This window comes from Flavobacterium sp. GW821-FHT11G01, from assembly GCF_058808175.1.
Genome location: NZ_JBXARK010000005.1, coordinates 87,169 through 144,839 on the forward strand (window position 1 = coordinate 87,169; position 57,671 = coordinate 144,839).

The 57,671-nt window shown below is 33.7% G+C and carries 39 protein-coding genes (2 of these 39 only partly in view); 18 read left to right on the forward strand and 21 right to left on the reverse strand.

Going from position 1 to position 57,671, the window contains the following annotated elements; all coding sequences use genetic code 11:
• The 9 genes from AC1RRN_RS11115 to AC1RRN_RS11155 all read right to left on the reverse strand — a co-directional run.
• Window positions 1-2,025, reverse strand: partial view of a glycoside hydrolase family 3 N-terminal domain-containing protein gene (locus AC1RRN_RS11115; RefSeq protein ID WP_492967369.1) — the 5' portion only. Its footprint begins 204 nt before the window's first position; only the first 2,025 of its 2,229 coding nucleotides appear in the window; its start codon is at window positions 2,023-2,025; its stop codon lies off the left edge, out of view.
• A gap of 14 nt (window positions 2,026-2,039) precedes the next feature.
• Window positions 2,040-3,464, reverse strand: a complete 1,425-nt coding sequence (locus AC1RRN_RS11120; protein ID WP_492967370.1) for a glycoside hydrolase family 30 protein — start codon at window positions 3,462-3,464, stop codon at window positions 2,040-2,042.
• A 1-nt stretch (window position 3,465) separates the two neighbouring features.
• A complete protein-coding gene (locus tag AC1RRN_RS11125) occupies window positions 3,466-4,305 on the reverse strand; it encodes an endonuclease/exonuclease/phosphatase family protein (RefSeq protein ID WP_492967371.1) in 840 nt (279 codons plus the stop codon).
• Between the two features lie 156 nt (window positions 4,306-4,461).
• Window positions 4,462-6,204 carry a cellulase family glycosylhydrolase gene (locus tag AC1RRN_RS11130; protein ID WP_492967372.1) on the reverse strand — a complete coding sequence of 581 codons (1,743 nt, stop codon included), beginning with the start codon at window positions 6,202-6,204 and terminating at the stop codon, window positions 4,462-4,464.
• Between the two features lie 37 nt (window positions 6,205-6,241).
• Window positions 6,242-7,711 (reverse strand): glycoside hydrolase family 30 protein, encoded by a 1,470-nt coding sequence (locus tag AC1RRN_RS11135; RefSeq protein WP_492967373.1) that lies wholly within the window; start codon window positions 7,709-7,711, stop codon window positions 6,242-6,244.
• Between the two features lie 33 nt (window positions 7,712-7,744).
• A complete protein-coding gene (locus AC1RRN_RS11140) occupies window positions 7,745-9,214 on the reverse strand; it encodes a glycoside hydrolase family 30 protein (protein ID WP_492967374.1) in 1,470 nt (489 codons plus the stop codon).
• 94 nt (window positions 9,215-9,308) lie between these two features.
• On the reverse strand, window positions 9,309-10,763 hold the full coding sequence (locus tag AC1RRN_RS11145; protein ID WP_492967375.1) for a glycoside hydrolase family 30 protein: 1,455 nt from the start codon (window positions 10,761-10,763) through the stop codon (window positions 9,309-9,311).
• Between the two features lie 224 nt (window positions 10,764-10,987).
• Window positions 10,988-12,496, reverse strand: coding sequence for a RagB/SusD family nutrient uptake outer membrane protein (locus AC1RRN_RS11150; RefSeq protein WP_492967376.1), 1,509 nt, complete (start codon window positions 12,494-12,496; stop codon window positions 10,988-10,990).
• Window positions 12,497-12,510: 14 nt separating this feature from the next.
• On the reverse strand, window positions 12,511-15,621 hold the full coding sequence (locus tag AC1RRN_RS11155) for a SusC/RagA family TonB-linked outer membrane protein (RefSeq protein WP_492967377.1): 3,111 nt from the start codon (window positions 15,619-15,621) through the stop codon (window positions 12,511-12,513).
• Between the two features lie 345 nt (window positions 15,622-15,966).
• Here AC1RRN_RS11155 and AC1RRN_RS11160 point away from each other — a divergent pair, with 345 nt between their 5' ends.
• On the forward strand, window positions 15,967-18,837 hold the full coding sequence (locus AC1RRN_RS11160; protein ID WP_492967378.1) for a helix-turn-helix and ligand-binding sensor domain-containing protein: 2,871 nt from the start codon (window positions 15,967-15,969) through the stop codon (window positions 18,835-18,837).
• A gap of 43 nt (window positions 18,838-18,880) precedes the next feature.
• On the opposite strand, the gene AC1RRN_RS11165 is transcribed toward AC1RRN_RS11160, so the two are convergent.
• Together AC1RRN_RS11165 and gldJ are read right to left on the reverse strand one after the other, a co-directional pair.
• Entirely contained in the window at window positions 18,881-20,167 is a 1,287-nt protein-coding gene (locus tag AC1RRN_RS11165) for a UDP-N-acetylmuramoyl-tripeptide--D-alanyl-D-alanine ligase (RefSeq protein ID WP_492967379.1), read from the reverse strand.
• 119 nt (window positions 20,168-20,286) lie between these two features.
• Window positions 20,287-21,969, reverse strand: coding sequence for a gliding motility lipoprotein GldJ (gene gldJ / locus AC1RRN_RS11170; RefSeq protein ID WP_492967380.1), 1,683 nt, complete (start codon window positions 21,967-21,969; stop codon window positions 20,287-20,289).
• 213 nt (window positions 21,970-22,182) lie between these two features.
• On the opposite strand from gldJ, the gene porU reads away from it, so the two are divergent.
• The 8 genes from porU to AC1RRN_RS11210 all read left to right on the forward strand — a co-directional run bounded on the left by porU (window position 22,183) and on the right by AC1RRN_RS11210 (window position 34,680).
• Window positions 22,183-26,019: a type IX secretion system sortase PorU gene (gene porU / locus AC1RRN_RS11175; protein ID WP_492967381.1), complete on the forward strand. Its 3,837-nt coding sequence runs from the start codon at window positions 22,183-22,185 to the stop codon at window positions 26,017-26,019.
• Between the two features lie 42 nt (window positions 26,020-26,061).
• The gene (gene porV, locus AC1RRN_RS11180; protein ID WP_492967382.1) at window positions 26,062-27,264 is read left to right on the forward strand and encodes a type IX secretion system outer membrane channel protein PorV; all 1,203 of its coding nucleotides are present in this window, start codon (window positions 26,062-26,064) and stop codon (window positions 27,262-27,264) included.
• Window positions 27,265-27,339: 75 nt separating this feature from the next.
• The gene (gene cdd, locus AC1RRN_RS11185) at window positions 27,340-27,822 is read left to right on the forward strand and encodes a cytidine deaminase (protein WP_492967383.1); all 483 of its coding nucleotides are present in this window, start codon (window positions 27,340-27,342) and stop codon (window positions 27,820-27,822) included.
• Window positions 27,823-27,979: 157 nt separating this feature from the next.
• A complete protein-coding gene (gene pdhA / locus AC1RRN_RS11190; RefSeq protein WP_492967384.1) occupies window positions 27,980-28,978 on the forward strand; it encodes a pyruvate dehydrogenase (acetyl-transferring) E1 component subunit alpha in 999 nt (332 codons plus the stop codon).
• Window positions 28,979-28,982: 4 nt separating this feature from the next.
• Window positions 28,983-30,626 (forward strand): dihydrolipoyl dehydrogenase family protein, encoded by a 1,644-nt coding sequence (locus AC1RRN_RS11195; RefSeq protein ID WP_492967385.1) that lies wholly within the window; start codon window positions 28,983-28,985, stop codon window positions 30,624-30,626.
• 91 nt (window positions 30,627-30,717) lie between these two features.
• The gene (locus AC1RRN_RS11200) at window positions 30,718-32,568 is read left to right on the forward strand and encodes a hydrolase/aminopeptidase (RefSeq protein ID WP_492967386.1); all 1,851 of its coding nucleotides are present in this window, start codon (window positions 30,718-30,720) and stop codon (window positions 32,566-32,568) included.
• Between the two features lie 602 nt (window positions 32,569-33,170).
• Window positions 33,171-33,722, forward strand: coding sequence for a carboxymuconolactone decarboxylase family protein (locus tag AC1RRN_RS11205; RefSeq protein ID WP_492967387.1), 552 nt, complete (start codon window positions 33,171-33,173; stop codon window positions 33,720-33,722).
• A gap of 79 nt (window positions 33,723-33,801) precedes the next feature.
• Window positions 33,802-34,680, forward strand: a complete 879-nt coding sequence (locus tag AC1RRN_RS11210) for a helix-turn-helix domain-containing protein (protein WP_492967388.1) — start codon at window positions 33,802-33,804, stop codon at window positions 34,678-34,680.
• On the opposite strand, the gene AC1RRN_RS11215 is transcribed toward AC1RRN_RS11210, so the two are convergent.
• Window positions 34,677-35,921 (reverse strand): glycosyltransferase family 4 protein, encoded by a 1,245-nt coding sequence (locus AC1RRN_RS11215; RefSeq protein ID WP_492967389.1) that lies wholly within the window; start codon window positions 35,919-35,921, stop codon window positions 34,677-34,679. The two genes, AC1RRN_RS11210 and AC1RRN_RS11215, sit on opposite strands and share 4 nt — an antisense overlap.
• A 114-nt stretch (window positions 35,922-36,035) precedes the next feature.
• On the opposite strand from AC1RRN_RS11215, the gene AC1RRN_RS11220 reads away from it, so the two are divergent.
• The 4 genes from AC1RRN_RS11220 to AC1RRN_RS11235 all read left to right on the forward strand — a co-directional run bounded on the left by AC1RRN_RS11220 (window position 36,036) and on the right by AC1RRN_RS11235 (window position 42,182).
• Entirely contained in the window at window positions 36,036-36,617 is a 582-nt protein-coding gene (locus AC1RRN_RS11220) for a MiaE family protein (protein ID WP_310293663.1), read from the forward strand.
• Between the two features lie 51 nt (window positions 36,618-36,668).
• Window positions 36,669-39,422, forward strand: a complete 2,754-nt coding sequence (locus tag AC1RRN_RS11225; protein ID WP_492967390.1) for an AsmA family protein — start codon at window positions 36,669-36,671, stop codon at window positions 39,420-39,422.
• Between the two features lie 207 nt (window positions 39,423-39,629).
• The gene (locus AC1RRN_RS11230; protein WP_492967391.1) at window positions 39,630-40,442 is read left to right on the forward strand and encodes a helix-turn-helix domain-containing protein; all 813 of its coding nucleotides are present in this window, start codon (window positions 39,630-39,632) and stop codon (window positions 40,440-40,442) included.
• Window positions 40,443-40,517: 75 nt separating this feature from the next.
• Window positions 40,518-42,182, forward strand: a complete 1,665-nt coding sequence (locus AC1RRN_RS11235) for a serine hydrolase domain-containing protein (protein ID WP_492967392.1) — start codon at window positions 40,518-40,520, stop codon at window positions 42,180-42,182.
• A 108-nt stretch (window positions 42,183-42,290) separates the two neighbouring features.
• Here AC1RRN_RS11235 and rpmA read toward each other — a convergent pair whose 3' ends face one another.
• Together rpmA and rplU are read right to left on the reverse strand one after the other, a co-directional pair.
• Complete coding sequence (rpmA, locus tag AC1RRN_RS11240; RefSeq protein ID WP_017497241.1) at window positions 42,291-42,551, reverse strand: 50S ribosomal protein L27; 261 nt, start codon at window positions 42,549-42,551, stop codon at window positions 42,291-42,293.
• 24 nt (window positions 42,552-42,575) lie between these two features.
• Window positions 42,576-43,019, reverse strand: coding sequence for a 50S ribosomal protein L21 (rplU, locus tag AC1RRN_RS11245; RefSeq protein WP_026983809.1), 444 nt, complete (start codon window positions 43,017-43,019; stop codon window positions 42,576-42,578).
• Between the two features lie 274 nt (window positions 43,020-43,293).
• On the opposite strand from rplU, the gene AC1RRN_RS11250 reads away from it, so the two are divergent.
• Entirely contained in the window at window positions 43,294-44,616 is a 1,323-nt protein-coding gene (locus AC1RRN_RS11250; protein WP_492967393.1) for a M16 family metallopeptidase, read from the forward strand.
• Window positions 44,617-44,628: 12 nt separating this feature from the next.
• A complete protein-coding gene (locus tag AC1RRN_RS11255) occupies window positions 44,629-46,677 on the forward strand; it encodes an insulinase family protein (protein ID WP_492967394.1) in 2,049 nt (682 codons plus the stop codon).
• Between the two features lie 83 nt (window positions 46,678-46,760).
• Here the strand turns inward: AC1RRN_RS11255 and AC1RRN_RS11260 are convergent, their stop codons facing one another.
• Window positions 46,761-47,627: a DMT family transporter gene (locus AC1RRN_RS11260; RefSeq protein ID WP_492967395.1), complete on the reverse strand. Its 867-nt coding sequence runs from the start codon at window positions 47,625-47,627 to the stop codon at window positions 46,761-46,763.
• Window positions 47,628-47,728: 101 nt separating this feature from the next.
• Here AC1RRN_RS11260 and AC1RRN_RS11265 point away from each other — a divergent pair, with 101 nt between their 5' ends.
• Window positions 47,729-48,106, forward strand: coding sequence for a heavy-metal-associated domain-containing protein (locus AC1RRN_RS11265; protein WP_492967396.1), 378 nt, complete (start codon window positions 47,729-47,731; stop codon window positions 48,104-48,106).
• A 42-nt stretch (window positions 48,107-48,148) separates the two neighbouring features.
• Here the strand turns inward: AC1RRN_RS11265 and gldD are convergent, their stop codons facing one another.
• Genes gldD through mutY form a run of 4 tightly spaced genes read right to left on the reverse strand, consistent with a single transcriptional unit; the run spans window position 48,149 to window position 51,553 of the window.
• Window positions 48,149-48,709 carry a gliding motility lipoprotein GldD gene (gldD, locus tag AC1RRN_RS11270; protein WP_492967397.1) on the reverse strand — a complete coding sequence of 187 codons (561 nt, stop codon included), beginning with the start codon at window positions 48,707-48,709 and terminating at the stop codon, window positions 48,149-48,151.
• A 1-nt stretch (window position 48,710) separates the two neighbouring features.
• Entirely contained in the window at window positions 48,711-50,006 is a 1,296-nt protein-coding gene (locus AC1RRN_RS11275) for a gliding motility-associated protein GldE (RefSeq protein ID WP_492967398.1), read from the reverse strand.
• 23 nt (window positions 50,007-50,029) lie between these two features.
• Entirely contained in the window at window positions 50,030-50,470 is a 441-nt protein-coding gene (locus AC1RRN_RS11280) for a single-stranded DNA-binding protein (RefSeq protein WP_192186099.1), read from the reverse strand.
• 36 nt (window positions 50,471-50,506) lie between these two features.
• On the reverse strand, window positions 50,507-51,553 hold the full coding sequence (gene mutY, locus AC1RRN_RS11285) for an A/G-specific adenine glycosylase (RefSeq protein ID WP_492967399.1): 1,047 nt from the start codon (window positions 51,551-51,553) through the stop codon (window positions 50,507-50,509).
• A gap of 140 nt (window positions 51,554-51,693) precedes the next feature.
• On the opposite strand from mutY, the gene AC1RRN_RS11290 reads away from it, so the two are divergent.
• Together AC1RRN_RS11290 and AC1RRN_RS11295 are read left to right on the forward strand one after the other, a co-directional pair.
• Window positions 51,694-51,984 (forward strand): HU family DNA-binding protein, encoded by a 291-nt coding sequence (locus AC1RRN_RS11290; protein WP_007805026.1) that lies wholly within the window; start codon window positions 51,694-51,696, stop codon window positions 51,982-51,984.
• 393 nt (window positions 51,985-52,377) lie between these two features.
• Window positions 52,378-53,922 (forward strand): Rne/Rng family ribonuclease, encoded by a 1,545-nt coding sequence (locus AC1RRN_RS11295; protein ID WP_492967400.1) that lies wholly within the window; start codon window positions 52,378-52,380, stop codon window positions 53,920-53,922.
• Window positions 53,923-54,107: 185 nt separating this feature from the next.
• On the opposite strand, the gene pbpC is transcribed toward AC1RRN_RS11295, so the two are convergent.
• Both pbpC and AC1RRN_RS11305 read right to left on the reverse strand, forming a co-directional pair.
• Complete coding sequence (gene pbpC, locus AC1RRN_RS11300) at window positions 54,108-56,483, reverse strand: penicillin-binding protein 1C (RefSeq protein WP_492967401.1); 2,376 nt, start codon at window positions 56,481-56,483, stop codon at window positions 54,108-54,110.
• Between the two features lie 75 nt (window positions 56,484-56,558).
• Window positions 56,559-57,671, reverse strand: partial view of an alpha-2-macroglobulin family protein gene (locus AC1RRN_RS11305; protein WP_492967402.1) — the end only. It continues 4,566 nt past the right edge of the window; the window shows 1,113 of its 5,679 coding nt (coding positions 4,567-5,679); its start codon lies off the right edge, out of view; it ends in the stop codon at window positions 56,559-56,561.

Consider the following 57,671-nt stretch of genomic DNA (forward strand, 5'->3'; position numbering starts at 1 on the left):
TCTTACAACAGATCCGAATTTATCTTTTAAATACAGCTGCACCACTTCTTCTCCGGCAACTTTTCCAACATTTGATAATTGAAAAGAAACTTTAATGGTTTCATTACTTTTTATTTTTGTTGAAGAAAGTTTCAAACCAGAATAATCAAATTTTGTATAACTCAAACCGTATCCGAAAGGAAATTTAGGAGAGTTTTTCAAATCAATATAAGCCGAAACATAATTTTTTGAATCTTCATTTTTAGCTGGTCTTCCAGTACTAAAATGATTGTAATAAATTGGCACTTGCCCAACTTCTCTCGGGAAAGTCATAGGTAATTTTCCAGACGGATTGTAATCTCCAAATAAAACATTGGCGATTGCGTTTCCAGCTTCAGTTCCTAACCACCAAGTATATACAATTGCAGGAACATTATCAGCAGTCCAGTTAAAAATAAGTGGTCTTCCGGCATTTACTAAAACTACAACTGGTTTTCCTGTCGCCTGAATCGCTTTCACTAAATCTTCCTGAACACCTGGCAAATGAAGATCACTTCTACTTTTTGCTTCACCACTCATGTCGTGTCTTTCACCAATACTCAAAATTACAACATCAGCCTGTTGAGCAGTTGCAACAGCTTCAGCAAAACCATCTTTATTGTCTCCGGTAACTTCACAACCTTTAGCATAAAGCAGTTTGGTATTTTTACCCACTTTATTTTGCAAACCGTCCCATTGCGAAACAACCCATTTATCGTAATTTAGATCTGGCAATTCAACAGACCAAAATCCCATATTGGCTTTGTATTCTTTTACCATTGGCCCAATAAATGCAATTGTTTTTAAGTTTTTAGAAAGTGGTAAAGTCTGGTTTTCATTCTTTAATAAAACGATACTTTTCTCCGCTACTTCAAGAGCCGCTTTTCTGTTTTCAGGATTGTTTAAAGCTTTTTCAGCTCTTTTATCATCTGAATATTTATAAGGATCATCAAATAAACCTAATTCGAATTTCTTGCGAAGAATACGTTTTACAGCGTCATCGACCAAATCAATAGAAACTCTTCCTTCTTTAACCAATTCTGCTAAATTATATCGATAAGCATTGCTTTCCATGTCCATATCACTTCCGGCAGTAATTGCCGAGTAAGCAGCTTCTTTAAGGTTTTTTGAATAACCGTGTGCTACCATTTCTCCAATAGAACCCCAGTCTGAAACTACAAATCCCTGAAAGTTCCATTTCCCTTTAAGGATATCACGCTGTAAATGTGCATTTCCGGTTGCAGGAACTCCATTTAAATCATTAAATGAATTCATAAATGTTGCAGCACCAGCATCTAAAGCCGCTTTAAAAGGAGGCAAATAAGTTTCAAGCAACATTCTTTCGCTCATATCAACTGAGTTATAATCTCTTCCTCCAACACCTGCACCATAAGCTGCAAAGTGTTTTACGCAAGCCATAACAGAATTTAAATCTCCCAATTTATTTCCCTGAAAACCTTTTACTCTTGCATAAGCAATTTTAGAACCTAAGTAAGTATCTTCTCCGGCACCTTCCATAACTCTTCCCCAACGCGGGTCACGCCCGATGTCAACCATTGGAGCAAATGTCCAGTGAATACCGCTTGCAGCAGCTTCTGTCGCCGCAACTCTTGCTGCTAATTCAATTGCTTGTAAATCCCAGCTTGCCGCTTCTGCTAACGGGATTGGAAATGTTGTTTTGTAACCATGAATAACATCTTGTCCGAATAACAAGGGAATTTTAAGACGAGATTGCATCGCTAATTCCTGATACTGTCTCGTATATTTTGTTCCGATGATATTCAGCATCGAACCTATTAAACCCTGTTTGATTTCAGTTTGTTTGTTTGGGTTTATGGTAATTGGCCCTGTTGCCTGATTATCTCCTGTATATTGATTAAGCTGACCTATTTTTTCTTCAATAGTCATTTTTTTCAATAGAGCATTTACTTTCTGGTCTATTGTTTCCTGCTGAGCGACCGCAAAAAACGATACCATCAACAAGGTAAATGTGGTTAATTTCTTCATGAATTTAATTTTGATTACCAAACGTAAGTTGCAACTGCACCAGCGTTTAAAGTAGTTGAAATTTGTTTTTGATTGTATTTAATATTGAATGTTTCTGCTGCAGTTCCGTCATTTTCAACAATTACAACAATTTGTCCTGATGGTGTTTTGAAAGCAACATTATGTAAGTTTCCAGCGATATTACTTCCGATTCTTACTGATCCTTCAGGAACAAATTTTGAAGCATGACCAATAATATAATAGCCTACTTCTCTTTTGATATTCTGAGCCTGATCGATCATCAATGCACCTTTACAAGTTGAACAACCGCCTGGTGTAAATGGCTTGTAGTATTCGTCATTTGCCAATCCCCATGAAAGAGCGTTTTTACTCCAATTTCTCATTGAACCAATCACCACATTTTTCACACTCCATTTCAAATCATTTTCAAAACTGTTTTTTGATCCTGTATATTGTTCTGTAAAGTATAAGTCTTTGTTTGGAAATGCATTGTGAACTGTTGTTAACGCACTAATATCACCTTCGTACAAGTGAAAAGCAGAACCAGTAACAAATGGATTCGCTTTTGCATCTTTTAAGATAGTCAATGGGTATTCTGGCTTATTGCAATTATGATCGTAAACAATAATTTTAGTTTTAATTCCTGCGGCCTTAAATGCTGGTCCTAAATTATTTCCGATAAAATCTGCTTGTTGTTCCGCCAACATCAACATACTAGGATTATTTCCCGGATGCAAAGGTTCATTTTGAGGCGTTATTGCATCAATTACAATTCCCTGAGCCTTCATTGCCTGAATATATTTTACAAAATACTCGGCATAAACCTGATAATATTTTGGTTGTAAACTTCCTCCTTTTGAGCTTCCGTTGTCTTTCATCCAAACTGGCGGAGACCACGGAGAACCCATAATTTTTATCTTAGGATTAATTGCTAAAATGTCTTTTAAAACTGGCACCACATCTTTTAAATCCGGACCAAGATTAAATTTTTCTAATTTTAAATCGGTTTGGCCTTCCGGCATATCATCATACGAAAAAACAGTTTCATTCAAATCAGAAGCTCCAATGCTAATTCTTAAATAACTCAAACCGATCGCATCTTCTTTTCTGGAAAAGAGCTCTTGCAGCAATGCTTCTCTTTTCGCTTTATCCAATTTTAAAATTGCCTGAGCACTTCCTCCTGTTAAAGAAAATCCGAAACCTTCGATAGTCTGAAATTTCTGAGAAGCGTCAACTGAAATAGTTTGGTTTGAATTCGTTTCTGAATTAAAAACCAAATCATTTTGCTTTTGCAATTTTGATGATTCATCTGTAGTTGTTATCCAGGATTCAGCTTTACCAGAATTCGCAACTGCATTTTTTGAAGATCCACATTTTATTTGAACTGCGATAAGAGGCAGTAAAAGTAAAATTTGAAGTTTTTTGTTGATGTTTTTCATTTTAATCGATTTCTATTAAGACAGGTAAATGATCTGAAGGATATTTTAAATCTTTAGAATCACTTAGAACTGCGTGTTTTTCAATTTTTAATCCACTATTTTTAGATACAAAAATGTAATCTATTAATAATGTCACTGGTTTATCATGTTTAAAACCGTTGAAGGTTCCTGATGGTCCAAAAGGCTTTTCTTTAGAAACCTCCTGCGTATCATCCATAACCTTTTTTATTTCAGCAATTTGTGGCGTATTGGGTTCTGAATTAAAATCTCCCATTAAAAAAACAGGATATTTTTTCGCATTAATGGCTGCTATTTTTGCCAAAACCAACTGAACACCTTTTATTCTTGCTTCATTTCCAATATGATCGAGATGCAGATTAAAAACCCAAAATACCTTTTTTGTTTTTACATCTTTAAATAAGCCATAGGTACAAACTCTGTTACATGCACCATCCCAGCCTTTGGAAACAACATCTGGTGTTTCTGACAGCCAAAATGTATTTGTTTCCTGTACTTTAAAACGATCTTTTTTGTAATAAATCGTAGCAGCTTCACCTGTTCCTCCTTCCTCTCTTCCAATTCCAAATTTGGTATAAATGGGCAAAGCCGAAGCAATATCAGCCACTTGATTTGGCAAAGCTTCCTGAACTCCAAAAATATCAGGACTATAAAATTGTATTTGAGATGTAAAATAATCCTTTCTGTTTGGCCATGCATTTTCACCATCCGAAGCAACATCTAAACGAATGTTATAGGTCATTAACTTTAAATTCTGACCAAAGAATGAACCGCTTACAAAAAGCAGGAATACTACTAAAATAACTTTATTTAACTTTTTCATGTTTTAAAAATTTTAATCTCATAAAGCTAGGTTTTCCTAGGATTTATTGAAAAAAATTAACTCCAAAAAGAATGTTAATTAAATATTCTTCTATAATTAAAATCAAATTAGCCATGCTTTTTTTTAGTTTTCCTTATAAAATTTTATAGCCTTAACTTATTTTTTAGCCTCATAAAAATCTAAATAATTCAAATTAAAACCTCCTTTTTCAAAAACCACTTTGATTTTATTTGTTCCGGCATTTAAATTTACTCCAGATAAAATAATAGTTTTCCATTTGTCATTTCCTCCAGTTGCAGGAAGTATAATCGATTCTGATTTTTTTCCGTCAGCAGTTTCAAAATGAAGTTTTCCTTCTGAATTCTCACTTGAATAGCGAATAGCAACTTTGTATGTATTTTGCTTTTTAACTTCTGAAGTAAATTGCAACCATTCTCCATCCTCAATAAAAGAAACCTGATAACCATTTGATACCGAATCTTTACATGGTAAAATATCTACACCATCATTTCTCATGGTATTTCCCTTATTCCATTCGTCGAAATTTCCGGTTGCTACTCTGTAATTCACAAAATCTTTATCAGAATACGCATATCCATTTGTACCCAAGTCATATTGTGTTGCACTAATTTTTCCAGGAATTACATGTTTTTTGTATGCTTTAGTATCATTTGTCTGAACTTGTCTGAACATCGCATCAATAACATCTGGCTTAACGGTTACGTTTTCCATTTTGTAATTATCAGCCATTTTCATCAAGGTTTTTTTAGCAAAATCTTCTGATGGTTTTTGCCCGCCATCTTTCCAATATTTTAGAAGAATATCATATTCCGGAATTTTTGTAACCGAAGTCACTCCCGCAATATTTTCAATTTTTTTCATCGGCCAAAAAGCCCACCCAATATTATTGGTTTCCATTAAAGTAAGTACGTCTTTGAACCAAACGTTAGAATTTTCTCCGCTTTCTCCCAACCAAATTGGAACGTTGTATTGCGTTCTGTAATCCACCATTTTCTGGATAGATGCTTTGTCATTGTAATTCCAATATTTATGGAAGCTCAACACCATATTTTCATCCCATAAAGGAAAAATTCCATTATAATTATTTCCCCAGCAATTTCCTTCGATAATTACCATGTGATTGGTATCAACTTCACGAATTGCTTTTGTAACTGCTACCAACAAATCTCTTAAAGGTCCGTTTGAATTTTCGTCGCAACCATTTTTATTTGTTCCGGTAAAATTCCAGTTTGGTTCATTAATAATGTCGTAAGCTCCAATCCACGGATTATCTCTATAACGAGAAGCCAATTTTTTCCATAAAGCAATCATTTTTTTCTGATTGGCTTCACTTTGCCATAAAGCTGGTTTAGTCGTATCATAATCAGAAATTGCAGCATCATTTCCTTGTCCTCCCGGAGCTGCATGCAAATCTAAAATCAGGTACATTTTATTTTCGGCACACCATTTCAATAAATTATCAGTTATTGTAAAACCTTCTTCAATCCAGGTAATTTCACCATTTTTTTCTTCCTGAATGGATGGTGTGTACAAGTTATAATGCATTGGTAAACGAACCGAATTGAAACCCCATGCGGCCAACGAATCGATATCACGTTTTGTGATTCCGTTTGCTTTGTAAGCTGCATAGAATTCTTTTGTGCCTTTTTCTCCGGCAACTTCCTGAATTTTTTGTTTGATTTTATATTGCGGACTTGCAAATGGCTGTGTTTGCAACATATACCCTTCCTGCACCATCCAACCGCCGAGACCAAGACCTCTTAATATTATATTTTTACCGTTTCCGTCAACAATATTTTGTCCATCTCTATGTAAAAAACCCTGCCCGAAAGTTGTAATCGAAAGCAAAAGTTGTATAGCTATAATTATTTTTTTCATTTGAAAAATGATTTATTTTGTCTTATAAATTATCTGGCTATTTCCATGTATAAGTACCAACTGATCCACCTTCTAGTGATGTTGCTACCCATTTATCTTTGAATTTGATATTGAAGAATTCTATTGCTGACCCATCATTTTCAACAATTAAAACTTTTGAACCTGATGGTGTAATAAAAGCTACGTTTTGAAGATTTCCACTGATGTTACTTGCAATTCTAACAGAACCTGCCGGAACAAATTTTGATGCATGAGCAATAATATAATAGGCTACATTTCGTTGAAAACTATCACTACTATTTATTGTTAAAGCTCCTTTACATTCGGTACAACCACCATCAGTATGTGGACCGAAATTAACATTGTTTGCCAAATTCCATTCTAATGCATTTCTACTCCAATTACGCATTGAACCGATTATAACATTTTTAAGATGCCATTTTAAATCACCATTAAAACTACCAGTAGAAGATGTCCATTGTTCAGTGAAATACAGGTTTTTTGCCGGGTAAGCGTTGTAAACATCTGATAATGCACTGATATTTCCAGCATACAAATGAAAAGCCGATCCGTCGACAAAAGGATATGCACCAGCATCTGCTAAAATTGTTTTTGGATAATCTGATACATCGCAGTTATGATCGTATGTAATAATTTTGGTTGTAATATTTGCAGCTTTAAATGCAGGTCCTAAATTATTTTTAATAAAATTAGCCTGCTCCAAAGCGGTCATTACCATACTTGGTGTATTTAATGGATTTAAAGGCTCATTTTGAGGCGTGATCGCATCAATCACAATTCCTTCAGCCTTCATTTGTTGAATATACTTCACAAAATATTTAGCATACACATCATAATATTGAGTTTGTAATTTCCCTCCTTTAAAATTATTTTGATTTTTCATCCAAAGCGGTGCAGACCAAGGTGTCGCTAAAATTAATATCTTCGGATTGATCACCAGAATTTCTTTCAAAAGGGCAATTACACTATTTTTATCTTTATCTAAAGAGAATTTTGACAACTCTAAATCGGTATCGCCATTAGGAATATCATCATAGGTAAAAGTAGTTGAATGCAGATCAGATGCTCCAATACTAATCCTGATATAATTTATTCCAATTGAATTTTCACCTGAACCAAATAATTCTTGTAATAGAGCAGCCTTTTTTGACGCATTTAACTGATTGATAACGTCAGCGCTTCCACCTGTTAATGTGTATCCAAAACCATCTATCGTTTGATATTTCTGAGTCTCATTGACTTCAATTGAAGCATAGGTGTTAGAAGTTGTATTAAATCCTAAAATACCAGATTGCTTTGCCAGTAGAATACTTTGATCTCCTTTAGTCAGCCAAAAATCAACATCATTGGTTACGACAGGCGGTGTCACCGGAGGCGTAACTGGAGGTGGATCTGTAGCATCATTTGAAGAAGAGCACTTTAACTGAGCGAAGATCGCCAAAGAAAAGAAAAGTACTTTTATAGTGGTTTTAAGATTTAATTTCATTTTTGTGGTTTTTGGTTTTTGGTTAGTCGACAACTAGTATACAATAGTCTGTATAGCGTGTGCCGGAATAGTTATAGTAGTTTTTAAAGTGTCGCTGGTTAAATTGTACACAACATCTTTATCGGTTTGGTTCATAACAACAGTGGCTATTTTTCCGTCAGGGTTTTTAAACGACGTACTTAAAAGGGTTTGATCACTAATCGTTTGATTTATTCTCTTTGCATTTGGCTGGATAAATTTTGAAAGATGACCAATATAGTAATACATTGGAGTAAAGATCAATTCATCTTTTGTGGTATCAGCATGAATTGGAGCAAAACAAAAATTTCCAACGTGGTTTGGTCCTCCATTTTGGTCTAAAAGAATATTCCAATCTGTCCAGCCAACAGTTCCGTTATTAAAATCATTAATCATGTTAAGTCCATAACGTTCCGCATTTCCCCAAAATTGAAACTTAGTAGCATCAAATTTTTCAACACAGCCTTCAGTAAAAAGCAAGTTTTTGTTTGGGAAAGCTTTGTGTACATTTGCCACAGATTGAAATTGCGGAGGTCCGCCTCTCCAGGTTTCATACCAGTGGAATCCAATTCCCCAAGCGTATTTTGAAACCTCTGGATCTGAGAAAACAAGATTGGCTCTTGTTTCTAACTGATCACCACGATTATGATCCCAAATAATAATATTTTTAGAACCAAGTCCTTCTTTTTCTAATGTTGGTCCCAGGAAATTTTTCAGAAAATCTCTTTCGGCTTCTGGAGTATAAATGCAAGATTCCCATCTTTGCTTGGCCATTGGCTCATTTTGAATAGTTAGACCCCAAATTGGTATGCCTTCTTTTTCGTATTCTTTAATAAATTTAGCATAATAATTTGCCCATGATTGAGCAAACTCAGGCAATAAAACGCCGCCGTGCAAAATATCATTATTGTCTTTCATGAAAGCTGGGGGACTCCAAGGACTTACAAATAAAGTTAATTTCCCGGCGGCCGTTTCAATTGCTTTTTTGAGTAATGGAATTCTATATTTTCTATCGTGATCAATATTGAAGGTTTTCAATTCTTTGTCACCTTCTGCAATATAAGTGTAACTGTCGCTGCTAAAATCGCAGCTATGGATGTTGGTTCTGGCTAAAGAGTAGCCAATTCCTTTGTTTTTATCGTAATAAGCAGTCAGAAATTCTTGTTGTTTTTTAGGAGATAATTTGGCGAAGACTTCTGCACTTGCATCTGTAATGGCGCCGCCAATTCCTAAAAAAGTCTGATCTGTTTTTGCAGCATCTATAACAATAGAAACTGTTGAATTTGTTTGTTGTGTAGTCGGATTTGAAATTAAATTATTTGATAATGATAATCTCAAATTAGTATTTTCGGCAGTAGTATATACCTGTATTTTCTTGTTTGATTTGGATGGAGAAACAGTAGTATTCTCCACAACCTTTGATGAAGAACAACTTAATTGTAGAACTAGTATTGGAGCTATTAAAATTCTATTTATTATTTTCATTGTTACTTTTCAAAAAAACGATTTAATTTAAAATTCAAGTAATCGAGGGCTAAAATGGATGATTCAGATTAACCCTCGTACTTTCTATGAAACATTAATATACAAGCGTTTGTATTGCATGCGCAGGAATTTTAACTACCGTTTTTTCAGCAGCTATGATTAGATTATATGTAATCTCTTTATCAGTTTGATTCATCACAATTGTTGCCATTGTTCCGTCAGTATTCAGAAATGAAGTACTTAATAAAGCACTTCTGCTTACTGCAGAACTAACTCGTACAGCATTCAATCGAATGAATTTTGAAAAATGCCCGATATAATAATAAGATGGTGTATAAATTAATTCTCCTGTTGTAGTATCAGCATGAATTGGTGAGAAACAAAAATTTCCAACATGATTAGGTCCACCGTTTTGATCTAAAAGAATATTCCAGTCTGTCCAACCTGCAGTTCCGTTGTTAAAATCGTTAATCATTGAGATTCCGTATCTTTCACCGTTACCCCAAAATTGATATTTTTTGGCATCAAACTTTTCAACACAACCTTCAGTAAACAATAGCCCTTTATCAGGATATGCTTCATTTACTTTCGCTACGTTGTCAAACATAGATGCGCCTCCTGACCATGTTTCGTACCAGTGAAAACCCATTCCCCAAACATATTTTGAAGCTTCCGGATCAGAATAAATAACGTTGGCTCTGTAATTCATTAAATCACGATTGTGATCCCATGCTATAATTTTTACATCACCTAATTTTTCTTTTTTTAATGTTGGGCCTAAGAAATTTTTAATAAAATCCCTTTCCGCTTCAGCGGTATAAATACAAGATTCCCAAGTTTGGACAGCCATTGGCTCGTTTTGAGTTGAAGTCCCCCAAATTGGAATTCCTTCTTTTTCATATGCTTTTATAAATTTGGCATAAAAATTTGCCCAGGTCTGATAATATTCTGGTAATAATGTTCCGCCTTTCAGTACATCTTTATTGCTTTTCATAAAAGCATTTGGAGACCATGGAGCAACATAAGTTAACAATTTTCCTCCGGCAGTCTGAATTGCCTGTTTTATTAACGGAATACGATATTGTCTATCATGATCAATAGAAAACGTTTTTAAATCTTTGTCACCTTCTTCGATATAAGAATAGCTTCCACTGCTAAAATCAGAACTTTGTATCGTTGTTCTTAGCAAAGAATAGCCAATTCCTTTATTTTTATCGTAGTAGGCATTTAAGAATTCTGTTTGTTTTTCTTTTGAAAGTTTAGCGAAAATTTCGGCACTCGCGTCGGTAATAGCACCACCAATTCCCATGAAAGTCTGGAATTTTTTTGATGGTTCTACAAAAACTGAAGTTTCAATTTCAAGAGGTTGTTTTGATGCTGAAAAAGTTAAATTATCTGTAGAAGTAATTCTCAAATTTGAATTTTCAGCGGTAGTATAAACCGTTATTTTTTTTCCATTGGTTGTAAACTCTTTTTTTGTTTTTGGTTGTTGGGCAAAAGCCGTAAGCGAAAACAAAAAACATAGAATTTTAAAACTATTTTTTTTCATTCTTTCCTTATTATTTAAATTCTAAATTGAAGTTTTTGAGAAATTGTTTTTCAAAAAACAAAATTCTATTGCTTAAGGATTTAAAAAATAGCCCATACTCATAATGATTATGGGCTATTTACAACCAAACTTAAACTTAACTTAAACTTTATTGTTTTTCTTTCAGCTCTACGCTTCTGAAATTTATATTTAAATTCATTTTGTATTTCTGACTAGTCAGTTCTTTACTGATAATTTGGATTTTGTTTTAATTTAGTACCATTAAGTTCAGTATAAGGTATTGGCAAAATTTCGTCAGTACCTGCATTGAAACCTCTATCAGCTAATGCTGTTGCAGCATCACCCCATCTTACTAAATCAAAAAATCTATGACCTTCACCAGCTAATTCTAATCTTCTCTCGTTTTTAATAGCTGCTAATGTTACAGGAATAGAACCCAAACCTACTCTGGCTCTAACTGCATCAAGCAAAGCTTGTGCTCTTGGTCCTGAACCCAAAGCTTCTGCTTCCATTAAATAAGTATCAGCAAGTCTGATAACATAAGAATTTTGTTTGTAGTTCAACTCTTGATTACCTCCACCTGTACGAACATCTGATGCTCTTGGAAGATATTTGTTCAAGAAATAACCTGTATCCTGATAAGCTGGAATGTAGTCTGCTTTACCAGCCGCTTTTAAAGCTTTTAAGTCAAAGATAGTAGCTCCAAATCTTGGATCAGTTTTCATTACATCATACAATTTTTGAGTTATCACGTTAAAAGCCCATCCTGAAGGAAGATCCGGTGCATCAGAACCTGTTGGTCTTGAATATCCTCTTGGTCCAATCATTTGGTTCAAAGAGTTTCCTTCATCTTTACCTTGTCCCCAAAATGACCAGTCAGTATTACCCGCACTACTGTGAGATACTTCTATTAATGACTCTGCATTGAATTTATTGCTAGTTACCCATAAATCACTAAAATTAGTTAGCAATTTATTTCCATATTGATTTGTTGCGCCAGGAGTTCCGTTTACCTGAGCCAGAACAGCTGCAGCTTCAGTTTTTTTACCTTCAAATAAATATACTTTTCCTAATAATGCCTGAGCAGCTCCTTTATTAAATCTTCCACCTTCAGTTGCTACTGCAATAGTGTTTGGTAAAGCAGGAATAGCTTCTAATAAATCTTTTTCTATTTGTGCATAAATTACATCTGGTGTAACTTGTTCTGGATCATAAATTGTCTGAGTCGTTAATGATTTCAAAACCAATGGAATGTTTTTAAACATTCTCACCAAATTAAAATAGTAAAATGCACGTAACGCTTTAGCTTCTCCGGCAAATCTACTTCTTACAGCGTTATCCATAGTAGCTCCAGGAAGTTTTTCTAACAATAGATTTGCTCTTGAAACACCTTGATAATGATCATTCCAATAACTAGCCGGAATAATGATTGAAGAAAGTGAGTGAGTAGAGAAATTTTGAATTCCGTTTCCATCAGTTGCATTTCCGCCTCCAGCATAAAAATCATCTGAACCTGCATTTAAGAATGCTACCATGTTTTCGAAACCTCCAGTGTTTTTTCTTAATGGATCATACGTTCCAATTAAAGCAGAATAACATTGTTGTTCGTTAGAAAAATAGGTACTTGTGTCAAATTTCCCCTCTGGGTTAACGGTCACAAAATCTTCAGAACAAGATCCTAAGACCACCATTGCTACAGCAATATATATGTATTTAAATTTTATAGTTTTCATAATTCTTTTAATTTTTAAAATTGAACGTTAGCTCCTAACAGAATAGATCTTGCTTGAGGATAAACTCCTTTATCTACACCAAAAACCTGACCTCCAATTTCCGGATCATATCCAGTGTATTTTGTAAAAGTGATTAAATTTTCTCCTGTTAAGTAAAAACGGATTCTATCTGAACCAATTTTAGATGATATATTAACTGGAAGTGTGTATCCAAGCTGAACAATTTTTAAACGTACATAATTTCCATTTTCAAGATAAAAATCAGACATGTTACTGAAGTTTTTATTTGCATCGTTACCCGTCATTCTAGGATAATCGTTTGAAGTTCCTTCTCCAGTCCAACGGCCTAAAGCTTCTGTTTGATAATTTGCATTTGGCACATCAAGTCTTCTTAAACCTTGAAAAATTTTGCTTCCTGCTGATCCCTGAGCAAATGCCATGAAATCAAAACGTTTGTAATCCAGATTTACAGTAAGACCAAAAGTATACTTAGGGATATTAGTTCCTAAAAATTGTTTATCATCATCTGTAATAGTACCATCTCCATTTGCATCTTCCCAACGGAAATCTCCTGGTTTAGCATTTGGCTGGATCATACCTCCCGCAGCATTTTTGTATGCCGCAACTTCTGCAGCATTTTGAAAAATACCTGCTGTTTTATAACCATAGAACTCGTTGAATGAGTGACCTACCTGTGTTCTTGTTACTGGACCCATTGATTGGAAAGTAGCGTCTCCAACAATATAATTAGTAGACGATCCTACGTAAGTAATTTCATTTTTTAAGTAAGCAAAATTTGCATTTACTCCTAAATTAAAATCTCCAAGTTTTTTCTTGTATCCTAATTCTACTTCAAGACCACTATTATCCATATCTGCGATATTTGCTGAAGGTGCATCAACTACCCCTACATATCCAGGAATAACAACATTTCTTAAAATTCCTTTAGTTGTCTTTTTGTAATAATCAACAGCAAGAGAAAAATCATTAAAAAGTTTTGCATCAAGACCAACAGTAGTCTGAGATGTTTCTTCCCAACCTAAATCTGCATTTGGTAAAGTAGAGTTTCCGTAACCTGTAGTAATTGCACCTGTATTTCCAACAGAGTAATTATATCCTCCAACAACTAAAGCTCTGTATTTAAAATCGTCAATATTATCGTTACCCACAACTCCGTAACCACCACGTAGTTTTAAAGTATTAACAACTTCGTTTTCTTTCCAGAATCCTTCTTTTGAAATAACCCATCCTAAAGAGAATGAAGGGAAAACTCCCCATTTTTTATTCTCACCAAAACGAGTAGATCCATCACGACGAACGATTCCTGTGAAAAGATATTTCTCCATGTAATCATAATTAGCACGTACAAACAATGAAGCCAATTTATGCTCAACTTTGTCAGTTGTTGCTGTAGATCTGTCAGCTTGAGGAATATCAAAATTCCAAGAAGCATCTTGGTAACTTGTAATTGGAAGACCAAACATTCTTGTGTTAAGAGTAGTACCAATATTCTCTACATACGCACCTTGCCCAGCTAATACATTTACAGTATGATTCCCGAATTTATTAGAGTAAGTCAAAATGTTTTCAAGAGTCCATGAAAACGATTTTTCATTATTTTGATAAAAATTATTTCTATCAGCTTTCATGTTTGGGTTAAGGTAGTAAGCCGGAGTAAACTGCTCTTCTCCCCAATATGCTATTTTACCACCAAGCGTAGTTCTGAATTTTAAATGACTTGTTATGTTAGCCTCCAAATAAGCATTTCCAACAAAATCATCTGACCAGTTATATCCACCTAATCTAGTTTGAATGTAACCCAATGGGTTAGTCATTTCTTGTTGTACTACAGGAGAAATTCCGTAAGGATTTCCATTTGCATCTTTAACAACATTTGCATTTCCATAATAACCAGTAGTGTTTAATGCAGGATTTGTCTCAACTAAAGGAGTAAGCGGGTCTAAGTTAATTGCAGAACTTAAAGGACCTCCAAACTCACTGTTTGTATTTCCAATACCTTTAGTTTTTTGGTGTGTGTAACCAAAAGTCTCTCCAAAAGTAAAATAGTCAGAAATTTTATGTGTTGAGTTTAAACGGAAATTTTTCTTTGTATAATTCGAAATATCCGTAGCAACGATACCTTCCTGATCCTGAATACCGAAAGAAGCATAGAAAGTAGATTTATCACCACCACCACTAATACTTAATTCATGCGTGTATCTGAAAGCTGAATTGTTAAAGATTGCATCTTGCCAATCAGTACCTTTTCCATAAGATGCCGGATTAGCATATTTTACTGCACCACCATCATTAACAGATCTTTCATTCATTAATGTAGCATAATCTGATCCATTCAATAAATTTAATCTTTTAGCAGGACCAGATGTACCAGCAAAACCATTATAATTTACAGAAATTTTTCCTGCTTTTCCTTTTTTAGTTGTAACTAAAATAACTCCGGTTGCAGCACGAGTACCATAAATTGCAGCAGAAGCAGCATCTTTAAGAACCTCTATAGATTCGATATCACTTTGATTGATAAAACCAACTGCACCTGCATCAATAGCTACACCATCAACTACCCATAAAGGATCATTTCCACCTTCTCTGAAAGTAGTTATACCTCTAATACGAACTTTTGAAGCAGCACCAGGTTGTCCTGAGGTAGCAGCAACAGTAACACCTGCCGCACGACCTTGTAAAGCTTGCTCAACGCGTCCGTTTGGTACTTTTTCAAGATCAGCTGCTTTTACACTAGAAATAGCTCCAGTTACTACTGCTTTCTTTTGAGTACCGTATCCAACAACCACAACTTCATTTAATGTTTGTGATTCTGGTTTTAATTGAATTGTAATTTTTGTTCTTCCGTTTACAGCCTCATTAACTGCAGCGTATCCAATAAAAGTAACTGTCAAAACCCCGTTTGAAGGTACTTGAATTTGGAATTTTCCATCAAAATCTGATGCCGTTGACTTTGTTGTTCCTTTTAATACAACTGTTGCACCTGGAACTGGCATTCCACTCTCATCATTTATCATCCCATTTACCGTGACATCCTGAGCCACAGCTATAACCGAGAATAACAAAGACGAAACACAAAAAATAAGTAATTTTGTTAATTTCATTTTTCTAAAAATTTTGGTTAATTAATTAGTAATTTGATGCAATAATAATGTTATTTTTTTACTATCAACAATTAAAATTCATTACAAAAACACATCAAACTAAAATTTATCACATTACAAAAACACATCATTTTTTTTTTAATATATTGATTTTTAATGTTTTAAAAATAAAATATAAGATGTTATCAAAATGTTAATTGCAAAAATAAACACTACAGTTGTATTAGAATGCTTATTTTTATCAATAAAACGTGTTACTACCTCGATGTAGTAATTACAAAAACACATCAAACTCCTTAATAACAGGTAGTTAAGAACAAAAAATCGAAATAAATTAAAAATTTTATGAAATTGATAAAATCATATTTTATTATTACTTTTTTTACATTATTCTCATTCACCTTTTTTGGGCAAGTTAAAAGCATAGGTTTACCTGATGTAAGAAATTACAAGCGAAACGAATATAAGGGAGGAACCCAAAATTGGAATATTGATCAGGATAAGAATGGAAACCTATATTTTGCAAATAATAATGGTCTTTTACAGTTTGATGGCTCTTCCTGGAGAAAATATGCATTACCTAACTTAACTTCTGTACGATGTTTAAAAATTGATGATTCAGGCAAAATTTTCGTAGGTGGCTATAATGAATTTGGTTATTTTCAGCCAAATGAAAAAGGAAAACTTAAATATACATCTCTGGCTAAACGAATTGACAAGAACAAAATCAAAATAATCGATTTTATCTGGAAGATCCACACCTTTGATAATCAAACTATTTTCCAATCTTTTGCCAGAGCTTATATATTTAAAAACAACAAACTAACCATATTAGAAGCTCCCAAACGATTTCAATTTTCATTCGTAGTTCAAAACAAACTTTATTTTCAAGACGAAGGAAAAGGAATCTTAGAATATAAAAATGGCAGGCTATATAAATTACCAAACACAACCAGCTTCAATAACACAGAAATCTGGGCCATGTATGCTCTCGATAAAAAGAGAATTTTAATTATAACACTTGAAAAAGGATTATTTATATACGAGAACAATACTGTAAAACCATGGAATACCGAAGCCAATAATTTTGTAAAGAAAAACAATTCATTAGGCGGAGTAACAATTAAAAACAATTTTATTGTTTTAAACTCTGTACTGGATGGTATTGCAATTTGTGATTTTAATGGTAAAATAATTCAACATCTCAATCGAAAAAAAGGCTTACAAAATAATACTGTCCTAACATCTTTTATTGACAATAAAAACAATCTCTGGTTAGGTTTGGATAATGGTATTGCTTTTGTAAATGAAGGATCTCCTTTTACCTATTTTGGTTTCAGTTATGATATTAGTACTGTTTATGCTTCCGTGATTCATGACGGGAACTTATATGTGGCAACAAATCAAGGTGTTTTTTATCATGCCTGGAACAATAGCTTTAAAGAAGATACTTTTAAACTAGTTGAAGGAACTACCGCACAATCCTGGAATGTACAGGTTATAGACAATGAATTAATTTGTTCGAACAACAGAGGTGCCTTAGTGATAAAAGGAGGAAGAGTGACAAATAATATAGATTCGAAAGGTTATTTTGGCTTTAAAAATATTCCAAACCGGTCTGGCTATTTTATAGGATCAAATTATGACGGGTTTGCAATTTTTCAAAAAACAGCTGGCGGATTAGTCTATAAAAATCAGGTTATTGGTTTCGATAAATCATCAAATAGTTTTGAGCTTGATGAGTCGTTTTTATGGCTTAAAAAAGATGAATCAATTTACAGAATGTCACTTAGTAATGATTTGACAAGATTTTCATTCATCAAAAAAATAAATCACTTAACTCCTAAATATAAAAACATTGGAAGTATCCAAAAAATTGACAACCAATTATACTTTCAGACCAACAATCATTTCTACAAATATTCTCAGGAACAGGATTTGTTTTATGAAGACAAAAACTTATCTAAATTATTCAAAAACATTCCAATAATAAATGCATTAAGTGAAGATTCACAATCAAATTTATGGTATGCTTTTGATGAATCTCTTGGTGTATTAATGAAGCGAAATAAGTATTACACTAATATTGTTGCTCCTTTTTCTAACTTAACAGGGAATTTGGTTAGTAATTACTTATCCGTAAATACAATTGATTCTAAGAACATTTTTATCGGATTAACGGATGGATTAGCACATTACGACTCTGAATTATTAAATAACTTTGTTACTAAACCCAAAGCATTTATTCGAAGTTTTTCTTTTCCAGGCGATACAATTGTTCTGGGAAATAATCAGAATAAAATTCAGAATATACGCATCCCGTATTCCTCAAATCATGTTCGTTTTACATTTTCATCTCCAACTTATGAAAACCTGGAAAATGTAGAATTCTCTTACCAATTAGAACCTTTTGATGACAAATGGAGCAATTGGTCCACTATTGCTATTAAAGAATATACGAATCTTCGTGAGGGAGATTATAAAATGAATGTAAAAGTTAGAAACAGTTACGGAATTCAATCAGAACCGTCTACACTTTTATTCACAGTGTCTCCACCGTGGTACAGGCATTTTTTAGCACTTATCATTTATTTTGTTCTGATTATAATTGGGATTTATGTTGTTTCAAGCCGAATTAAGATGAAAATCAGAAAAAACAAATATTATGAAACGATAGAACAAAGAAGACTTTATCTTGAGAAAGAATCAAAAATCAGGCAAGAGCAATATGATCTTGAAAAGGAAATCGAAAAACTTAAAAATGACAAGCTCCAAATCAAAATCTTAGCAAAAGACAAGGAACTAGTAAATAATTCTCTACAAGTTGTAAAGAAAAATAAAATTCTAAACGGGATTATTCACAAACTAAAAGAAATTGACGTTGAAGCCCTTGATGATTCAACAAAATTTCAAGTCAGTAAACTAAATAAGAGTATTGTAAAAGAAGTAAATACAGATAAAAGCTGGAAAGATCTGGAAAAACACATCAAGAACGTTCATTTTGAATTTTTGAAGCGTTTAAAGGAAAAATATCCAACCATATCACCACGAGAACTTGACTTATCGACTTATTTATTAATGAATATGTCAACTAAAGAAATTGCCGAAATCATGAATATTTCAACCGGAGGAGTTGAGCTGGCAAGATATCGCTTAAGAAAAAAATTAGGTTTGAATAAGAAGGAAAATCTAATAGGTTTTCTAATGAGTATTTAAAAAAAACTAAAAAGCCATTCGTTGTAACGAATGGCTTTTTTTATTATGAAATATATTCCAAACTACGCTCGAGCGCCATTCCCCTGGAGCCTTTTATCAAAATGGTGTTATTTTCAAAATGCATCGTTTTCAGATGATTTGAAAAATCTTCAAAAGTTTCGAAAAAATGAATATTTTCTTTTGAAATTTTATTTTCATAAAACGACTTTCCAATCAAATAGCAAATTGATTTGTTTTGATTAAGCAAAGATTCAACAATGATTTTATGTTCTTGTTGACTTTCTTTCCCTAATTCAAACATATCACCTAAAATCATTATTTTATTCTGATTATCCAATTGCAGGAAATTTGTAATGGCAACAGCCATACTACTCGGATTGGCATTGTAAGCATCGAGAATAATTTGATTAGATCCCTTTTTCAACAACTGTGACCTGTTGTTTTCCGGAATATAACTTTCAATTGCCGCTTTTATAGCGTCGTCATCCACTTTAAAATAACGTCCAATAGAAACTGCAGCATTAATATTATTAGCATTGTACAATCCAATTAAATGTGATTGAACACTAAATTTTTTGTAATCAATAACCACAAAAGGATTTGCCGTAATATTTTTGATTTTGACATCCGCTTTCTCGTTCCCTATTCCAAAAGTAAAAGATTTTATGCCAACAGATTTTTCAATCTGAATCGCATCTTCAAGATTTACAAAAGCCAACTTATCATTCTTAGCTAAATATTTATACATTTCGCTTTTTCCTTCTATTACACCTTCAACACCACCAAAACCTTCTAAATGTGCTTTTCCAAAATTGGTTATATATCCATAATCCGGTTGTGCAATTTCACATAAAAATTCAATTTCTTTTTTGTGATTTGCTCCCATTTCAACAATTCCAATTTCAGTTTCGGTAGTAAAACTTAATAATGTTAATGGAACTCCAATATGATTATTCAAATTTCCAACTGTAGCTTTTGTTTTGTATTTTTTGGATAATACAACATTGATAAGCTCTTTAGTAGTTGTTTTTCCGTTACTACCTGTAAGGGCAATAATTGGTAATTTTAAATAAGCACGGTGAAATTTTGCCAATTCCTGTAGTGCTTCTAAACTATTCTTAACAAGAATCGTTCTTTCATCTATAAAATAAGATTGATTGTCTATAACAACAAATAAAGCTCCTAATTCAAGTGCTTGTTTAGCAAAAGTATTTGCATCGAAATTTTCGCCTTTAATAGCAAAAAACATTGAATCTTTTTCAATTTTTCTTGTATCAATTGAAAGAGATTTGCATTGTAAAAACAGGTTATGAATTTCTTGAATATTCATTTATAAAATTTTTAATAGACCGTAAAAGTAGAAAAAAATAAATACAAAAAATTCCAAATTCCATACTGAAATGTTCAGCTTTTGGAATTTGGAATTTTTGTTATTGAAATTTCTAAGACTTAGTTTCTAGGCGATTTTCTTTTTTCAGCTTTTGAACCTACTCTAGACATTGCACATCTGAAACCAATGTAATCAGTTGCCATATCCTGAGGGAAATATCTTCTTTGAGCCGGATCTAACCAATATGCTCTGTCTCTCCAAGAACCACCTTTGTAAACTCTTACTTTATCATCGATTAAAGTAGTACGTTTGCTAGAGTTGTCATATTTTCTAATCATCTTACCTAAACTATCAGTAGTGATATTATGTTTAGGAGAATTATACATTGCCTGATCTGCTTTTGGCCCTGATTCAGAATCTCCAAAGTCAAAATATCTAGAAGATTGTTTATCACCATCTCTATAGTTGATATTATCGCTTGTACTGAAATTTGTTCTCAAATATGTTTCTTGTTCGTCAACCGGAACCTGAGCAATTTCTCCTGGAAGGTTTCTTGCAACAACTTTTCCGTTACTTAAAGTATCATATTTAATGTTAGCAGTTGAAACGATTTCAATTTTACCGTCTTTACCAATTTTGTTTTTAGCATATTGATTTCCTCTGTAGTAGTTAAAATCATTTGCTTCATTATCAATAATAGGTCTGTAAACATCGGCTACCCATTCTGCAACGTTACCAGCCATATCATACAATCCGAAATCGTTTGGCGCATAACTTTTTACAGAGTTTGTAATATCAGCTCCATCATCAGACCAACCTGCAATTCCACCGTAATCACCGTTTCCTTGTTTAAAGTTAGCCAATTGATCTCCTTTGTTTTTACGTTTAGATGAACGTGTATAATCTCCAGACCAAGGATATTTCTTTTGTCCTTTATATATATTGTATTCTCTTTGTCCAACATCAGCTGCAGCTGCATACTCCCATTCTGCTTCAGTAGGAAGTCTGTACTCAGGTAAAATAACTCCTGAAGAACGTTGAGCGTACACGTTTTTTTCTTCTACAACACCATCTTTATTAGCTTTTGGTCTTCTTCCGTTTGGATTTTTCTTTAATACAAGTTCTTCGTTACCACCATAAGTAGTAGAAGGTGAAGCAAGATAAGCTTCAGTATTAAATAAACTTTCAGCACTTACGTCTGTAGTTTTAGCACCTTTTTTAAGATATCCGTCTTTTTCTAAAACAGCTTCGTTTACACGGTCTGTTCTCCATTTACTAAATTCAACTGCCTGAATCCAGTTTACACCAACTACAGGGTAGTTCGCATATGAAGGATGTCTTAAGTAGTTATTAGTCATCGTTTCGTTATATCCTAAACGATTTCTCCATACTAAAGTATCTGGCGATGCTCCTTCGTAAATATTCTTGTAATTTTCTTCTGTTGGAGGAAAAACTTTCTTCAACCACTCCAGGTATTCTAAGTACATACCGTTCGTAACTTCGGTTTCATCCATGTAGAATGACTGAACGTGTTGTTGAGTTGGCGTGTTATTCCAATCGTGCATAACATCATCCTGTACTTTACCCATAGTAAATGTACCTCCTTCAACAAAAACTAAACCAGGACCAGCCTGTTGTTTTTTCCCTGCATTTCTGGCAGAAGTTCCATTCTGACTATCTACGTCCCAACCTGTTGCTCGAGAAGCGTGACTGGAACTCGATTTTTTGCTACAACTAGCCGTGCCCAACATCAATACCATTGACATCATTAATTGCAAGGCTACAATTTTGTTTACTTTCATACTCATTCTTAGGTGATAAATTTAGGTGCTGCAATATAATAATTAACATTTAATTAGCAACATCTGTTCTAATAATTTTATTTAGCTGTTTTTTACCAGAAAATAACCTATAGTTACGAACGCAAAAATATACTTTTTATTATTTACTATAACATGAAATACTATATTTTTACTTACTAAAATATTTTAAAAATAATTTCGTTTTTTCAACTTATGAAACAAGCCTTAATCCTATATTTTTTTCTGGTCCCAATTTTGGCATTTTCTCAAATAAATGGGGACTTTACAATAGATTGGCAAACGAAAAAAGAAATGAGTTTTGGCGATTTTAAAATAATGACACCTTACTTTTCAGGCAACAGTTTCAGGTATGATATTTCAAAGAAAAGTATAACATTATTGCTTAATTTGAATCAATCTAATTATTCTAACAGTTCTTCCGTTCAAATTTCCAACATTATTTATGAGTCAGTCTCAACCTCTGATTTGGGTGATTTATCACTCGCGAACATCCCGGAAAAACCAAATGAAACGTTAAAAATTGCCTCCTCGAGAGATAAAAAGGAAGTTTTTATTTCACTTTCACCTATTATTAAAGAGGGAAATAGTTATAAAAGAATTCGATCATTTTCTTATAATTTAAACAATAACACATCCAGGAATAACAATACTTCTTTCACGCAAAAATCAAATATTATTCAAAATTCAGTATTAGCGAGTGGAGATTGGTATCGTTTTTATATCGAAAAATCAGGTGTTTATAAAATTTCAAGAGCATTTTTGCAAAGTTTGGGATTCGATCCTTCTAAAACCGACCCTAAAAGAATCAAAATTTATGGTAACGGAGGAAGAATGCTTCCTTTAATGAATAACACTTATTATCCAGATGATTTAACAGAAAATGCTATTCAGGTTATTGGTGAATCGGATGGTATTTTTAACAATGAAGATTATATCCTTTTTTATGCAGAAGGAACAGACAACTGGAACACTGAGAGTCAAACCAATATAAATTTATTTGACAACAAATCATATTATTATATAACTGTAAGTGCTGGAGATGGTAAAAGAATTTCAAACCTGAATCAGCCTTCTGCAAATGCCACACTTGAGCTAAACACGTTTGATGACTATCAATATCACGAAATCGACCAGACAAATATTGCTCACCTGGGACGTCAATGGTTTGGAGAATCATTTGACATTAATCAGGAACAGGAATTTACATTCACGTTTCCAAATCTCGAAACCTCTGTTCCATTAAAAATCGACGTCAGCAGCGCTTCAGCCGCCTACACCCCTACTTCATTTGCAATTGCTGCCAACGGACAAAATATCGGCACTATTAATTTTAATGCATTAGTACAAAGTTCAGAGACCAAATTTTACACAGGAAAACTACCCGCAAACACTTCATTTACCGGAGCTGAAAGTGTAAAAATAAAGCTTACCTATAATAATAACGGTGTTCCGGGATCAAAAGGATATTTGGATTATATCAATATAATTGCAAAAAGAAAACTTCTTGGAATCGGAAAACAGTTTAAATTTCAATATAATTTAGCCGGTTCTACAGCAGGAGTCGTAAATTATACTATTGGAAACGCAGCAGGGATTTCTCAAATTTGGGACGTTACTGACCTATATAATGTATCGAAAATAGAAAACTCCAATCAGGCTACTTTTAGTTTTAAAGCTTCTTTAGGAGAAATACGAAAATATATTGCTATAGATCCTGTAGATTATTTCACTCCTTTAAAAGAAAGTCAATCAAAAATCACCAATCAAAACTTAAAAGGAACACTGTTTAAAAATGCACAAAATAGTTTTCAGGATATCGATTATGTAATTATTGCTCCAAAATCTTTAGTTTCTCAAGCTGAAAAACTGGCTAATTTTCACCGCACTTATTCTAATTTAAATACAAAAGTAATTGCATTAGAAAATATCTATCAGGAATTTTCTTCAGGAAAACAGGATATTGCAGCTATTCGAAATTGCATCAAATACATTTACGAAAATGCATCTGCTCCGGAAAAAAGAATAAAATATGTAAATCTATTTGGAGATGCTTCATTTGATTACAAGGATAGAATTTCAAATAACACTAATATTGTACCTATATATCACTCCTTAAATAGTAATACAATTGGCGAATCATCATTTGGTTCTGATGATTTTTATGGTCTTATGGATCCGGATGAAGGAAATATCATTTCGTTTTTTGGCGGGATAGATATAGCCGTAGGAAGAATGCTGGTTTCAGATAATACTCAGGCTGGAGAAATGGTAAATAAAGTACTGGAATATCATGACATAAAATCGTATGGAAACTGGAGAAATAATTTTGTTTTAGTCAGCGATGATTCAGACCAGAGTTCAGATGCTTCTTTACAATCGCGTCAGAATAGCTTAGCTGATATTATTGCTACTGAAAAACCATTTTTTAATATTGACAAAATTATTTTAGACTCGTACACACAAGAAGCTTCAGCGGGAGGATCAAGATATCCGAAGGCAAGGACTGATTTATTTGATGCTTTTGAAAAAGGTGCTTTAGTTTTTAATTATTTAGGACATGGCGGTGAAGATGGTTTGGCTAGCGAAAGGATTTGGGAAAAATCAGATGGCCAAAACTTAAATAACCAATATAAGTATCCGCTATTTATCACTATTACATGTGAATTTTCAAGATTTGACGACCCAACAAGGCCAACCGCTGGGGAATATACTTTTTGGAATCCAAAAGGGGGCGCTATTTCCATGCTAACTACTATTAGAGCAATTGGTCAGTTTAATGCAGAAAACTTCAATGATAATTTAAGTAAAAACCTGCTTTCTTACGGCTCAAATCAATACACTACAATTGCTGAAGCACTCCGAGTTTCAAAAAATGAAAATCCAAGTTATTCCAGTAATGTCATTTTTTACATAGGAGATCCCGCTTTGATGTTAGCGATTCCGAAACCACGAATAAATCTAACAAAAGTAAATGATATTGTGATTTCACAACCAATTCCGGATCTTAAATCGCTTTCAAAAATTAAAATTTCAGGTGAAATTACAGATGAAAACAATACATTATTAAGTAACTATAATGGTGAATTAGCCACTGCTATTTTTGATAAACTAATTACAGTATCTACATTAAATAATGATGGTTATAGCCCTGCAATGTCATTCAAAACTCTTGGAGAGACTATATTCAGAGGAAATGCAACCGTAACCAATGGTCAGTTTGAATTTAGCTTTGTTGTTCCAAGAGACATTAGAATTCCTGTCGATTATGGAAAAATCAGCTTTTATTCGAAAAAAAATCAGCTTTTAGAAAACCAATCCGGCTATAGCACTGTAATTAAAATAGGTGGAATAAATGAAAATGCACCTCAGGACAATATAAGTCCAAAAGTTAAGTTATATATGAACGATGAAACTTTTGTTTCGGGTGGTATTACAAATAGCTCCCCATTTCTTTTGGCGCTATTAGAAGATGAAAATGGTATAAATACTGCCAGTGGAATTGGTCATGATATTGTTGCAATTTTAGATGGTGATGTGAGCAATCCGTACATTTTGAATGATTATTATCAAACAAAATTAGATGATTATACGAATGGAAATTTACGTTTTCCGTTACGAAATCTATCTGCGGGTATGCATACAATAAGTTTCACAGCGTGGGATGTTTATAACAATCCGGTAACAAGTGAAATACAGTTTGTTGTGGTAGGAGATGAATCATTGACATTAACTCACGTTCTTAATTACCCGAATCCATTTTCAACCTATACACAGTTTTGGTTCTCGCATAACAGGCCTTACGAACCTCTGGATGTTCAGGTTCAGGTGATGACCATCACTGGAAAAGTAGTTTGGACAAAAAATCAAATTATTACTACTGAAGGTTTTTTATCAAGAGAAATAACCTGGGACGGAAAAGACGATTTTGGAGACCGAATTGGAAAGGGAGTCTATATTTACAAACTTACTGTCAAGTCTAATTTAACAAATAAAAAAGCAGAAAAGTACGAAAAGCTTGTCATATTATAATAATATATATATTTGTATCATAAATACCATTAGCCCTATTAAATGAAAAAAATATCACTTTTATTAATTTGTTTTTTAATTGTTACATACGTCAAAGCCCAAGATCGACCTATCACAACCGGAGTTCCATTTTTATTAGTAGCCGCTGATGCGAGAGCAGCAGGTTTGGCAGATCAGGGTGTAGCAACTTCTGCCGACGCTTTTTCTCAACAATGGAATCCTGCAAAATATGCTTTTTCAGTTGACAAGCAAGGCCTCTCAATCAGTTACACTCCTTATTTAACAGATTTAGCCAATGATATTTCACTTGGTCAGCTAACCTACTATAATAAGATAAACGAAAAAAGTGCTTTTGCAGGAAGTTTTCGTTATTTTGGCTTTGGAGACATTGAATTAAGAACAACCGGAGACCCAAATGAAGCTGCAAGAATCGTATCACCAAATGAATTTGCTTTAGACGGATCTTATTCTCTAAAACTTAGCGAAACATTTTCAATGGCAGTTGCAGGAAGATATATTCGTTCAAATCTAAAAATCGCTTCAGAAGACATTGATGCTTCTGCCGCAAAATCTTTTGCTGTCGATGTTGCCGGATTTTATCAATCAGAAGAAATTGCATACGCAGATTTCAACGGTAGATGGAGAGGTGGTTTTAACATTCAGAATTTAGGTCCAAAAATCAGTTATGATAACGATGACTTAAGTGCTAACTTTTTACCTGCCAATTTACGTTTAGGTGGAGGTTTCGATTTTATTTTAGATGATTATAATAAAGTTGGTGTTAGTATTGAATTCGCCAAGCTGTTAGTTCCAACGCCTCCGGGACCAGGAACACCAGTAGATGCAAATGGAGATGGAGATTTTACAGATCCGGGAGATATTTCGCAGGAACAAGCCAACACTATAAATTATAACAACTACAATGATATAGGCTGGGTTGAAGGAATTTTTAAATCATTTGGAGATGCTCCGGGTGGCTTTAGCGAAGAATTAAAAGAAATTACCTATAGTGTAGCTGGAGAATATATGTATCAGGACTCATTTGCCGTAAGAGCAGGTTACTTTCACGAAAGCCCTGAAAAAGGAGCAAGACAATTCTTTTCACTAGGTGCAGGTTTCAAATATAATATCGTAAAAATCGATGTTTCTTATTTATTCTCAACTTCAAAAGTTAAAAATCCGTTAGAAAATACTCTTCGTTTTTCTTTAACGTTTAACTTTGGCGACAAATACGACGAATATTAAAAAGACAAAATAAAAAACAATAACAATCCAAATTTCTATTTTTTAGGAATTTGGATTTTTTTTCCCATAAAAATAATGAAAGAAATAAGCGTTACATCATCATTTACAGCATATGACAATTTAAAAGAGCTTTCAACTGAAATTCAGGATTTAATGAATATGGCTGTTGAAATTCGCAAAAAAGCCTATGCCCCTTATTCTCAGTTTAAAGTTGGTGCTGCATTACTTTTAGATAATGGCAAAATAGTTTTAGGATCAAATCAGGAAAACGCAGCTTATCCATCAGGATTATGTGCGGAAAGAGTAGCAATCTTTCACGCAGGAAGTGTCTATCCGGAAGCTAAAATCTTAAAAATGGCCATTACAGCAGCTTCAGATACGAATAAAACTACAGCTCCTATTCCACCATGTGGTTCTTGCCGCCAGTCTATTGCAGAATATGAAATCAAACAGGATACCCCTATAGAAATCTATTTTATGGGTGAAATAGGCGAAGTTTACAAATCGGCATCCCTAAAAAATTTACTTCCTTTTATGTTTGATAAAAAGTTCTTGTAAAAAAAAACCAAAAAGTAGCGTTTAAATTTTAGTTCTTAAATCTAATGTCTTATTTTTGCATCCCGACCTTTCGGGCGCAAATTTGTGGGAGGAAACTATTTTGCGTTATAGGCAACAATTGATAACACAAACAACTTTAGCAAAAGAAAGAATTCAGATGAAAGAAGTTACAAAAGAAGTATATTTAAAGTGGTACGAAGACATGCTGCTTTGGAGAAAGTTTGAAGACAAACTTGCAGCATTATACATTCAACAAAAAGTTAGAGGTTTTTTACACCTATATAATGGTCAGGAAGCTGTATTAGCGGGTGCTTTGCACGCTATGGACCTGACTAAAGACAAAATGATTACTGCTTACAGAAACCACGTACAGCCAATTGGTATGGGAGTTGACCCTAGAAACGTAATGGCTGAACTTTTAGGAAAAGCAACAGGAACTTCTAAAGGTATGGGAGGTTCTATGCACATTTTCTCTAAAGAACACCGTTTTTATGGAGGTCACGGTATCGTAGGTGGACAAATTCCGGTAGGAGCTGGTTTAGCTTTTGCTGATAAATATTTCAACACTGGCGGAGTTACCATGACTTATTTTGGTGACGGAGCTGCAAGACAAGGTTCATTACACGAAGCTTTTAATATGGCAATGTTATGGAAACTTCCAGTTGTATTCATCGTTGAAAACAATGGTTATGCAATGGGAACTTCTGTTGAAAGAACTGCAAATCACACTGACATCTGGAAACTTGGTTTAGGATATGAAATGCCTTGTGGACCAGTTGATGGAATGAATCCTGTAAAAGTTGCGGAAGCAATGACTGAAGCAATTGAAAGAGCTCGTCGTGGAGACGGACCAACTTTCCTTGAAATGAAAACGTACCGTTACAGAGGACACTCTATGTCTGATGCACAATTATACCGTTCTAAAGAAGAGGTTGAAGAGTACAAAAAAATTGACCCTATTACACAAGTTTTAGATGTAATTATGGATCAAAAATATGCTACAGAAGAAGAAATTGAAGCAATTGACCAAAGAGTTAAAGACTTGGTTGAAGAATGTGTGAAATTCGCTGAAGAATCTCCATATCCTGACTTACAACAATTATACGATGTAGTATACGCACAAGAAGACTATCCATTTACACCTCATAAACTATAACATCATGGCGATTAAAGTAACAATGCCTCGTTTGAGCGATACTATGACGGAAGGAACGGTAGCGACTTGGTTAAAAAAAGTAGGCGACAAAATTAGCGAAGGAGATATCCTTGCTGAAATTGAAACAGACAAAGCAACAATGGAGTTCGAATCTTTTAACGAAGGAACTCTTTTACATATCGGAATTCAGGCTGGAGAAACTGCTCCTGTCGATTCATTATTAGCCATCATTGGTAACGAAGGAGAAGACATTTCAGCTTTATTAGCTGGTGGTGACGCTCCTGCTGCCGAAGCCCCAAAAGCTGAAGCTGCTCCGGCTGCTGAAGCAAAAACCGAAACCGCTGCTCCTGCAAAAGCTGCAGCTGCATTACCAAAAGGTGTTGTAGTTGTAACTATGCCTCGTTTGAGTGATACTATGACAGAAGGAACGGTTGCAACCTGGTTGAAAAAAGTGGGTGATGCTGTTGCTGAAGGCGATATTTTAGCTGAAATTGAAACTGACAAAGCTACTATGGAGTTTGAGTCTTTCAATGAAGGAACATTATTATACATCGGAATTCAGGAAGGAAATACAGCTCCTGTTGACAGCTTATTAGCTATCATCGGGCCTGCTGGAACTGATATTTCCGGAATTGCTGAAAATTATACTGCCGGAGGCGCTGCAACTGCAAGTGCTCCTGCAACTGAAGAAAAAGCTGCTCCTGTTGCTGAAAAAGCTGCTGAAGCTGTTGCTGAGACTTCAAACGGAGGAAGAATTTTAGCTTCACCATTAGCTAAGAAAATCGCTTCTGACAAGGGAATCCAATTAACTCAGGTTAAAGGTTCTGGAGAAAACGGACGTATCGTTAAAAGCGATATCGAAAACTTTACTCCATCTGCGCAAGCTCAGCCTGCTGCAACTTCTGCTGCTAAACCACAAGAAGCTGCTGCTCCTGCTGCACCAAAAGTATTTGTTCCTGCTGGAGAAGTTTTCACAGAAGAGATCAAAAACTCTCAAATGCGTAAAATTATCGCAAAACGTCTTGCTGAATCATTGTTTACAGCTCCTCACTACAACTTAGTGATTGAAGTAAGCATGGATGAAGCTATGGGCGCAAGAGCGACAATCAATACTGTTCCTGATACAAAAGTATCTTTCAACGATATGGTGATTAAAGCATGTGCTTTAGCCTTGAAAAAACATCCAAAAATTAACTCTCAGTGGAAAGAAGATGCTATCATCATCAACCACCACGTTAATATTGGAGTTGCTGTAGCTGTTGAAGACGGATTAGTAGTTCCTGTATTGAAATTTACAGATGCTATGAGTTTATCTCAAATTGGTGCTTCAGTAAGAGATCTTGCAGGAAGAGCTAAAAACAAAAAATTAGGACCACAAGAAATGGAAGGAAGTACTTTTACAGTATCTAACCTTGGAATGTTTGGTATTACTGAATTCAATTCAATTATTAACCAACCAAACTCTGCTATCCTTTCTGTAGGTGCAATTGTTGAGAAACCAGTAGTTAAAAACGGTCAGATTGTAGTTGGAAACACAATGATGTTATCATTAGCTTGTGACCACAGAACAATTGATGGTGCAACTGGTGCTCAATTTCTACAAACATTAAAACAATACATCGAAAGCCCAGTTACAATGTTGGCATAATCGCTGTTAATTTTATATTTAAATCCCGTTTTGTTTACGCAAAACGGGATTTTTTATTTAATTTCATCCTCAAAATTCAATACTTCATAAAATGAAAAAACTAATCCTTGTAACCTTATTCCTGTCAGCCATTGCCTGCCAGAAAAAAGATCAAACCGAAAAACCAGCAGTTGTTAAAGACGAACACACTTTCGCTAAACCAGAACTAGCTGTTGTAAAACATTTGGATCTCGACATTAAAGTTGATTTTGATACGCAGACTATTTCAGGAAAAGCATCTTGGCAAATTGATAATGTCAGCAAAGGAAATGAAATTATCTTCGACGAAAACACACTTAATATTACCAAAGTAACTTTAGGGGACGAAGAAAAGGAAACTAAATTTGAATTGGGTGCAGCCGTTGAATTTCACGGAAAACCACTTCATATTACCATTGAACCAAATACCACTAAAGTCAATATTTATTACAGTACCACAAAAGATGCTGTAGCATTACAATGGTTAAATCCGCAACAGACTGCAGATAAAAAGAAACCATTCGTTTTTTCTCAGGGAGAAAGTATTTGGTCACGTACGTGGATTCCTTGTCAGGATTCGCCGGGAATTCGTTTTACTTATAATGCAAAAGTTACAGTTCCCAAAGATTTAATGGCTGTTATGAGTGCTTCAGTAAATCCACAAAAAAAGAATGATACAGGCGTTTATACTTTTAAACAAGACAAAGCAATTCCGTCTTATTTAATGGCGATTGCGGTTGGAGATATTGAATTTCAATCTATCGATAATAGAACCGGTGTTTATGCAGAACCTTCTTTGCTAAAAAAAGCAGCATGGGAATTTGCTGAATTAGGAAAAATGGTTGGCGCTGCCGAAAAACTATATGGTCCTTATCGTTGGGGTCGTTATGACGTTTTGGTTTTACCTCCGAGCTTTCCTTATGGCGGAATGGAAAATCCAAACCTGACTTTTTTAACTCCGGGCGTCATTGCTGGTGATCGTTCTTTAACTAGTTTATTGGCGCATGAATTAGGTCATAGCTGGAGTGGAAATTTAGTTACCAATGCAACTTGGGATGATATTTGGTTAAATGAAGGATTTACAACTTATGTGGAACACCGAATTGGAGAAGAAATTTTCGGCAAAAAAGAAGCTGAAATGCAAGACGTTTTGACTCGCAAAGATTTAGATGATAATATTGCAGAATATGGCGCAACAAATCCGGATACGCGATTAAAAGTTAGTTTAACTAACAGAAATCCGGATGATGGAATAAGTCAAATTCCTTATGTAAAAGGATATAACTTCCTGAAAGTAATCGAAGCAGCGGTTGGACGTGAAAAATTCGATCCATTTATTAAAAACTATTTTGATGCGCATGCTTTTCAATCAATTACAACAGAAGATTTTGTAAAATATCTAAAAGAGAATCTTATTAAAGATGATAAAGCACTGGCTGACAAAATCAAATTAGACGATTGGATTTACAAACCTGGAGTTCCATCAAATATTACTGCTGTTTCTTCTGAAGATTTTACGGCAATAGATAATATTCAGAAAAACTGGAGAAAAACCGGTGTTAAAGGATTAAGTGAAAAAATAAAATCAACTACAGAAAAACAGCATTTTATAGATTATTTACCAGCTGATATTACTGCTGAAGAAATGACGACAATCGACAACGAGTTCAGTTTTACTAAAAATGGAAACTTCGTTATTAAGCGTCAATGGTTCATACAAGCCATACGTCATCAATATAAAACGGCTTATCCGGCGATTGAGCAATTTATGATTGCAACGAGCAGAACAGGTTCTTTAATGTCGCTTTATAAAGAATTGGTAAAAACTCCAGAAGGAAAAACCTGGGCAAAACAGATTTTTGACAAGGCAAAATCTGGATATCATGCCACAACGGTTCAGGCTGTTGAAAGTGTTTTGAAATAATTTTTTTAGAATATAATTTTAGAATAGGTTGTCCAAAAAAGGGTAACCTATTTTTTTACGCAATATTTGTCATTTCGACTGAAAGGAGAAATCACACACGAGACTCGACAAAGATTGGTGATATACTTTACGGAATTTCTAGTGTGATTTCTCGTTCCTCGAAATGACAAGATTGCAGAAGAGCTTTGCGGTGAACTTTGTCAAAGTTTGATACTTTAACAAAGTTTTCTACGCTTAAACCTTGTCATTCCCGACAAAATATACGAAAAACACTCTTATGAAACTAGACTAGCCCAGATTGTAGTGGAAAGCCCGGAACTCAAATCCCTGATTTTTCTTGCCAGAAAACAGCGACCAACGGAAGCTCGTTTTATGGCTTAGAAAAATCAGGGATTTGAGTGAGGACTTGAAACGGAAAGCTGGATTAGCTTCTGGAAAAAATCGAAAATCACAATAAAAGGTTATTCTTTATTCTAAAAAAAACAGTCAGGGAAAATTGTCCATCACATAGCGTTAATTCTCCATGTTCTAAAATCTGTAATCGTCGCACCTTTGTAATGTCAAAAGACAACAAATAAATAACAACATAAAAATTAAATAAAATGACACGATTAACAGCATTAAACCCAGATGAAGTAACAGGAAAAACTAAAGATTTATTCAACGCTGTACAAGCTAAACTAGGAGTTGTTCCGAACATGATGAGAACAATGGGAAATTCCCCAGCAGTTTTAGAAGGATATTTAAACTTAAGCGGTGCTTTAAGCCATGGAAAATTAACTTCAAGAACAGGCGAATTAATCGCTTTGGCTGTTTCAGAAAGTAATTCATGTGATTACTGTGTTGCCGCTCATACTTTTATTGGAGGAAAACTATTAAAAACTGACGAACAAGTTTTACAGGCCGCAAGAACAGGAAATTCTGAAGATGCAAAAACAGACGCAATTTTAAAATTTGCCAAAACATTAGTAAGCAAAAACGGATTAGTAAGTAACGAAGATGTAGATGCCGCGAAAAATGCAGGAATCTCAGATGCCGAAATTGCAGAAACTGTTGCTCACGTTGCTTTGAATGTTTTAACCAACTATTTCAACAATACAGCCAACACTGAAATTGATTTTCCAGCAGTTCCAAGCTTAGAATTACAAAAATAATAACACAAAAAACAGCTTATAGAGATAGTTGTGAATTTATTCATGACTATCTTTATATTTTTAAATATGCTAATATATTATGAGCAATCAGAATGTTTTTACGCTAATAAATCCGCAAACTGGTAATCTGGCTTTCAAACTGTTACCTTTTGGCGACAATAGTCACTTTGATCATTTGCAACGCAATAATTTTTTCTCTTTAATTTGGGTCACCAAAGGAAAAGGGAAAGTAAAAGCTGATTTTGCCGAACATCATTTTGAAGAAAATTCCCTCCTAGCCTTTTCTCCTTATCAGCCTTTTATGCTTTGTGTAAACGAACCAATTGAAGGAATTGCTATTCATTTTCATCCTGATTTTTATTGCATTCACATGCATCAAAAAGAGGTTTCCTGCAGTGGCGTCTTGTTTAATAATGTTTATCAGCCACCATTTGTCAAAATTACAGACGAAGCTTCTGCTACTTTTAAAATGGTTTTGGATCAAATGAAAACTGAAATTCAAAATACAGATTTGGCACAATATGAATCATTGGTTTCTTATTTAAAAATCTTTTTAATTACGGCTTCCCGATTAAAAAACCAGCAATTAGAAGAAATGAAATCGGTTCCAAATGCTAAAGAACCTTTTATACTTCAAAATTTAAAAGATGCTATCGAAGATAATTTCAAAACCAAGCATTCTGCCGGAAATTATGCTGAAATGCTGAATATTTCGGCAAAAGCCTTAGCTAAAATATCTAAAAATTATTTCAACAAAACATTGACAGATCTTATTGCTGAAAGGATTATTATTGAGGCAAAAAGAGAATTGTACATGACCAATAAAACGGTAAAAGAAATTGCTTATGAATTAGGTTATGACGACGAACATTATTTTAGCCGATTTTTTAAAACCAATGCTGACGTTTCACCTCAATTGTACAGAGAAACGGTAGGATTTGGAAAAATGGAAGCTTAGTTTTTGTTCTTCGCTTCTATCCATTTTGCCATGTATTTGGTGCTTTTTAAAGTATGATGCTGCAAAAGGCTTCCCATAAAATTATTTAATCGATGACTTTCAGAATCATTTAACAGCGAATTAATTTTTGTTATTAAAGCAGTTGAATATTTGCTTAACTGATAACATTCATTGACAATTGCAACTCCATTTTTTTGAGATTGTTTCCATAAATTTTCATCATGATACAATTCAACTGCTTTTTTAGCAAATGTTTCAATATCATCTGTAATAAAACCATTCCAGGGTAAATTCTCATACATTGCCTCAGAACCAATTGTTGTGGTCATACTTGGCGTACCGCATTGCATGGCTTCCAACAATTTCCCTTTTAAGCCCGCTCCAAAACGAATCGGTGCGAGAACAACTCTGGCATTTTTTACTACTTCATTTGCATCGGCAGCTCTTCCCTTAATAAAAAAACTATTTTTAGACTGATGTAATTGCAGTGCTTTTTGTGAAGGATAAGCACCATAAACTTCTAAAATGGCTTCTGGAAATTGATTTTTAATTAAAGGCCATATTGATTCTTTTAAATACTGAACCGTATTCCAATTGGGTTCATGAAGAAAATTTCCTATGAAAACAAAATTCTTGCGTTCTTCAAATAAAGGTAATTTCAACAGATCCAGATCAGACATCTCATAAACCAAAAATGGCAAATAATACAGTAAATCCGAATCAATTTTAAAAACCTCTTTCAAGACCTTCATTTCAAATTCAGAAATAATAAAAGATAAATCACATCTTAAAATACTGGCTATTTCGCGTTTTGCAACTTCTTCTGATAATAAATCAGTCAACTCAAAAATCCTGTTTTCTTTAAATGCTTTTTGACGGGCAATTCTCAAACAATGCAAATCTTCGGTATCTAATAATCGAATAGCTTTTGGACATTTTTCAGCCACACGCCAGCCAAATTGTTCTTCGATCATGAAACGATCAAACAAAACAACGTCCGGATTGAGCTCAATTACAAAATCATCAAAACTGGAATTATTCAATTCGATTGATTTTTTTTCTATTCCAAATTCAGATAAATCAGCCATAAAATCACTGTCTAAAGCCGGACTTGCGAATGTAATTTCAAATCCATTTTCTTTGAAAATAGAAATCAATTGCATCATTCTGCCACCAGCCGCAGACGAATTTGGTTCGGGCCATACAAAACCAATAATTAAAAGTTTTTTTATCTGATTCATTTTATTTGTTTCAAGTTACAAAATAATACTATTTTGCGCGGATTTGCACCATATTTACTGACTTTCGGTGGTAAAAAAACACTAATTTTGCAAAATACTTTTTTCTATAAAATTATGTTAGGATTAAAATTAGCTACAGACCCTCGTTGGGTAAATATAGTCGAATCAAACATTGAAGAAATTTTGACAGATCATGCGTGGTGTGAACAAAAAGCAGCTTCGAATGCAATTAGTTTAGTTACCTATAACTCTGAATTAGAGGAATTAGTAACTGAAATGCTTGTTATTGCGAGAGAAGAATTAGAACATTTGCAAATGGTTCATGATCTTATCAAGAAAAGAGGGCTGACTTTAGGACGCGAAAGAAAAGATCATTACGTAAATGAACTTTTTAAATTCATGAAGAAAGATGGAAGCCGAAAAGACGCACTTTGCGATCGTTTATTGTTTTCGGCAATGATTGAAGCCAGAAGCTGTGAGCGTTTTAAAGTACTTTCTGAGAATATAAAAGACGAAGAATTAGCCAAATTTTATCGTGATTTGATGATTTCTGAAGCCGGACATTATACTACTTTTTTAGGATTCGCAAGGAAATATGCCGACAATGTTGATGTTGACAAGCGCTGGAAAGAGTGGATTGAGTACGAAGGATCGATTATTACGAATTACGGGAAAAGCGAAACAGTTCACGGATAAATTATTTTTTTATCCGAATCTTATCTTATTATCTAAATACCTCAATTTGTCATGACAGCAAGTAAAAAGAAATCCATTTTATTTAAAATAGCTAAATATTTTGGAATAACTTTCGTCGTTATTTTAGGATTACTTTTCTTGATGCCCATAATTTTTGCGGATACAATTAAGGAACAGATTAAAAAAACAGCTAACGAAAAACTAAGTGCAGAGCTGAATTATTCTGATGTTTCCGTTTCCTTTTTTCATCATTTCCCTTCGTTGACTTTAACTTTAAGCGACCTACATCTTAACGGATCTGCTCCGTACAAAAACGAGAAATTCATTACGGCAAAAGAAGTTTCTTTCGGAATAAATGTTGCCAGTTTGGTTTTTAGCAAAACAGTAAAAATTGACCAGATTTATTTATCTGATTCGTTTATCAATGTGAAAGTAAATGCAAACGGAGAAGCAAACTATAATATCTACAAATCCAGCAAACCTTCAAACCCAAAAGACAGCACGGAAACAGCCTTAAAATTGGAGCAAATTGAAATTCTAAATAGTAAAATTATTTATGATGATCAATCTACTAAAGTTCATTTTGATGCCTTCGGATTTAATTATAAAGGAAAAGGAAATTTAGATAAAGCCATTTTCGATTTATATTCTGTTGCTAAAATTGAAAAATTAAATATTGTTTACGAAGGAGAACCTTATTTAATGAATAAAAAAGTAGATGCCGATTTGATTACGAAAGTAAACGTAAACTCGTTGTCCTTTTTCTTCCAACAGAATAACCTTAAAATAAATCAGTTATTAGTTGATTTTAAAGGAAAATTTGACTTCTTGAAAGACGGCTACAATATGGATTTTGTTATAAAATCTGATAACAGTAATCTAAAAGATGTTTTTACAGCTTTCCCTCCAAAATATATAACCTGGCTTTCTAAAACCGAAATAAAAGGAAACACCAATCTTCTTTTTACTTTAAAAGGAGATTATATCGCCTCGCAAAAAATCGCTCCCGATCTTAATTTAGATATTAAAATTGACAGCGGATTTGTAAATTATAATAAAAGTGCTTTTCCGGTTTCGAATCTAAATTTAGACGTAAAAACTAAAGTTCCTTCTTTAAATCCGGACCTATTAACTGTTGATGCTAAAAATCTATCATTAAATATTAATAAGGATTATTTAAAATCTAAATTTTATGTAAAAGGTGCCAATACTCCAGATATTAATGGCGAATTTAAAGCTAAAATTGACCTTGAAAAACTTACCAAAGCACTTGGAATTCCGAATGTAGAAATAAAAGGAAATCTAATTGGTGATGTGAAAACAAATGGAAAATTTGATCTAAAAAACAAGCTTTTCCCAATTACAAAAGGAACTGTTGATTTAGAAAACGGTTATCTTAAAACACAATATTATCCTAACCCAATCACCAATATTATCATTAAATCTAAAATTGAAAATAACAAAGGTACTTTTGATGATTTAAAAGTAAGTTTAAAACCAACTCAATTTACTTTTGAAGGAAAACCCGTTTTCGTAGAAGCTGATTTAAGCAATTTTGATGATTTAACTTATGACATCAAAGCAAAAGGAGAATTGGATGTGAACAAAATCTATAAAGTTTTCTCTCAAAAAGGACTTGATTTAGATGGTTTCGTAAAAGCCGATTTAGTTTTGAAAGGAAAACAAAGCGATGCCGAAAAAGGAAATTATAGTAAACTTTATAATAAAGGAACACTTGAATTGAGAAATATTGGCATTGCATCAGAGTATCTTCCGAAGAAATTCATCATTAAAGAAGGCATCTTCAAAATCAATCAGGATAAAATGTCGTTCAATAACTTTTTAGCCACTTACGGCCAATCTGACTTTAGAATGAATGGCTATTTACAGAACGTTTTTAATTATGCAACCACAAATACAGGCGTTTTAAGAGGCTCATTTACCGTTGCTGCGCGCTATATTAATGTTGATGAATTCATGTCAAGCACAACGGCAAATACATCAGTAACAGATAGTAAAAAAGAAACTTCGACTCCACAAAAAGGAGCTGAACAAACTGGAGTTATTATCATTCCAACAAATCTTAACCTGCAATTATCCGCAAATGCACAAAAAGTGTATTTTGATAAATTGAATCTGCTAAATGCAACTGGAAAACTGAGCATGAATAAAGGCAAACTGACCATGCAGAACACAGGTTTTAACTTAATTGGCTGCAACGTTACCATGAACGCTAATTACCAAGCTATAACGCCTCAAAAAGCAAATTTCGACTATAATATTAAGGCTTCTGATTTTGATATTAAAAGAGCTTATAATGAAATTGAAGTTTTTAGAAAAATGGCCAGCGCTGCCGAAAAAGCACAAGGAATTGTATCGTTAGATTATCAATTAAAAGGCCGTTTAAACGGAAATATGGAACCTGTTTATCCTTCCTTAACTGGTGGCGGAACACTTTCTGTTAAAGACGTAAAAGTTAGAGGCTTAAAAATGTTCAATGCTGTGAGTAAGGAAACAAGCTCTGATGCCATGAAAAATCCTGATCTTTCTAAAGTAGATATTAAAACGACAATCAAAAATAATATCATGACGGTTGAACGTTTCAAATTTAAGTTTGCCGGCTTTAGACCCAGAATTGAAGGTACAACAAGTTTAGACGGAAAATTGAATTTAAAAATGCGTTTAGGGCTTCCTCCTTTAGGTATTTTCGGAATTCCGTTGACCGTTACCGGAACTCAGGATACTCCAAAAATTAAGGTTGGAAGAAAAAGCGAGGATTTAGAAGAAACTAAAGATACGGAATAATAAAATTCACTATTTTAAATTGCTTTGCCTGTTCGCTTCGCTCGGGTCCAAATTCCAATTCTCTACTAGTCCGACTCTTTGAAATAAGAAATTATACAAATTAAAATATTAGAAACCTGTTCATTATGAGCAGGTTTTTTGCTTTATTGTAAATTATATTTATAGCTTTGATTTTCAAATAGACAACAGAAGGCAAGCAATATAATCATGAAACATTCCAAAAAGGGCGAATTTTACGGTCAGACTAACACAACTATTTTGCTTGACGGAATAACGTTGACAGATACCGTTTACACACATCCTAAGGTAGACTGGCATTATCATGAGCATGCTTATTTTACATTTATCCTTCAGGGAAATGTTATTGAAGGTAATAAAAAAGAAGTTTACAATTGCGGTCCCGGAAGTTTGTTATTTCACAATTGGCAAGAAGCTCATTACAATATTAAACCAGAAGGTTTTACAAGAGGTTTTCATCTTGAAATTGAAAAACAGTGGTTTGATGGTTTGACTCTAAATAGTGAAAATCTACAAGGAAGTACCTCGATCTTAAATCCGGACATTAAGCTTTTAATGTATAAAATTTTTAGGGCAACTAAAATTGATGATACTCAGTCTGATCTTTCAACTCAAACTTTATTGATCGAAATATTATCAAAATTAAATGGCGATGCTCAGTCGATTTTGCATAAAAATCCCAAATGGGTTTTAATGATTGACGAAATTCTTCATGATCAATTTACTGAAACGATCACACTCGATTATTTGTCAAAAATGCTAAACATACATCCTATTCATCTTTCCAGAGATTTTTCAAAATATTTTCACTGTAATTTAGGCGAATATATCCGAAAATTAAAAGTTGAAAAAGCATTGTCCTTAATTGCACTGCGAAACAAATCTTTAACCGAAATTGCTTATGAATGTGGATTTTCTGATCAAAGTCATCTGACCAGATCCTTCAGGGAAATAAACGGGTTAAATCCTTCCGAACATAAAAAATTGCTTTTCAAAAAATAATACAGATGTTAATTCTGTACAATTTTCTGAATTTACCCTGACGTAGTTTTGCATTTTAACTTTATAAAAAATCAAATGATAAAACGAATCTTTTTATTGACAATAGTATTCTGTAGCATCGCTTCAGCCCAAAATAATGATATAATTAAAACCGACGGCATCACCACCGAGTTGCACAAGAACAATATCGGCAAGATTACTTTTATGAATGGAAATATTCCATTAGATCAATATAAAGAATCTGATTTTCTAAAATCCTTCGAATTAAAACGCAAATCAGACTTGAACATCAGAGTTTTCATGAATAATTCTGTTACGAATTATCTACATCAATTAAATTCTGATTTAACTTCGGATGAACTTTTAAAAACAGGAAACCTTCAATTTTGCTTTTACATTGATGATATGTTTATTTATAAAGAAAACATCAATTACGGCTGTAATTTTGGCTCAGGAGGCAACAAAAATACTTCAACAACATTTAGAGTTCCACTAACCAGTTCCAAAGGAGAAGACTGGTGGGCGATGTATATGTGGGACAGATTTAAACTTAATGGCGGAGAGAGAGCTTTGACTGATGGAACACATAAACTCAAAATCGAAATTCGGCCTTATCTTAAAAATGCCAAAAATAACGATGTTAAAACGGGAGATCTAATAGCAAAAGGAGAAATTCAGCTGATTATAAAAACACCCAAGCTAACAGCTAAACAAATTGAAGTTCAGCCAATATTGCCAAACAGCGATTGGGAAATCTCCAGTTTTCCTTTTGATAAAAAGAAGATCGAAAAGCTAAATACTGATATAGCAAGTTATAATCTAAAGGAGATAACAAGCGTAGTTGTTGTTTATGATAAAAAACTGCTTATCGAAGAGTATTTTAATGATGCAGACAGAAACAGTTTGCATGATACCCGCTCAGCAGGAAAATCTTTCGCATCAACATTAATAGGAATTGCCATAAAAGAGGGTCACATTAAAAATGAAAATCAGACTTTAAATAATTTCTATAATTTAAAAGAATTTCAAAATTATGAAGCAAAAAAGGACAGCGTAAAAATAAAAGATTTACTTACGATGAGTTCTGCATTTAATGGTTCTGATAAAAATAGTGATTCTCCAGGAAACGAAGAGAATATGTATCCTACAGACAATTGGGTAAAATTTACTTTAGACTTACCTATGGATAAATCTAAAACAAATGGCGGCAAATGGGATTATTTTACAGCCGGCGTAGTTTTACTAGGCGACATTCTAAATAAATCTGTTCCTGCCGGATTAGAAAATTATGCTGATGAAAAGCTTTTTAAACCATTAAGCATAACAAATTATAAATGGCAATACACTCCACAAAAAGTGGCAAATACAGCAGGCAGCCTGCAAATGACCTCACTTGATTATGCTAAATATGCTCAATTGTATAAAAATAATGGTGTTTGGAAGGACAAACAAATTATTCCTGCTAACTGGATTCAAAAAACTTTAACACACCAAATCCAAATCCCCGAAAGAGAAAATCAATTCTATGGTTATCTGTTTTGGAATAAGACTTTTTCTTTTGAAGGCAAGAGTTACAAAACCTATTATTGCGCTGGAAATGGAGGAAATCAATTTATAATTTTCAACAACCTTCCTATGGTAATTATTATCACTTCGAAAGCTTACAACAAACCTTACGGACATGCGCAAGCAGATAAAATTGTACTTGATTATATACTGCCTTCTATAATAAAAGAATAAATTTTACCGTTTCTTTATTATATACGCCGATAATCAAATTCAAATTCTATAGAAAACAAAAAACCCGTTCGCAAAAGCGAACGGGTTTTATAATAAGTAGTCTAATGATTATGCTTCGAATGGAAGGATAGATACATAAGATTTGTTATCTTTTTTCTTTTGGAACTTAACAACTCCAGCTACTCTTGCGTGTAGTGTGTGATCTTTACTGATGTAAACGTTCTCACCTGGATTATGTTTTGAACCTCTTTGTCTAACGATGATGTTCCCAGCAATAGCAGCTTGTCCACCAAAAATCTTAACGCCTAAACGTTTTGATTCTGATTCTCTACCATTCTTCGAACTACCGACACCTTTCTTGTGAGCCATGACGTATGAGTTTAAATATTGTTATTATTCTTTAGTAGCTTCTTTTTTTGCTTTTGGAGCTGCTGCTTTTTTTGCTTTTGGAGCTGCTTCAACTTCAGTTGCCGGAGCATCTTCTGCTACAACCGCTTTTTTAGCTGCTGCTTTTTTAGTTCCACCTGCTGCAGTAATACCTTCAATTACAATTTGAGTAAGATATTGTCTGTGACCATTTCTCTTTTTGTAACCTTTTCTTCTTTTCTTTTTGAAAACGATTACTTTATCTCCTTTTAAGTGTTGTAACACTTTAGCTTCTACTGAAGCACCTTCTATAGCTGGGGCGCCTAAAGTTACGCTTCCGTTATCGTCTAATAAAAGAACTTTGTCAAATGAAATACTTGAACCTTCTTCGTTAGCCAAACGGTTAACATAAACCTTTAAGTCTTTGCTTACTTTAAATTGTTGCCCTGCTATCTCTACGATTGCATACATACCAAATTGATTTATTGATTTTTAAGGTTGCAAATATACAATTAATAATTTACTGTGCAATCTCTTATTTCAAAAATATTTATTTAACCTTAAAGTCTGTTTTTCAAGGCGTTTTAGCCACATAAAAAATCATTTTTAAAGTAAAGGACTGTTAAAGTATCATGAAAATGGATACAGATTCCCAATACATAACTAAAAAAACTTATTTTTGATGTAACTATAAATAAGTCTTGGCTACCTATTATTAATAGGTAAATATAAATTATTAATCTCTATGAAAAATTCAATAATGATGTTAAGTGCTGCACTAATGCTCGGCGGAGTTGCTCATGCTCAAAAAGTAGCTTTTGAAGAATACAATTTAGATAATGGCATGCACGTAATTTTGCATAACGATCCTTCTGCTCCGGTTGTCATTACATCGGTAATGTATCATGTTGGTTCAAAAGACGAACGCCCTGACAGAACAGGTTTTGCGCATTTCTTCGAACATTTATTATTTGAAGGAACTCAAAATATAAAACGTGGTGAATGGATGAAAATTGTTACCGCTAATGGCGGGGTTAACAATGCCAACACATCAGATGACAGAACTTACTATTATGAAGTTTTCCCATCAAACAGTTTAGAATTGGGCTTATGGATGGAATCTGAAAGATTAATGCACCCAATTATCAATAAAATTGGCGTCGATACTCAAAACGAAGTTGTAAAAGAAGAAAAAAGAATGCGTTACGACAATCAGCCTTATGGTAACATTTTGCCTGTTGTAAAAGAAAATATGTTTAAAAAACATCCTTATCGCTGGACCACAATCGGTTCTATGAAAGATTTAGATGCTGCAACTTTAGAGGAATTTCAGGCTTTCAATAAAAAATTCTATACACCAAATAATGCTGTTTTAGTTGTTGCAGGTGATTTTGACAAAACCAAAACGAAAGAATGGATTCAAAAATATTTTGGACCAATTCCGAAAGGTGAAGTCGTTAAAAAACAAACTTTTGTCGAAGAACCCATCAATAAAACAATAAAAGCAACTTACGAAGATCCGAATATTCAGATTCCAATGGTGATTGCATCTTATAGAACTCCATCGATGAAAACCAGAGATGCAAGAGTTTTAGATTTGATCTCTTCTTATTTAAGTGATGGAAAAAGTTCAAAATTGTACAAAAAAATAGTGGATGATAAAAAAATGGCGCTTCAAATTGGCGCTGTAGGTTTTAGTCAGGAAGACTACGGAATGTACATTTTATACGGCTTACCAATGGGAACTTACACTATGGCCGACATCTTAAAAGAAATGGATGAAGAAATTGTAAAAATCCAAACGGATTTGATTTCTGAAAAAGACTATGAAAAATTGCAGAATAAATTCGATAATAACTTTGTAAATGCAAATGCAACCGTTGAAGGAATTGCTGAAAACCTGGCTTCTTATTATTTACTTTATGGAGATGTAAATCTTATTAATACAGAAATTGATTTGTATCACTCTATTACAAGAGAAGAAATCAGAGAAGTTGCTAAAAAGTATCTAAATCCGAACCAACGTTTAGTTTTAGAATATGTTCCGTCAACAAAAGTTCAAAATTAAGAGCACCAAGTCATGAAAAAAATACATACAGTTTTAATCCTTTTATTCCTAACTGGAATTATGCAAGCACAAGATCGTCCACAACCAAAACCAGGCAACTCGCCAGTAGTCAACATCAAAAAACCACAAACTTTTGTTTTGGCAAACGGCATGAAAGTTCTGGTGGTTGAAAATCATAAACTACCAAGAGTAAGTTTCAATCTTACTTTAGACAATTCCCCTTTCACTGAAGGAAACAAAAAAGGTGTCGACGAATTAACCAGCAGCTTAATTGGAAATGGTACTAAAAAAACTACCAAAGAAGCTTTTAATGAGGAAATTGACTTTTATGGCGCCAGCATCAATTTTAACTCTCAAGGTGCATACGCAAGTTCGCTTTCAAAATATTCGGGACGTGTTTTAGAACTTTTGGCCGAAGGAACTTTACAACCCAATTTCACACAAACAGAATTTGATAAGGAGAAAGCAAAATTGCTTGAAGGCCTTAAAGCCGATGAAAAAAGTGTTCCTGCAATCGCCAATCGTGTTGTTGATGTTCTGGCTTTCGGAAAAAATCATCCTGCCGGAGAATATCTTTCTGAAGAAACGGTTAAAAATGTTACTCTTGCAGATGTTCAGGCGAATTATGCAACTTACTTTGTGCCCGAAAATGCTTATTTAGTAATTATTGGAGACATTAAATTTAAAGAAACAAAAGAAGCTGTTGAAAAGCTTTTTGGTGGATGGAAGAAACAAGCTGCGCCAAAAAATACATATCCGGATCCTGTAAATGTTTCTAAACTTCAGATTGATTTCGTTGATGTTCCAAATGCCGTTCAATCTGAAATTTCATTGATAAATACCGTAAATTTAAGAATGAGCGATCCTGATTTTTTTCCTGCAGTAATTGCAAATCAAATTTTAGGTGGCGATTTTAATAGTTATTTAAACATGAATTTACGTGAAAAACATGCCTGGACTTACGGTGCAAGTTCAAGCATTGGAAGCGGAAAATATGTAACTAAATTCAAAGCTTCATCTGCTGTTAGAAATACCGTTACAGATAGTGCAGTTGTACAATTTGTAGAAGAAATTAAAAGAATCAGAACTCAAAAGGTTTCTGAAGATGTCTTAAAAAATGTAAAAGCCGGATATATTGGACGTTTCGTAATGCAGGTTGAAAAACCTCAGGCTGTTGCCCGTTATGCACTTAACATCGAAACCGAAAAACTTCCAGCCGATTTCTACGAAAAATATATTCAAACCATCAATAATGTTACCGCAGATGATATTTACCGCGTTGCCAATAAATATTTTCTTTTGGATAATATGCGTATTGTAATTGCAGGAAAAGGCTCTGATGTGATTTCAGGCTTGGAAAAACTTCAAATTCCGATTTATTATTTTGACAAATACGGAAATCCGATTGAAAAACCGATTACTAAAAAAGAAGCTCCAACCGGAATTACTGCAAAAACAGTTTTTGAAAACTACCTTAAAGCTATTGGAGGAGAAAAAACAGTTTCGGCTGTAAAAACATTGGCAATGAACGGAACAACAACTGTTTCACAAGCTCCAGGACCTTTGACTTTTACTTCTAAATTAGATTCAAAAGGAAAAATGATGGTTTCACTTGCAATGGGAACGATGACTTTAATGAAGCAGGTTGTAAATGAAAAAGGTGCTTATATCGAACAACAAGGACAACGCAAAAACCTTGAAGGCACCGATCTTGCCGAAATGAAAGCAAATGCGGCTCCGTTTGAAGAATTACAATTAAGCAAAAGAACCGATTTAAAAGTAGATTCAATCGAACCAATTAACGGTAGCGATGCGTATGCTATAAAAGATGGTAAAACCACTTATTTCTATGATGTAAAATCAGGTTTAAAAGTAGCAGAATCTAAAGTTCGTGAGCAAGGCGGAAAATCATCTGCACAAATAACCAACTTCAATGACTACAGAGAAGTAAAAGGAGTAAAAGTTCCATTTAATTTAATTCAAAATGTAGGTTTTGAACTGGATATCAAAATGTCTGACATAAAGATAAACGAAGGAGTTTCTGAAGCAGATTTTCTTTAGAAAAAGGTTCTGAGCCACTAAGATACTAAGGTTCTAAGATTTTTATAGGCTTTGTCAAAGTTTAAAACTTTGACAAAGCTTATTTATTTTTTAGCCGATAAATAAACTCCAATTAAAATAATAAACGCTCCAAAAAACTGAACTGGAGTAAGCATTTCATTATCTAATAATCCCCAGAAAAAGGCAACTATCGGAATCAAATATGTTACAGATGTTGCGAATACCGGTGATGACATTTGGATTAATTTAAAGAACAATACATTCGCTATACCGGTTCCTAAAACACCTAAAATCATTACGAAAAAAATCGAATATTGTGTTGCTTCAAAATTTATTCTTTGTGAAATATCAGTTGTACTTAAAATAATTAACGCAGGCAAAAGCAAAACTGCAAAGTTTCCAGTTGTAATACTTAGGGAATTCAAGTCAGATAAATACTTCTTAATTAAATTCACATTTATTGCATAACAAATGGTAGCAATCACCACCAAAACAACATAATAATAATTTTGTCCCGGATGTGCCGATGCACCACTCAAAACTAAAAGTAAACAACCAACCAATCCGACAAAAACCCCTAAAACTTGTCGTTTTTGAAACTGAATTCCAAAAATAAGGATTCCCAACACCAGAGTATTTAAAGGCGTTAATGAATTTAATATAGCTACTATTGAACTATCTACTTCGGTTTCAGCAATAGCAAAAAGATAGGCTGGTGTAAATGTGCCAAAAAGTGATGTTATGGCAACAAATTTCCATTGACGACGCGAAATCTTTTTCAAACTTTTAAAGCCGATAATCAATAGAAATAAGGCTGCAAAAATAATCCGGAAGGAACCAACCTGAACGGCTGTTAAACCGACCAATCCTCTTTTAATTAAAATAAAAGAACTTCCCCAGATTAATGAAAGAACTAATAAATAAGCCCACTTTAATTGTTTTGCATCCATAAAACGTATTTTACTGCAAATTTGTAATAATTTTACGAACCGACCTCTCGAATTTTATTAATTTTGCAACGAACTTATTGACAACTTAAATTCTATATATAATGAAATTTACAAAAACAATAGCAACATTAGCAATCGCAGGCTTAGTATTGGTAAGCTGTAAAAAAGAAGAAGATAAAAATTTAGCTAATATAAAAGCCATAGAAACAACTCCAAAAGAACACAAAGCAATTGCTGCTGAAAATGTACAAACTGCAAGTTTCGAAATCGAAGGAATGACTTGCGCAATGGGATGTGCCAAAACTATCGAAAAAGAATTATCTAATCTTGACGGAGTTGAAAAAGCAACTGTTGATTTTGACAAAAAGACCGCTACTGTTGTATTTGACAAAACGGTTCAAAACCAGGAAAACTTAACTAAAGTTGTTCAGGCAACAGGAGACGGGAAAACGTATAAAGTTTCAAATATTAAATCGTAATAAAAATTAAACATAAAAAAGCGCTCAAATGAGCGCTTTTTTTTATTTCCATTTCAACGTTTCCATCAAACGCTGCATATCATTTTTAATATAACTCGCCGCCGGCATAACCGAATCAAAATTAGGCTTAGCATAAAAATAAACCGATCCTGTTATAAAGTGTTTTGTACTGTCTGTCACGTAAAATTGTGAGTTTGTAGCAGCGTTTCCATCCACCTGATAAAACATTCCATAAACCTTTTTCTGCGGATTTAAATACGGTTGTTCTAAAATATCATCCGCTTTAATAACATGCTCGTATGTTAGTTTCTGAGCATCTTTCAGTAATTTTTCGATATTGCCATTTACCGGTTTATAAGTCAGGTAAATTGTAGCTTTCATTTTCGGATAAGTAATTGCAAAGCCACAATTCTTCTCCCCTTTAATAATAGCATCCTCATTCATTTCAAAAGCAAACGGGCAATTATTTTCAAAATTAACATATTTTGCTTCCGGATAATCTAATCTAAGGAAACTTGCAGGTTTAGGCAAAACTTCGTCTTTACAGCTTACAACTGTTAATGTGAGCAAAATTACCACTACCAAAATTATTCTTTTAAACATTTTATTCTATTGTTACTTTTATTTGTTTTATACGCTTTTTATCAACCGTTTCGATTGTAAACACACAGTTTTCAAAAGCTATTTTTTGATCTTTTTTAGGGAAATTACCCAAAATTTCTAATATAAAACCAGCCAATGTTTCTGCCTCACCTTTATGAGATTCAAAAATATCCTCATCAACATCAATGATTCTGTAAAAATCTTTCAGGTTAATTTTTCCTTCAAAAAGGAAATTCTTTTCATCGATTTGCGAAAAGTTCAGATTTTCATCATCAAACTCATCACTAATATCCCCTACTATTTCTTCAATAACATCTTCTAAAGAAACCAATCCTGATGTTCCTCCGTATTCATCTACCACAATGGCCAAATGACTTTTAAGGCTCTGAAAATCCTTTAGTAAATTGTCCAGTTTTTTATTCTCAGGAACAAAAAAAGCTTCTCTTATTAAAGTGGTCCAGTCAAATTCTTTTTTGTCAATATGCGGCAATAAATCCTTAACGAATAAAACGCCTTCAATCTGATCAATATTGTCACGATAAACCGGAATTCTTGAAAACCCTTTTTCGACTATCTTCGGATAAATGGCTTCAAATGATTCCGATATTTCCAAACCAAAAACATCAATCCTCGGACTCATAACCTGCTTGGTATCTGTATTTCCAAAGGAGACAATTCCTTCTAATATTTTTTGCTCATCTTTTGATGTCCCTTCAGAATCTGTAAGTTCAAGAGCCTGAGAAAGTTGATTTATTGAAAAACTGTTTTTCTGCTTCCCTAATTTACGTTGCAAATATAAAGTAACACTACGCATCGGCAAGCTAATTGGAGACAGTAATTTATCTAAAAAAGAAATTGGATACGCTACCCACTTAGCAAATTTTATATTGTTTCGGCTTGCATAAACTTTAGGCAAAACTTCTGCAAATAGCAAAATCAAAAACGTAACAAGAATTACTTCTAAAATAAATTTTAAAACCGGCGAACTGATATCGTCAAAAATATTTTGTCCAATAAAAGAGAACAGAATTACAACGCCAATGTTTAAAAAATTATTGGCTACTAATAAGGTCGCCAGAAGTTTTTTGGGTTTATCTAAAAGATTAGAAATAATTTTCCCTTTTGAGAGATTGTCTTGCAAAGTTTCATCGATATCTTTTTGAGATAAAGAAAAAAGTGCTACTTCGGCACCTGAAACAATTGCCGATAGGAACAGCAAAATAAATATTCCGACAAAACCAATAATTAAATTGATGTCTAAAGTTGTGGTAAAAAATAAACTGGGCTCTGGGTCCAAATTAAAAAAGATTAGTTAAACAATCAGAAAGGCAAGTCGTTTATAGGCAAGCTTTCGTTCGACGCATCAAAGTTAGTATTTTTTGTGGATTCCTGATCCTGATGTGGCTTATGATTTCCTGTTTCTTTTTTGGTAGTCAAGAAAGTAAACTCAGTAACCTGAATTTCGGTAGTATATTTTGTTGTACCATCTTCGGCCTGCCATTGGCGTGATTTTATACGCCCTTCAACATATATTTTATCTCCTTTAGATAAATATTTCTCACAAATTTCTGCCGCCTTATTGCGTACAACTAAATTATGCCATTCCGTAGAGGTTATTTTTTCGTTGGTCGTTTTATTGATATATACTTCATTTGTAGCCAACTGAAAACGACCGATGCAGTTTCCTCCATCAAAATAATGCATTTTCACGTCATCGCCCAAATGGCCAATTAGCATCACCTTATTTAAAGTTCCGTTCATAGTTTTTAGTGGTATTTACCCCAAAGATACATTTTTTTAGCAATTTATTTCCTGCTTTTCTATAAAATTATAAACCACAATTGGAAAAGGAAAAGTTTTTAAATCACTGGTATTCACACCGTTCTCTATTTTTTCATTAATTTTCACTTTCCAAAACTGAATATGAAGATGTTGATGCGAAAGTTTATGAATTACAGTCGTTTCTGCACATTCGGCTATACCTATAATAGTATAGAACGGAAAAATATCAAATTGAACCGCTTTTGAAACAACATCAAACCCAACAATTTCATCTGTTTCTAAAAGTGGGAATTCATATAAATTATGCCAAATTCCTTTTGCTGTCCTTTTTTGAATTAAAGTATTACCTGAAACATCTTCTAAAACCAAATAATTAAAGAATCGATTTGTCACTTTTGTCTTTTTAGATTTTACCGGTAAAACATCGACTTTCTTTTTTTGCAGTGCGGCGCAACTTTCATTAAAAACACAAACCATACAATTTGGGCTTTTAGGCACGCATTGCAAAGCACCGAATTCCATTATTGCCTGATTAAAGATTGCGGGATTATCTTTTGGCATTAATTCGTAGGCTAATTGAGTAAACTCTTTTTTAGTTGCCGGGAGACCAATATCTGATTCAACATCAAAATATCTGGAAAGCACTCTAAAAACATTTCCGTCGACAACAGGAACCGCTTCATTATAAGAAAAAGAAGCAATTGCTGCGGCTGTATATTCGCCAACACCTTTTAATTTTAATAAAGCTGTGTAGTTTTCAGGAAAAACGCCATTTAGTTCATTTGCCACATATTGAGCTGTTTTATGCAAATTTCGGGCACGAGAATAATATCCTAATCCTTGCCAAAGTTTCAAAACCTGCTCTTCTGAGGCATTTGCTAAATCAAACACTGTAGGAAATTCTTGCGTAAAATTGAAAAAATAGGGCATTCCCTGAGCAACTCGAGTTTGCTGCAGCATAATTTCTGAGAGCCAAATTAGGTACGGATCGGTCGTATTTCGCCACGGCAAATCACGCTTGTTCTGTAAATACCAACTTATCAATATGTTATGAAAATCCATTGTAAAATACTTAGAAAACAAAAGTAAATGTTTATGTAATTAAAATTTAACGAATTAGCTTGATTAATTATTTTTTTAATTCCTATATTTGCAAACTCAAAAAAATAGTACATCATTTATAAAATAAAATAGGAAAGAAAATGACGAAAGCAGATATCGTAGCGAAAATTTCAGAGAAACTAGGTCTTGAAAAAGGAGATGTTCAAGCAACAGTAGAAACTTTTATGGAAGAAGTTAAAACTTCACTAGAAACTGGAGACAATGTTTACCTAAGAGGTTTTGGAAGTTTTATCGTAAAAACCAGAGCTGAAAAGACAGGAAGAAACATTTCAAAAAACACAACTATTAAAATTCCTGCACACAACATTCCTGCGTTTAAACCTGCAAAAGTATTTGTAGAAGGAGTTAAAACAAACAACGAAGCAAAATAATACTATTAATTAATCATAAAATCGACACGATATGCCAAGTGGTAAAAAAAGAAAGAGACATAAGGTAGCTACTCACAAAAGAAAAAAAAGAGCGAGAGCTAACCGTCACAAAAAGAAAAAGTAGTTTTAAACTACTTTTTTCTTTTTAAACGTTCATTGAAATTGAAAAAAGATGAAAGAGTAAAGAAAATAGAATATAGACGTAAAAGTCTATTCTCTTTGTTCTATTCTCTATTAATCTTCTTTTCCCCGGGTTCAATACCTGTTAAAAATATTGTTTAATCCATCTGTAGATAAGATTTTAGATCTTAGATTTCAGATTTTAGACTTTTAAAAGTCTATTTTCTATTCTCTATATTCTATTTTCTGAAAAAACAGATAAAAATTTACAGTGTGAATAAAGAATTAATCATTAGATCTAGTTCTGAAGCCGTAGATTTTGCCTTATTAAAAGATGGAAAACTAATTGAATTACACAAGGAAGAAGAGAAAAGCAACTTTCAGGTTGGTGATATTTTTATTGCCAAAATACGAAAACCCGTTGCTGGACTTAATGCTGCTTTTGTAAATGTAGGTTTCGAAAAAGATGCCTTTTTACATTATCACGATTTAGGACCTAACTTAGCTTCCCAACTGAAATTCATAAAACTTGTAAGCGCAGGTAAAATAAAAGATTTCTCCCTAAAAACCTTTCAGTTTGAAAAAGAGATTGACAAAGATGGCATCATTACTGATATTTTAAGTGCCAATCAATCTGTTTTAGTTCAAGTTGTAAAAGAACCTATATCGACCAAAGGTCCAAGAATAAGCGCTGAGCTTTCATTGGCAGGAAGATTTATTGTTCTCGTTCCGTTTTCTGACCGCGTTTCTATTTCTCAAAAAATAGAAGACAAAAAGGAAAAGGATCGTCTAAAAAAACTTGTTCTATCGATCAAACCTAAAGGATTTGGTGTTATTGTTCGCACAGTAGCCGAAGGCAAAAACGTAGCCGAATTAGAAAAAGATTTGCAGAACCTGCTTGGCAGATGGACTGCAATGTGTAAAAAATTACCAACTGCTCATCATCCATCAAAAGTATTAGGAGAGCTTAACAGAGCTTCTTCGATATTAAGAGATGTATTCAATGATACCTTCAGCGGTATTCAAATAGATGACGAAGAGTTGTTCCACCAAACGAAGGAATATCTGCAAGAAATTGCACCTTCAAAACAATCGATTGTAAAGTTTTATCAATCAAATGACACTCCAATTTTCGAGAAATACAATATAGAGAGACAAATCAAAACTTCATTTGGACGTACCGTTTCCATGAGTAAAGGCGCCTATCTTATTATCGAACACACTGAAGCTCTTCACGTTATAGACGTAAATAGCGGAAACCGTTCTAATAAGGCGACAAATCAGGAAGACACCGCCATGGAAGTAAATATGATTGCTGCCGCTGAAATTGCCAGACAACTTCGTTTGCGTGATATGGGCGGAATAATCGTTGTTGATTTTATCGACATGTCTAATCCTGAAAACAGGAAAGTCTTGTTCGACTTCTTGCGAGAAGAAATGAGCGACGATAAAGCAAAACATAAAATCTTACCACCTAGTAAATTTGGTTTAGTTCAAATTACCAGACAACGCGTAAGACCAGAAGTTAATATTAAAACCAGAGAAGAAGATCCAAACAATGAAAATGGCGAAATTGAAGCGCCAATTTTAATCATTGACAAAATCGCATCTGATCTGGACAGAATTTTAAAAACCCACAATAAAGTTGTGCTTAATGTACATCCGTTTGTGGCTGCATACCTCAGTAAAGGTTTTCCATCATTACGTTCAAAATGGTTTTTTGAACATAAGAAATGGGTGAAAATCATACCTCGTGACGCTTACACGTACTTAGAATACCATTTCTATGATAAAAAAGGAAATGTTATTTCAGAATAAAATAAAAACCGCCTCTCGAAAGATTGGCGGTTTTTTTATGGCTTATTGTGAACGAATTTTACATCTGGGAATACTATTTTTTAGGAGCAATTTCCAGCTATCCGTTTCAATCTTTTATTTTTTAAAGAAAAAAATAAAAGGATTTCCACTTCTATCTGGGCTAGGCAATCTTTTTCAAAAGAAAATCATTCTCTCACAATTTCAATTTTTCTTCTAATTTCATTTCCATAAGCATCCACAACGGTAATATAATGAAATCCGGCTGTTGGTGTAATTGGCAATTCATGAAACGTTTTGGTTGTTGCTTTATAAACATCATCAACGTACCAAAACAATTCTTTATCTCTTTCAGAATAAGCTACTTTCAAAATTACCGGTTGAACTTCGCTGTTAAAATTCTTCGTTAAATAAATTTTACTATTTGTTTTTGGATAAATAAAATCCATTGTTGTGGTTTGCGTTCCCTGACAATCTTCTTTAAACGGTGGCAAAGGCAAATATTCAATATGCTGGCTTTTGTAATACCAAGCCATAACCGGAGGCAGCACAAACCAACTTTTCGTGATAATATTATCTACACTTTCACAACTGCTATTGACCTGAAATCGTTCCGATTTATCTAAATGAACCTTTTTATGATACGGACAAACGACCGTAGATTTCCCTCTTTTAGAAACCCATTGTTTGATTTTGGGACAATCTTCTTTTGCCAAATAACCGCTTAAACGGCAAACCTCAACTTCTTCTAAATCTTTATAAGGCGTTTCAAACCATTTTTGTCTCGGCAATAAATTAAAAACATCAAATAAAATAGGTGCTGCGCTGGTTACTCCGGTTAAAGTTGGCCTTCCTTCGCCTGTTGCATTCCCAACCCAAATTCCTACTACATATTTTGAGTTTGTCCCAATCGCCCAGGCGTCTCTATTTCCAAAACTTGTTCCGGTTTTCCAGGCGATTTTCAAAGAACTGTCATAAAATTTCCAGGCTTCATCTCCTTCTGGTCGGTTCACTTCTTCCATTGCATTATAGGTTAACCAAATTGCTCCAGCGCCTATTATATTCTTCTGATCAGTTTCTGAACCAAAATCGGGCTCAAAATCATTTTTGTAATTCAGCTCTGCAAATTCTTTAGTTCGATACTTTGCCTGATTTTTAGTATAATAATTTACTGTCGAAGACAATCCTGCATACGTTCGGCATAAATCCCACAAATTACTTTCGGCACCACCTAAAATAAGTGATAATCCGTAATGATCCGGAGTTTTATTAATATCTCTTAATTTGAATTTTTGCAGTTCTTCATAAAATTTATTTACACCAAAATCCTGCAACATCAAAACTGCCGGAATATTTAAGGACCGTGATAAAGCACGATGTGCCGGTACTGCACCATCAAAAGTTAAATTGAAATTCTGCGGTGTATATCCTGCGATTTGTGTTGGTACATCTGCTACTAAAGTATTCGGTAATAATTCGCCGTCGTCGAGCATTCCTGCATATAAAAGCGGTTTTAAAATACTTCCCGTACTTCTTGGTGCATCTATAATATCAACATCTTTTTGATGATTACTATCTGTTGGAGCATTTCCCACATAACTCATCACATTTCGATTTGAAACATCAATAACTAAAATGGCTAAATTATTGACCTCATTTTGTTTGTATTGATTATAATAATACTTCGCAATTTGATTAACTCTATTTTGCAACGCATAATCGATTGTCGTTTTTACTCGGGTTCCTTCTTCATTTTTAGCCACGCGTTGCAATAAATGAGGTGCAATTTGAGGCAAATCATAAGGTTTTTGCGGCAAAGGTTCTTCAATAGAAAGTTCATACGTCTGTTTGTCAATTATTCCTTCCTGATGCAATTTCAACAATAATCGATTGCGTTTATTCAATAGCTTTATTTGGTTTTTCCCTGGATAAATCAAACTCGGCGCATTTGGCAAAACAGCCAACGTTGCATTCTCAGCCCACGAAAGCTGATTCGACTGAACTCCAAAATAACGCCAGGAAGCCATTTCTAAACCAACGACATTCCCTCCAAAAGGAGCATGAGCAGCATATAATTCCAGGATTTCGTTTTTAGAATACCCTAATTCTAATCGGGTTGCCAGAATAATTTCGATTAATTTTTCAAAATAAGTTCTGCCTTTTCCTTTTCGGGATAACCGAATAACTTGTTGTGTTAAAGTACTTCCACCTCGAACCACTTTTCCCGCCTTTTGGTTTTGCTTAATCGCGTTAACCATTGCAATCGGATTGAAACCGGGATGTTTGTAGAAATATTCATCTTCAAAATAAACAATACATTTTTTGAATTTATCAGGTACACTATCTTGTGCGGGAAAACGCCATTGTCCATCGTCGGCTATTTTCGCGCCAAGCAATTCTCCTTCTTTACTTTCAATTACCGTCGAATACGGTTCTTGAAATAAGGTTCGTGGTATAGAAAAATAGTAAATCAGCAAGAGCAGAAATGCAATTGCTGATTTTATTTTATTCTTTTTTATCCAGTTTATAATGCGTTGCGAGAACGCTATTAATTTATTTTTCAAGACTGATTTTTTTTCGCCACGAATTCACGAATTTAAATTATAACAAATTAATTCGTGAATTCGTGGCTAACAAATTTATTTTACAACCTCAACCCAAAATCCTTTTGTTCTGGCTAAGAATGTATTATCATACATCGCCTCACATTGTAAACCTGGTAAATAATAATTCCCAAGATAAGAAGCGTTCAGCAAAATTCGGAAGACTTTTGTTTCTCCGGCTTTCATTCCAAAATAGAAATTGGTTCTGTCATCACGAATATCAATATAATCCGCAATATTGTTTGTTGCGTCTCCATAATCTGTAAAACGAGTATTTACAATTTCAAATCCTGAAGGCAGAATTTGTGATAAAGCCACATTTTCTACGTGTTCATTTCTTTGATTTCTAACTGTAACTTCAGCTATAAATTCTGTTCCCTGACTAATTTTAGAAACATTTATCACGCTTCCTTTTCTGTTTTTGAAAATAATATTAGCAGAAACATCACTCTGAATTGCTTTCTCTTGTCCAATTGGTAAAATTCCTGTATTCAAAACACGCACGTAAACCGTATTGTTTTTAACGTTTTTCAACGTAATACTATTAGAACCTGTTTGAACAATCAAACTTCTGTCAGCAATTGTTTTTTGAGTATTAATAGTCTCGCCTTTTCCATTTTTACTGAATTGAATATTGATTCCTTTTGGACCGTTACTAACCGCGAATTTAGACATGGCATACAAGCAATAAGCTGTTGTTTGTGTACTCATCCACTGATTGTTTGACATTTGTTTCGCCAATTTTGTAGCCATCGCAAATGCTTTTTGTTTCTGTCCTAAAAGCAACATTGTTTCTAACGCCATCGCTCTGTTTCTTTCACTTGAACCATAATAGTAATAATTGTAATTACTCGATTCGTCTTCAATTTTACTGTGTAAAAACAAGTTTAATCCAGCAGATTTTTGTCCGGCCAAAACATATGCCGCTGCTAAACGCAAATTACTTTCATTCGAAATGCCTTTGGTTTCTCTCAATCTGTTCATTGAAGATAAATCGGCATTTCCGGCTAGAGCCAAAGTGTATAATCTATAAGCCTGAGCAAGATCATTTCCATATTTGGGTTCAAAACGCCATTGTTTAGCTTCTTTTTGTTGATAGGAGATCCATTTTGATTTGAAATTAATTGGTAAAACATAGCCTTTTTTCTC

Bases quoted from the DNA above. Each gene is read 5' to 3' on its own strand.
- AC1RRN_RS11225 (WP_492967390.1), top strand. From the start codon at position 36,669: ATGACAGCAAGTAAAAAGAAATCCATTTTATTTAAAATAGCTAAATAT.
- AC1RRN_RS11130 (WP_492967372.1), bottom strand. From the start codon at position 6,204: ATGAAAAAAATAATTATAGCTATACAACTTTTGCTTTCGATTACAACT.
- gldD (WP_492967397.1), bottom strand. From the start codon at position 48,709: ATGTTTAAAAGAATAATTTTGGTAGTGGTAATTTTGCTCACATTAACA.
- AC1RRN_RS11265 (WP_492967396.1), top strand. From the start codon at position 47,729: ATGAAATTTACAAAAACAATAGCAACATTAGCAATCGCAGGCTTAGTA.
- AC1RRN_RS11290 (WP_007805026.1), top strand. From the start codon at position 51,694: ATGACGAAAGCAGATATCGTAGCGAAAATTTCAGAGAAACTAGGTCTT.
- AC1RRN_RS11145 (WP_492967375.1), bottom strand. From the start codon at position 10,763: ATGAAAAAAAATAGTTTTAAAATTCTATGTTTTTTGTTTTCGCTTACG.
- AC1RRN_RS11160 (WP_492967378.1), top strand. From the start codon at position 15,967: ATGAAATTGATAAAATCATATTTTATTATTACTTTTTTTACATTATTC.
- mutY (WP_492967399.1), bottom strand. From the start codon at position 51,553: ATGGATTTTCATAACATATTGATAAGTTGGTATTTACAGAACAAGCGT.
- AC1RRN_RS11280 (WP_192186099.1), bottom strand. From the start codon at position 50,470: ATGAACGGAACTTTAAATAAGGTGATGCTAATTGGCCATTTGGGCGAT.
- AC1RRN_RS11140 (WP_492967374.1), bottom strand. From the start codon at position 9,214: ATGAAAATAATAAATAGAATTTTAATAGCTCCAATACTAGTTCTACAA.
- AC1RRN_RS11165 (WP_492967379.1), bottom strand. From the start codon at position 20,167: ATGAATATTCAAGAAATTCATAACCTGTTTTTACAATGCAAATCTCTT.
- rplU (WP_026983809.1), bottom strand. From the start codon at position 43,019: ATGTATGCAATCGTAGAGATAGCAGGGCAACAATTTAAAGTAAGCAAA.
- AC1RRN_RS11210 (WP_492967388.1), top strand. From the start codon at position 33,802: ATGAGCAATCAGAATGTTTTTACGCTAATAAATCCGCAAACTGGTAAT.
- AC1RRN_RS11215 (WP_492967389.1), bottom strand. From the start codon at position 35,921: ATGAATCAGATAAAAAAACTTTTAATTATTGGTTTTGTATGGCCCGAA.
- AC1RRN_RS11220 (WP_310293663.1), top strand. From the start codon at position 36,036: ATGTTAGGATTAAAATTAGCTACAGACCCTCGTTGGGTAAATATAGTC.
- AC1RRN_RS11125 (WP_492967371.1), bottom strand. From the start codon at position 4,305: ATGAAAAAGTTAAATAAAGTTATTTTAGTAGTATTCCTGCTTTTTGTA.
- AC1RRN_RS11135 (WP_492967373.1), bottom strand. From the start codon at position 7,711: ATGAAATTAAATCTTAAAACCACTATAAAAGTACTTTTCTTTTCTTTG.
- AC1RRN_RS11255 (WP_492967394.1), top strand. From the start codon at position 44,629: ATGAAAAAAATACATACAGTTTTAATCCTTTTATTCCTAACTGGAATT.
- AC1RRN_RS11235 (WP_492967392.1), top strand. From the start codon at position 40,518: ATGATAAAACGAATCTTTTTATTGACAATAGTATTCTGTAGCATCGCT.
- AC1RRN_RS11120 (WP_492967370.1), bottom strand. From the start codon at position 3,464: ATGAAAAACATCAACAAAAAACTTCAAATTTTACTTTTACTGCCTCTT.
- AC1RRN_RS11155 (WP_492967377.1), bottom strand. From the start codon at position 15,621: ATGAAATTAACAAAATTACTTATTTTTTGTGTTTCGTCTTTGTTATTC.
- AC1RRN_RS11150 (WP_492967376.1), bottom strand. From the start codon at position 12,496: ATGAAAACTATAAAATTTAAATACATATATATTGCTGTAGCAATGGTG.
- AC1RRN_RS11205 (WP_492967387.1), top strand. From the start codon at position 33,171: ATGACACGATTAACAGCATTAAACCCAGATGAAGTAACAGGAAAAACT.
- gldJ (WP_492967380.1), bottom strand. From the start codon at position 21,969: ATGAAAGTAAACAAAATTGTAGCCTTGCAATTAATGATGTCAATGGTA.
- AC1RRN_RS11250 (WP_492967393.1), top strand. From the start codon at position 43,294: ATGAAAAATTCAATAATGATGTTAAGTGCTGCACTAATGCTCGGCGGA.
- porV (WP_492967382.1), top strand. From the start codon at position 26,062: ATGAAAAAAATATCACTTTTATTAATTTGTTTTTTAATTGTTACATAC.
- porU (WP_492967381.1), top strand. From the start codon at position 22,183: ATGAAACAAGCCTTAATCCTATATTTTTTTCTGGTCCCAATTTTGGCA.
- AC1RRN_RS11200 (WP_492967386.1), top strand. From the start codon at position 30,718: ATGAAAAAACTAATCCTTGTAACCTTATTCCTGTCAGCCATTGCCTGC.
- AC1RRN_RS11260 (WP_492967395.1), bottom strand. From the start codon at position 47,627: ATGGATGCAAAACAATTAAAGTGGGCTTATTTATTAGTTCTTTCATTA.
- AC1RRN_RS11230 (WP_492967391.1), top strand. From the start codon at position 39,630: ATGAAACATTCCAAAAAGGGCGAATTTTACGGTCAGACTAACACAACT.
- pdhA (WP_492967384.1), top strand. From the start codon at position 27,980: ATGAAAGAAGTTACAAAAGAAGTATATTTAAAGTGGTACGAAGACATG.
- cdd (WP_492967383.1), top strand. From the start codon at position 27,340: ATGAAAGAAATAAGCGTTACATCATCATTTACAGCATATGACAATTTA.
- rpmA (WP_017497241.1), bottom strand. From the start codon at position 42,551: ATGGCTCACAAGAAAGGTGTCGGTAGTTCGAAGAATGGTAGAGAATCA.
- AC1RRN_RS11195 (WP_492967385.1), top strand. From the start codon at position 28,983: ATGGCGATTAAAGTAACAATGCCTCGTTTGAGCGATACTATGACGGAA.